The sequence below is a fragment of the Streptomyces sp. NPDC023838 genome, assembly GCF_040639555.1.
Taxonomy (GTDB): Bacteria; Actinomycetota; Actinomycetes; order Streptomycetales; family Streptomycetaceae; genus Streptomyces.
On record NZ_JBFAAD010000035.1, the window covers coordinates 1 to 57,671 of the forward strand.

34 protein-coding genes and 5 pseudogenes (1 of these 39 running past the window's edge) are annotated in these 57,671 nt (G+C 66.4%); 16 read left to right on the top strand and 23 right to left on the bottom strand.

What is annotated here, in order from left to right; translation table 11 throughout:
- The first annotated feature begins 24 nt into the window (after window positions 1-24).
- Together AB0G17_RS30705 and AB0G17_RS30710 are read left to right on the top strand one after the other, a co-directional pair.
- Window positions 25-5,754 carry a polymorphic toxin-type HINT domain-containing protein gene (locus AB0G17_RS30705; protein WP_361389820.1) on the top strand — a complete coding sequence of 1,910 codons (5,730 nt, stop codon included), beginning with the start codon at window positions 25-27 and terminating at the stop codon, window positions 5,752-5,754.
- Window positions 5,755-5,820: 66 nt separating this feature from the next.
- The gene (locus AB0G17_RS30710; RefSeq protein ID WP_361389822.1) at window positions 5,821-6,279 is read left to right on the top strand and encodes a hypothetical protein; all 459 of its coding nucleotides are present in this window, start codon (window positions 5,821-5,823) and stop codon (window positions 6,277-6,279) included.
- Between the two features lie 342 nt (window positions 6,280-6,621).
- Here the strand turns inward: AB0G17_RS30710 and AB0G17_RS30715 are convergent.
- A pseudogene (locus AB0G17_RS30715) lies at window positions 6,622-7,052 on the bottom strand (transposase); the annotation flags it as partial.
- 50 nt (window positions 7,053-7,102) lie between these two features.
- Window positions 7,103-7,531: pseudogene (locus AB0G17_RS30720) on the bottom strand (transposase); the annotation flags it as partial.
- On the opposite strand from AB0G17_RS30720, the gene AB0G17_RS30725 reads away from it, so the two are divergent.
- On the top strand, window positions 7,530-7,868 hold the full coding sequence (locus AB0G17_RS30725) for an integrase core domain-containing protein (protein WP_361389824.1): 339 nt from the start codon (window positions 7,530-7,532) through the stop codon (window positions 7,866-7,868). The pseudogene AB0G17_RS30720 and the gene AB0G17_RS30725 overlap by 2 nt on opposite strands.
- 46 nt (window positions 7,869-7,914) lie before the next feature.
- Here AB0G17_RS30725 and AB0G17_RS30730 read toward each other — a convergent pair whose 3' ends face one another.
- On the bottom strand, window positions 7,915-8,469 hold the full coding sequence (locus AB0G17_RS30730; protein ID WP_361389826.1) for a hypothetical protein: 555 nt from the start codon (window positions 8,467-8,469) through the stop codon (window positions 7,915-7,917).
- A gap of 1,479 nt (window positions 8,470-9,948) precedes the next feature.
- On the opposite strand from AB0G17_RS30730, the gene AB0G17_RS30735 reads away from it, so the two are divergent.
- A complete protein-coding gene (locus AB0G17_RS30735; RefSeq protein WP_361389828.1) occupies window positions 9,949-11,046 on the top strand; it encodes a NucA/NucB deoxyribonuclease domain-containing protein in 1,098 nt (365 codons plus the stop codon).
- A gap of 52 nt (window positions 11,047-11,098) precedes the next feature.
- Here AB0G17_RS30735 and AB0G17_RS30740 read toward each other — a convergent pair whose 3' ends face one another.
- Window positions 11,099-11,578: a Haze protective factor 1 gene (locus tag AB0G17_RS30740; protein WP_361389830.1), complete on the bottom strand. Its 480-nt coding sequence runs from the start codon at window positions 11,576-11,578 to the stop codon at window positions 11,099-11,101.
- A gap of 697 nt (window positions 11,579-12,275) precedes the next feature.
- On the opposite strand from AB0G17_RS30740, the gene AB0G17_RS30745 reads away from it, so the two are divergent.
- Complete coding sequence (locus tag AB0G17_RS30745; protein WP_361389832.1) at window positions 12,276-12,737, top strand: helix-turn-helix domain-containing protein; 462 nt, start codon at window positions 12,276-12,278, stop codon at window positions 12,735-12,737.
- Window positions 12,738-13,028: 291 nt separating this feature from the next.
- On the opposite strand, the gene AB0G17_RS30750 is transcribed toward AB0G17_RS30745, so the two are convergent.
- Window positions 13,029-14,225: a tyrosine-type recombinase/integrase gene (locus AB0G17_RS30750; protein WP_361389834.1), complete on the bottom strand. Its 1,197-nt coding sequence runs from the start codon at window positions 14,223-14,225 to the stop codon at window positions 13,029-13,031.
- An 836-nt stretch (window positions 14,226-15,061) separates the two neighbouring features.
- Here AB0G17_RS30750 and AB0G17_RS30755 point away from each other — a divergent pair.
- Window positions 15,062-15,352, top strand: coding sequence for a restriction endonuclease (locus AB0G17_RS30755; protein ID WP_361389836.1), 291 nt, complete (start codon window positions 15,062-15,064; stop codon window positions 15,350-15,352).
- A 374-nt stretch (window positions 15,353-15,726) separates the two neighbouring features.
- Here AB0G17_RS30755 and AB0G17_RS30760 read toward each other — a convergent pair whose 3' ends face one another.
- The 3 genes from AB0G17_RS30760 to AB0G17_RS30770 all read right to left on the bottom strand — a co-directional run bounded on the left by AB0G17_RS30760 (window position 15,727) and on the right by AB0G17_RS30770 (window position 18,068).
- The gene (locus AB0G17_RS30760) at window positions 15,727-16,536 is read right to left on the bottom strand and encodes a hypothetical protein (protein ID WP_361389838.1); all 810 of its coding nucleotides are present in this window, start codon (window positions 16,534-16,536) and stop codon (window positions 15,727-15,729) included.
- A gap of 115 nt (window positions 16,537-16,651) precedes the next feature.
- A complete protein-coding gene (locus AB0G17_RS30765) occupies window positions 16,652-17,716 on the bottom strand; it encodes a hypothetical protein (protein WP_361389840.1) in 1,065 nt (354 codons plus the stop codon).
- A gap of 229 nt (window positions 17,717-17,945) precedes the next feature.
- The gene (locus AB0G17_RS30770) at window positions 17,946-18,068 is read right to left on the bottom strand and encodes a hypothetical protein (RefSeq protein ID WP_361389842.1); all 123 of its coding nucleotides are present in this window, start codon (window positions 18,066-18,068) and stop codon (window positions 17,946-17,948) included.
- 85 nt (window positions 18,069-18,153) lie between these two features.
- Between AB0G17_RS30770 and AB0G17_RS30775 the strand changes: the two genes are divergently transcribed.
- Both AB0G17_RS30775 and AB0G17_RS30780 read left to right on the top strand, forming a co-directional pair.
- Complete coding sequence (locus AB0G17_RS30775; RefSeq protein WP_361389844.1) at window positions 18,154-19,662, top strand: hypothetical protein; 1,509 nt, start codon at window positions 18,154-18,156, stop codon at window positions 19,660-19,662.
- 4 nt (window positions 19,663-19,666) lie between these two features.
- Window positions 19,667-20,593 (top strand): hypothetical protein, encoded by a 927-nt coding sequence (locus tag AB0G17_RS30780; RefSeq protein WP_361389846.1) that lies wholly within the window; start codon window positions 19,667-19,669, stop codon window positions 20,591-20,593.
- Window positions 20,594-20,623: 30 nt separating this feature from the next.
- Here AB0G17_RS30780 and AB0G17_RS30785 read toward each other — a convergent pair whose 3' ends face one another.
- Window positions 20,624-20,935: an aminotransferase class IV gene (locus tag AB0G17_RS30785; protein WP_361389848.1), complete on the bottom strand. Its 312-nt coding sequence runs from the start codon at window positions 20,933-20,935 to the stop codon at window positions 20,624-20,626.
- Window positions 20,936-21,161: 226 nt separating this feature from the next.
- Window positions 21,162-23,378, bottom strand: coding sequence for a hypothetical protein (locus AB0G17_RS30790; protein WP_361389850.1), 2,217 nt, complete (start codon window positions 23,376-23,378; stop codon window positions 21,162-21,164).
- 442 nt (window positions 23,379-23,820) lie between these two features.
- On the opposite strand from AB0G17_RS30790, the gene AB0G17_RS30795 reads away from it, so the two are divergent.
- From AB0G17_RS30795 to AB0G17_RS30810, 4 genes and pseudogenes are all read left to right on the top strand, one after another.
- Window positions 23,821-24,608, top strand: a protein-coding gene (locus tag AB0G17_RS30795; protein WP_361389914.1) for an IS5 family transposase whose coding sequence is annotated in 2 segments (ribosomal slippage) — window positions 23,821-24,157 and window positions 24,157-24,608 — 789 coding nt in all. Because the reading frame shifts where the segments join, the coding sequence is not laid out codon by codon here.
- Between the two features lie 126 nt (window positions 24,609-24,734).
- A pseudogene (locus tag AB0G17_RS30800) lies at window positions 24,735-25,258 on the top strand (transposase); the annotation flags it as partial.
- Between the two features lie 219 nt (window positions 25,259-25,477).
- Window positions 25,478-26,140, top strand: a complete 663-nt coding sequence (locus tag AB0G17_RS30805; protein WP_361389851.1) for a transposase — start codon at window positions 25,478-25,480, stop codon at window positions 26,138-26,140.
- A 32-nt stretch (window positions 26,141-26,172) separates the two neighbouring features.
- Window positions 26,173-29,247: an NB-ARC domain-containing protein gene (locus AB0G17_RS30810; protein WP_361389853.1), complete on the top strand. Its 3,075-nt coding sequence runs from the start codon at window positions 26,173-26,175 to the stop codon at window positions 29,245-29,247.
- Between the two features lie 336 nt (window positions 29,248-29,583).
- On the opposite strand, the gene AB0G17_RS30815 is transcribed toward AB0G17_RS30810, so the two are convergent.
- The 6 genes and pseudogenes from AB0G17_RS30815 to AB0G17_RS30840 form a co-directional block, all read right to left on the bottom strand.
- Entirely contained in the window at window positions 29,584-29,820 is a 237-nt protein-coding gene (locus AB0G17_RS30815; protein ID WP_361389855.1) for a hypothetical protein, read from the bottom strand.
- Window positions 29,821-29,880: 60 nt separating this feature from the next.
- Entirely contained in the window at window positions 29,881-30,300 is a 420-nt protein-coding gene (locus AB0G17_RS30820) for a hypothetical protein (RefSeq protein WP_361389857.1), read from the bottom strand.
- Window positions 30,301-30,812: 512 nt separating this feature from the next.
- Entirely contained in the window at window positions 30,813-33,176 is a 2,364-nt protein-coding gene (locus AB0G17_RS30825) for a tetratricopeptide repeat protein (RefSeq protein ID WP_361389859.1), read from the bottom strand.
- 430 nt (window positions 33,177-33,606) lie between these two features.
- Window positions 33,607-34,101, bottom strand: a complete 495-nt coding sequence (locus tag AB0G17_RS30830) for a hypothetical protein (RefSeq protein ID WP_361389861.1) — start codon at window positions 34,099-34,101, stop codon at window positions 33,607-33,609.
- Between the two features lie 642 nt (window positions 34,102-34,743).
- Window positions 34,744-35,864, bottom strand: a pseudogene (locus AB0G17_RS30835) (hypothetical protein).
- A 201-nt stretch (window positions 35,865-36,065) separates the two neighbouring features.
- Window positions 36,066-37,247, bottom strand: coding sequence for a hypothetical protein (locus AB0G17_RS30840; protein ID WP_361389863.1), 1,182 nt, complete (start codon window positions 37,245-37,247; stop codon window positions 36,066-36,068).
- Window positions 37,248-37,702: 455 nt separating this feature from the next.
- Between AB0G17_RS30840 and AB0G17_RS30845 the strand changes: the two genes are divergently transcribed.
- Complete coding sequence (locus AB0G17_RS30845; protein ID WP_361389865.1) at window positions 37,703-38,599, top strand: restriction endonuclease; 897 nt, start codon at window positions 37,703-37,705, stop codon at window positions 38,597-38,599.
- A 458-nt stretch (window positions 38,600-39,057) separates the two neighbouring features.
- Here the strand turns inward: AB0G17_RS30845 and AB0G17_RS30850 are convergent.
- Window positions 39,058-39,349 (bottom strand): annotated as a pseudogene (locus AB0G17_RS30850) (transporter); the annotation flags it as partial.
- Window positions 39,350-39,655: 306 nt separating this feature from the next.
- Window positions 39,656-43,219 carry a BREX-2 system adenine-specific DNA-methyltransferase PglX gene (gene pglX, locus AB0G17_RS30855; RefSeq protein WP_361389867.1) on the bottom strand — a complete coding sequence of 1,188 codons (3,564 nt, stop codon included), beginning with the start codon at window positions 43,217-43,219 and terminating at the stop codon, window positions 39,656-39,658.
- Window positions 43,220-43,507: 288 nt separating this feature from the next.
- On the opposite strand from pglX, the gene AB0G17_RS30860 reads away from it, so the two are divergent.
- Together AB0G17_RS30860 and AB0G17_RS30865 are read left to right on the top strand one after the other, a co-directional pair.
- The gene (locus AB0G17_RS30860) at window positions 43,508-44,923 is read left to right on the top strand and encodes an AAA family ATPase (RefSeq protein WP_361389869.1); all 1,416 of its coding nucleotides are present in this window, start codon (window positions 43,508-43,510) and stop codon (window positions 44,921-44,923) included.
- The gene (locus AB0G17_RS30865) at window positions 44,920-45,558 is read left to right on the top strand and encodes a hypothetical protein (protein WP_361389871.1); all 639 of its coding nucleotides are present in this window, start codon (window positions 44,920-44,922) and stop codon (window positions 45,556-45,558) included. The genes AB0G17_RS30860 and AB0G17_RS30865 overlap by 4 nt, the downstream gene beginning before the upstream one ends.
- A gap of 521 nt (window positions 45,559-46,079) precedes the next feature.
- Here AB0G17_RS30865 and AB0G17_RS30870 read toward each other — a convergent pair.
- From AB0G17_RS30870 to AB0G17_RS30885, 4 genes are read right to left on the bottom strand one after another with little or no spacing between them, the layout of a single operon-like run.
- Complete coding sequence (locus AB0G17_RS30870) at window positions 46,080-49,190, bottom strand: DUF3962 domain-containing protein (RefSeq protein ID WP_361389873.1); 3,111 nt, start codon at window positions 49,188-49,190, stop codon at window positions 46,080-46,082.
- Window positions 49,191-49,216: 26 nt separating this feature from the next.
- Window positions 49,217-52,882, bottom strand: a complete 3,666-nt coding sequence (locus AB0G17_RS30875; RefSeq protein WP_361389875.1) for a hypothetical protein — start codon at window positions 52,880-52,882, stop codon at window positions 49,217-49,219.
- Window positions 52,875-54,065 carry a hypothetical protein gene (locus AB0G17_RS30880; protein ID WP_361389877.1) on the bottom strand — a complete coding sequence of 397 codons (1,191 nt, stop codon included), beginning with the start codon at window positions 54,063-54,065 and terminating at the stop codon, window positions 52,875-52,877. Before AB0G17_RS30880 ends, AB0G17_RS30875 begins: the two co-directional genes overlap by 8 nt.
- Window positions 54,065-55,783, bottom strand: a complete 1,719-nt coding sequence (locus tag AB0G17_RS30885) for a PD-(D/E)XK nuclease family protein (protein WP_361389878.1) — start codon at window positions 55,781-55,783, stop codon at window positions 54,065-54,067. The genes AB0G17_RS30880 and AB0G17_RS30885 overlap by 1 nt, the downstream gene beginning before the upstream one ends.
- Before the next feature lie 240 nt (window positions 55,784-56,023).
- Between AB0G17_RS30885 and AB0G17_RS30890 the strand changes: the two genes are divergently transcribed.
- The gene (locus tag AB0G17_RS30890; protein ID WP_361389880.1) at window positions 56,024-57,469 is read left to right on the top strand and encodes a serine/threonine-protein kinase; all 1,446 of its coding nucleotides are present in this window, start codon (window positions 56,024-56,026) and stop codon (window positions 57,467-57,469) included.
- A gap of 57 nt (window positions 57,470-57,526) precedes the next feature.
- Here AB0G17_RS30890 and AB0G17_RS30895 read toward each other — a convergent pair whose 3' ends face one another.
- Window positions 57,527-57,671, bottom strand: the 3' portion of a protein-coding gene (locus AB0G17_RS30895; protein WP_361389882.1) for an N-6 DNA methylase. It continues 1,949 nt past the right edge of the window; only the last 145 of its 2,094 coding nucleotides appear in the window; its start codon lies beyond the right edge, outside the window — the gene reads right to left on this strand; its stop codon occupies window positions 57,527-57,529.

The following is a 57,671-nucleotide window of genomic DNA, read 5'->3' on the forward strand; positions in this document are numbered from 1 at the left end:
CACGTCTTCTCCGACGCGGGCGGGGTGATCGACCCGGTCACCGGCAAGACCACCGACCCGAAGAACGCCGGAAAGCTGCAGTCGGTCATGTGGCTCTCCTCCATCCAGCACACCGGTCTCGACACGAGCGCGGGCGGCAGCGGTCCGCTCACCCTGGACCCCGTCACCTTCACCGGCATCGAGATGGACAACCGGGTCGACGGCCTCGAGCCGGGCGCTCCGCCGCTGTACCACCCGCGGATCTCCAGCATCCGCACCGAGAGCGGCGAGTCCATCGCGGTCACCTACCGCAATCCGGAGTGCTCGCGGGTCAACCACACCATGCCGTCCGCCGCGGACAGCAACACCATGGCCTGCTATCCCGTGCACTGGAACCCCTCGGGAGCCATCACTCCGATCGACGACTGGTTCCACAAGACGCTCGTCGTCCAGGTCACCGACAGCGACCTGACCAAGGCCAACTCCCCGCCCAAGGTCACCAACTACAGCTACGGCGGCGGCGCGGCCTGGCACCGCGACGACTCCGACCTCACAGACGACCAGTACCGCGACTGGAGCGACTTCCGCGGCTACCGCACCGTCACCACCACCACCGGCACGGCACCGGACCCGGTCACCAAGTCCGTCTCCACCTATCTGCAGGGGATGGACGGCGACTACAAGAAGGACGGCACCAAGCGGTCCGTCTCCATCAAGAACTCCGTCGACGACACCGCGGTGACCGACAGCAACTGGCTGGCCGGCGCCACCCTCGAAACCGTCGTCTACAGCAACGCGAGCGGCATCCCCGTCAGCAAGACGATCAACGGCCCGCTCACCGCGACGACGACCGCGAGCAGTTCCCGTACGGCCTGGACGTCCAAGGACCCAGCCCCGGACACCCTGTCGACGCTGCCGGACCTCACCGCGCGCCGCACCACCTCGGTCACCAACCGCACCATGGAGCTGCTCGCCGACGGCAGCTGGCGCACCAAGAAGGCCATCTCGGAGTACGACAGCTACGGGCGTGTGCAGCAGGTCGACGACAAGGGCGACATCTCCGACCCCAAGCAAGAACACTGCACCATCACGAGCTACGCCGACGCCCCGTCCGGCAACCCGATGATGCTCACCTACCCCAGCGAGACGCTGGACGTGACCGGTGGCTGCGACACCAAGCCGGACAGCAAGACCACTCTCAGCCACAAGCGGCTCTTCTACGACGGCGACGGCAGCGTCTCCAACCCCGGCACCTACGGCAAGCTCGGCCAGACCTGGGCCTCGGACGACAAGTCGCACTCGCTGGGATACGTCACCGCCACCCAGGCAGTGACCAAGTACGACGACTCCGGCAACCCCGTCTATCAGACACTCGGAGCCCTGAGGTACGACGACTACGGGCGGACCGTCAAGACGCTTGACTCTGCCTCGCAGGCCACCACCACCGACTACTCCCCAAGCAGCGGGATCCTGCCAACCAAGGTCACCACGACCTACCCGCAGCCCTTCGGCTGGACCTCCAGCGTCGCCGTCGATCCGGGGCGCGGTCTGACCACCCAGTCGGTTGATGCGAACAGCCGCATCACCGACATGACCTATGACGCGCTGGGCCGCCGCACTCAGGTGTGGCTGCCGGGGCGGGACAAGTCGAAGCAGAGCGCGGACCGCAAGTTCAGCTATGCCGTTCACGGCAGCAGCGACAGTCCCGACCCGAACACCGTCACCACGCAGACCCTGCGCGAGGACGAGACATACAGCACGGCGATCTCGATCTACGACGGACTGCTGCGCACCCGCCAGCAGCAGACCTCCACAGCCGACAACTCGGCCGGCCGGCTGATCTCCTCCACCGGTTACGACAGCCACGGCTGGACCGTCTCCAGCATCGCCGCCTACTCCGACCCCACCACGGCGCCCTCCACGACGATGTGGGTGGAGAAGGAGAACACGGTCCCGTCCCAGACCCGTACCGTCTACGACGGACAGGGCCGCGCGGTCGCCAACCAGCAGTGGTCCAGGGCAGTCAAGCTCTGGGAGTCCACCACCACCTACCCGGGTGCCGACCGTACTGAGGCCACCCCGCCGGGCGGCGGGCAGCCGAGCGTCACCTACACCGACGCCCAGGGCCGGACGACCGCCACCCGTCTGAAGGACACCACCCCGGACCGCAAGCTGCCGGCAGGAACCGTCATCGCTTCGGGCAGCCAGGTCGCCTCCAACAGCGTCCGCCTGACCATGCAGCCCGACGGCAACCTCGTCCTGACCGGCATCGCCAGCGGGCAGACCCTGTGGCAGTCCAACACCGGCGGAAACCCCGGAGCCAGTGCCACGGTCCGCACCGACGGCAGCCTCGTGGTCAACAGCACCACCGGCACCGTCCTGTGGAACTCCGGGAGCGGCACCACCGGCACGACCGGCGCGTACACCCTGGTGCGCAGCGACGCCAGCATCCAGATCTACAACGCCGCAGGCAAGAGCGTCTGGAACTCGGGCACTCAGGGCAAGGCCGCAGCGGCGGATGTCACGACCAGTTACACCTACACGGCGGCGGGCAAGACGGAGTCGATCCGCGACGCCCTCGGCAACACCTGGTCCTACAGCTACGACCTGCTGGGACGGAAGACGAGCCAGACCGACCCCGACGCGGGCGCCAGCAGCTACAGCTACGACCAGCAGGGCCGACTCACCCAGAGCACCGACAGCCGCGGGCAGACCCTCTCCTACACCTACGACGGACTCGGCCGCAAAACCGGCCTCTACGACGGAACCAGCACCACCGACCCGGCCAAGCAACTCACCGCCTGGACCTACGACACCCTCGCCAAGGGCTACCCGACCGCCTCGACCCGCTACGTCGGCGGCGCGAACGGCAGCGCCTACGTCAAGAAGGTCAACGGCTACAACACTGCCTACCAGCCCACCGGGACCACCACCGTCATTCCGGCTGCCGAAGGCAAACTCGCCGGCACGTACAGCACCAGCGCCGCGTACACCCCGCGCGTCGGGCTGCTGCAGTCCACCACCTACGACGCGGACGGTGGACTGCCCGCCGAGAGTGTCGGCTACGGCTACAACCTCCAGGGCGGCCTCGTCGAAACCGGCTCCGACCTGGCCCCCTACCTCGACAAGACCCTCTACACACCGCTCGGCCAGGTCATCCAGTCCACCTACGGCCTGTACGGCAAGCAGCTGCGCACCGCTCAGTCCTACGACCAGGCCACCGGTCGCCTGGCCACCAACACGGTCAGCCTGCAGACCAGCAGCACCAACCCCATCGACGCCACCACCTATGGCTACGACCAGGCCGGAAACCTCTCCACCACCGTCGATGTCCAGTCATTCGGCGGCACGACCACCGGCACCGACACCCAGTGCTTCGCCTACGACGGCCTGAACCGGCTCGCCGAGGCATGGACCGACACCAAGGGCACCACTTCCCCGGCCACCGGGCAGATCGCAAACTGCAACACCAGCACGCCTTCCGCCGCGACGCTGGGCGGTCCGGCCCCGTACTGGCAGTCCTTCACCTACAACCTGCTCGGCGACCGCACCCAGCAGGTCAAGCACGACACCACCGGCAACGCGCTCAAGAACACCGTCCAGACCAGCACGTACCCCGGCGGCGGCACCGCGCAGGCCGCCCGTCCCAACACCGTTACCAGCATCACCACCACCGGCTCGAGCGGAACCACCACCCTCACTCCGCACTACGACGCCGCGGGCAACACCACCAGCCGCGACACCAAGACCGGCACCGCCACAGCCACCACCCAGACCCTCACCTACAGCACCGAAGGCCGCACCGACACCGTCACCACACCCAAGGCAGGCGGCGGCACCCAGACCTCCACCTACCTCTACGACGCCGACGGCAACCTACTCGTCCAGAAGGGCGCGGACGCCAACGTCCTCTACCTCTTCGGCGGCGCCGAGCAGCTCACCCTCACCAAGGCCACCGACAAGGTCGCGGGTCTGCGCTACTACACCAGCCCCGACGGCACCCGCCTCACCCGCTCCTCCGCCGGCACCCTGACCTACCAGCCCACCAACCCCCAGAAAACCGCCCAACTCCAAGTCGACGCCTCCAGCCTCGCCATCACCCGCCGCGCCTACGACCCGTACGGGGCGCCGCGCGGTACCACCCCGGCCAACTGGATTGACAACCGCGGCTACTTGGGCAAGCCGGTTGACACTGCCAGCGGCCTCGACCTGCTGGGTGCCCGCAACTACGACCCCGCTCTGGGACGCTTCCTCAGTGTCGACCCGGTGCTTGAGGCCGGCGATCCCAACCAGATGGGCGGCTACACCTACGCCGGCAACGACCCCATCAACTCCAGCGACCCCAGCGGCCTGATCTCCTGGCCCTCATGGGGAGATGTCGGCTCGTTCTTCACCGGCGTCGGTGACTCCTTCGTTGGCGAACCCTGGGCTTGGGGAGTCAACGGCCTGGGATCCTTCGGGAACTCGGTCTCCAGCATCTGGAACGGCGAGAACGAACTCTTCAACGACTGGACCGGCTACCAAGGTCCGCCCAGCTACCTGCAGACGCCGCACAACTCCTGGCACTCGGACGGCCATCCACTCGCCGATCTCTTCGGGGTCGATGCCAAGGGCAAGCCGTACATCTCGGGCGAAATCACCGGCTTCGTCGGAGCGATTGCCGCGGACGGCTACTCGCTCGTCAAATTCGTCAAGAGCTACAAGGCATTCAGAGCGGGCGCGGAAGCCGGCGAGAGTGTTCTGGACACCCTCAAGAGAATGCTCCGCGGCGACGACCCGGCCGCGGGCACACCCCCGGCAAAGCCCGACCCCGGCAAGCCCGCCGACGGCGCCAAGCCGAGCAAGCCGGACACCGGTACCCACGACAGCCCGGAACCCGCACCTAAGGCACTGGAGGAGGGCACCGAAGTTGATGGGTGCAGCTTCACCCCCGACACCTTGGTGCTGATGGACCAGGGCAAGACCAAGTCGATCGGAACCATCAAGGTTGGCGACAAGGTCGAGGCCGCAGACCCGGCCACCGGCAAGGATGCTGGACCACGCGAGGTCACGGCGAAGCTCGTCAACTACGACCGGGACTTGGTCGACATCGACGTCCAAGGAGACGACGGCAAGACCGCAACTCTTCACACCACCTCCAAGCACCCCTTCTGGGACGCCACTGACCGGGGCTGGGTGCCGGCAGGCAAGCTCCAGACCGGTCACACACTGACCACTGACAGGGGGCATCGAGCCGCCCTCGTTGCGATCCACAAGGTCACCGGCGCAGCCGACATGCACAACCTCACCGTCGCCGAACTCCACACGTACTATGTGCTGGCTGGCGCCACAGCGGTCCTCGTGCACAACAAGTGCGGCCCTGGTGGGCAAGATAGGGCGGATCCGGGACATGATTACGAGGGTGGCAAGTACAAGGATCTCAAGGATTCAGCGACCGGAAATAACTACCCCGGAACTGAGATCAATCACGTCCCCCCGGCTTCGATTGCGAAGGCGCATCTTGGATACCGAACAGGCCCAGCCGTTCGAATGGACTACCTGGACCACAGAGACGTCTATTCCACGGGTAGTTCCATGGCGTCGAAGGCGTGGCGGATGCGACAGCAAGAGTTGATCAATGGCGGGCGAGTCGATGAGGCCGTACAAATGGATATCGATGATATTCGAGCTAGATTCGGCGGAAAATACGATGACGCGATCAGTCAAATGCTGAACGAAATGACAAATAACCCAGACTACCAAGCTTTGAGGACGATCCCTAGTCGGGTTGGCTAGGATCGAGGCTGCACCGTGTGGGCCAGGCAAGCCTGGCCCACACGCGTCGGGACGTATCAGGAGTTCATGGTGATTCTGCAGGTAAGCCCTCCAGACAGGGTCGGTCCAGTCGTTTTGGGCATGACGATTGACGAGGCCGAATCGGCCCTGCACTCGATTGAGGGATTCCAAGGGGCAAACGAGTCCCTGGTTCCCGTGCGAGGTCAGGCGAATTATGTGAGCGGCCTGAGCATACACACCCACCTAGATTCACATCGCCTGGTAAACGCAATTGAGGTTTTTAAGCCTCATCACGGCGTCTCTGTTACCTTGGAAGGAATCGATCTCTTCGGTGCGTCAGCTGAGATCGTCGTCGAGCGACTCGGGCGATTCACTGAAATTGCAGAAGAGGAAGAAGGGTGCTCAATCATCGCCCCTTCACTGCTCGTTGCCCTTTGGCGCCCATTTGTCGCAGAAAGTGAGCACGATGAGGAAGGGTACTATTTTCAGTCAGTTTTGCTAGCGCGGCCTGGTTACTACGACTGAATGATGCGGGTAGGTTGTGTGTGCACGTGCCCAGCAAAGTGACCGATATGCTGTTGTTCGGGGTGGCAGGGGCCGAGGTCGTGCTAACGGTCCCCTATTGCTGGGTTCCTCAAAAGCGGTACTCAAAACGGCGCCGGAGGATGCGTGTCGGCGGGGCGGGACGCCCCCAGATCCGGGGTTTGGCGCGGGCGTTGAGCTGGGCGGTGGCCACCGTGGTCACCTCTGTGATGTCGTCGTGGACACAGAAGGAGCGGCCGGCCAGGGCGGCCTTGCGGAACAGGCGGCCATCAGCCTTCTTGCAGGTCGAGCCAGCAGGCGCCGACCGGGATGAACGCGTGGAAGCAGTCCGTTCGCGTCGGACAGGACATGCATCTTGGAACCGGGCTTACCTCGGTCCACGGGGCTCGGACCTGCAAGTTCGCCCCCTTTTTAGCCCTCACATGGGCGGAATCGAGGACCGCACGTGACAGGTCGACCAGGCCCTGCTCATCCAGGAGTTGGAGGACCTTCTGATGCAGTCGGCCCCAGACTCCGGCACGGGACCAGATGGCGAAGCGGCGGTGCACGGTCGACTTCGACGCTCCGAAGCACGGCGGCAACGCCCGCCAGGCACAGCCGCTGACCAGCACGTAGATGATCGCGGCAAACACCGCCTCATCATCGATGTTCGCGACCCCGCCACCCTGCGGACGAACTCGCGGCGCCGGCAGCAACGGCCTTGCCAACTCCCACAAGCCGTCCGGAACGATCCATCCCCACCGTCCACTCCCCATGTCCAGCACAACTGCCAACTGACCATGTACGACACTTCCCAAGGTTGTTGTCAAGCCGCTGTAGTGACGGGCGGTATGGCTTGGTAGCACCGTTTGTCACGCAGAAGCGCCCACAAGACGTTGACTCGTCGGCGGGCGAGGGCCAGCACGGCTTGGGTGTGCCGCTTTCCTTCCGCTCTCTTGCGGTCGTAGAACCGACGGGACTCCGCGCAGTTGCGGATGCTGATGACGGCGGATGTGTAGAAGACCCATTGCAGTCCGCGGTGATATCGCTTTGGCCGGTGGAGGTTGCCGCTGACGCGTCCGGAATCCCGAGGCGCGGGAGCAAGGCCGGCGAAGCCTGCCAGGCGGTCGGAGGTGGCGAAGAACGCCAGGTCTCCGTGGGTGGCCGCCAGAAACTCGGCTCCGAGAAGGGGGTCGATCCCGGGCAGGCTGGTGATCACTGGTGCGAGTTCGTGCTAACGAAACCGGCTCGCGATGACAGCCGCCTGCCAGCAGCGTCGCCCCACCCATCCCGTGATCTTCCATTCGGATCGCGGATGTCAATACACCAGCCAGCAATTCTCCTCCCTGGCAGCCCAGTTCGGGGTCCGGCTTTCGGTCGGCCGCACCGACCAGTGCTGGGACAACGCGCTCGCAGAGTCGTTCTTCTCGACCATCAAACGCGAACTGCTCGGCACCTCCGCCTGGCCCAGCCGGGCCGCCGCCCGCACCGCGATCTTCGACTTCATCGAAGGCTGGTACAACTTGCACCGACTGCATAGCAGCCTCGGCTACCTCAGCCCCGCGGAGTACGAGACCGCACTCGCAGCCTGACCACCACACCAGTGGTGTCCGTCAAAGCGGAACATGCTCACGCGGCCTACGGACCAGTGGGCTCACCGAGGAGTCGGGCGCGGGTCTCGTCGAAAGTCCGCCGGTCGTCCCCGTAGTACCGTAGGCGGGACCACCAGAAGCCGAAGAACTGGCGCTGGACCGGCAAGGTCAGCATGGCCAGCAGCTCCAACTTGGTGCACTCTTGCCGCTCGGACAGCATCAGCATCCGGGCGCAGCCGGCGTAGCCAACGGCCAACTCGATGTGCCGGCGCAGAGCCCATCCGCCCGCGTACGTCTCAACGTGGTCGACCATCCACCGGGTGGCGTCGTCGACCTGCTGCAGCCATCGCTCCCGCTCGCCCCTCAGCCGCTCACGCAGCACGGGCGTCCAGGCCGGATCGTCCGCCGGAAGCGCCCGCAGGCGCGTGCACGCCGAAAGGACCGTCCCCAGGTGGGCGTTGAAGGTGTCCCGGGCGGCGTGAGCCTCCCCGATCCGCTTCTTGCGGGCGTCCAGCCGCGGGGTGACGAACAGGCCAGTCGCGATGGCGGTCACGACAGCGGTGACGGCCGCCACCGAAATGGTCCACAAGGTATTGGGCATGGGCCCCATGCTCCCGTGACGACGACTTCCTGTAAGCCGACTGCCCGGACACGAGCCGGTCTGCCTCGGGGCCTTGGCCAGGCTGGCCCGCCCCAGGGCGTGGGTCGTACGGGGACTCGAAGAGCGGGATGCCGTTGAGCTGATCGCCTGGGCTAGTTGACGGCTTCGACGCCCTGGGCCTTGGGTGCCTCGAGGTGGGCCCGCAATGTGCCGAAGGGCCTCAGACTGCTGTCCCTTCCCGTCTCGAACTTCCGCCGCCATGCGTAGGGTCTGGCTGTGCAGTAGGGGCGGATCAGGTTGCCAGGGAACCGCTTGCTGTCCGGTTCGGGGCGTCCTCGCAAGGACAGGCGCGTGCGAAGAGGTAGGTCCGTTCAAGGTCCTCGGCGACGACCAGTGGCTTCCAGTTGGCGGGGCCCAGTGTGGCGGCACTCTGCTGGGTCTCTATGCCTGGGTCGTGCGGGTATGAGCCTGACGATGATGTGGAAGACCTCCCAGGCAACGTAGCGTTTTTCAGGCAGCGGATCTCGCGCCGGGTCTTTCCTTCGGCCACACACCGCTCGTAGTACGCGTGAGTGCGCGGATCTCAGCGCAGTCGGGTCAGCACGATCCGGTACAGAGCGGCGTTGGCCTAACCGGTCACCAACCCGGTTGAGTCGGCGATCGCATCTGCTGCCGAGGAATACTCAACAGGGCTTGCCTCCGCACGAGACAGCGAACGCCGCTTCACTGCGCAAGCGGTCGGTGTTGCCCCCGATCCTGATCGACACAACGGTCGCGCTCTGCGGCCCGACCCCCGCCATGGCAGGCAACTCGGGGCAATGCCGCCCGATCAGCTCGGACAGGCGCTGCTCCACCTCGCGGCCACGGCCTGGGTGTCGGCCTATCCCCCGGTAGACGGCACCCACGGGCAGCTGCGGTGCCCGGAGGACACATGCCGGGTGCTTTCGACTTGGACCGCGAGGAATCTGCCATTCCGCATTAAGGCCACGAACGCGCTCGCCTTGGTATCACGACCGCACCGTCCGCCAGCCCTGTATCCCAAGGGGAGTCACGCCACCGGCGTTGGATGGCAAGGTCAGCGTCGCCTCTCATCGCCGCACCCGGGTTCCGAAAAGCGAGGCACACTCCCGCAACTCGAACACTTGTCGCAAAATATCGTGCTGTCTTCGGTAGCTTCCTAGCTGTCGCGGCGCACGGCCGCACACGTCTTCGAAGCCAGGAGGTATCGCAGTGCCAGCACGCCATGTCCTATGGGCTGCCCTCGGGTTGTCTACTCTGATCGGCGGGACGCTCGCTCCCGCCGCGCATGCGGCCCAGACCCCGACCACCGAGGGATCCATCGTCTGGACCCGCTCCGACCGCCCCGTCCCCTTATTACCGGTCGGCGCCCTGTACGCACCGGATGCAACGGAAGGCACGCGCCAGTCAGACATGACTGGCACCACCGCCCCCGCCCCTGCGCCGGGGGCAGACACCAGTGTGGAGAACGAAGGGCGATTAGCCAGGCAGAGCGGTCAGACCTACGGGTCCGACGGCACGGGGCCCGCCGCGCAGCCGAAGTTCAGGATGTCGGGCGGCATCATCGACTTCGCGGCCTGCAACCGCAACGCGAGCGGCCACACTCTGACCGGCATCGTCATCGACCATTTCAACTTCTGCCGATGGGGCTACAACACCGTCACCAAACTCGACGGGAAGGGAAGAGTCGAAAGCCAGGTCCGCTTCCTGGAGACCGAGGTGGGGGACGGCTCGAACTCCGAGCGCACCGCCGGCATCAACATCAAGACCACGGAAGTGACCGCCAGCGGCATCTACGACGGGAGCGGCGCCGAGCTGACCCTGTCCCCCAGCACCACCAATCGGTGCACCGTGGGGATGGTCAATCCGGACGGAGGATCCCGCTCCGACCTCGTGCTCGCGTGGGAAGGCAAGGTCGTCCGCTACGAGGTGACCTCACCCGAGAGCACGGGAGACCCCACCCGCATCGACAGGGTGGCGGTCTGCCAGTCGCGCAGCCACTACCGGGTGGACAGCCCCAAGGGAGACACCCCCTGGAGCGAGAACCCCGAGGCGGGATACCGGTTCGACTCAGCTTCCTACCTCGCCCAGTACGGAGTGAAGGGAGCCATATTCGACCGGACAGTTCCGTGGTTCAGCTACGACCGCAGCGACCAGGCCGTCACCGAGGTAGCCGGCCACATCTTCGTCGCGCTCCACGCACCCACCCTGACCTACCCGCGGAAATTCGACAAAGACATCCCGGGCAACATCTGGAACGGTGAATGGAAGCCGCTGCACCGCAACTTCCCCAAGTTCGATGCCGCGTCGGAGGACGTCACGAAGAAGAACAAAGCAGCCAAGGACCGGGCCTGCGCCGGACTCACCCACGACCCCGGGGAGCAGTGCGACGAGTTCCCCTTCGCCTCCACGAAGGAAGGGGCGGGCAAGGGTGACGGGAACTTCTCCGTACGCTACGTCCGCCAGACCGACAACTCCACCGCCGGCGCCCGGCTGAGCACCTGGTACGGGAAGGACCGCATCCTCGACGGCGACGCCTACGGCGTGCTCGTCCAGTAACACCCCACCGCCACCAGGAGGCTCCCCTCACAGCAGGGGAGCCTCCCTCCTATCACGCCCCAGGAACGGGAGTGAAGAGGAAGCGGTACTCCTCCAACCCGGTGACCGGATAGACACTCCCGGCCAGCTCCTCAAACCGTTCAGCGGCGCTCTCGCCTCCCTTGCGCCACACCCGCAGTACGTAGGCAGTGTCTGCCGCAAGATCGAGCCGCAGTTCAGGGCCGTCAAGACTGCACAGGATCACCTGGCCGCTGCCGCTCGTGTACGCCCATTCGCCGAGCGGCACGAACTCCGGCCCTGGCTGGGGAGGAGGCTGGTCACGGACCTCCAGCTCCACCAGCGCCTCGTGCGACGGGGCGTTGCTGAGAATCCTGACCGTGCAGACCCCCACCACCACCGGATCGCCGCCCATGGGGAGCTCCGTCCAAAACGGCCGCTCCGGCTCGCCCGGCCTGCGCATTTCGTCCAGCCCGAAGACCGAACGCTCCACCGGCACGGCACCCGCCACCTCGGTGACAGCATCTTTCGCCATGAACTCACCATAACTGCACGGAACTTCAGGCCGGGCCGACCGTGAGGGCACGATGCGACAGTGCAGCGCTGAAGCGCCGGACCACACGGCGCGCCCGGCTTCGGCGGAGAGCAGTGGCCGATGCAACCGCGCTCCACCCTGCCGTCACCGGCTGCGGTGTTCGTCGCCCTGCGGGCCGCGCTCCGGGTCTACGGGCAGGTACTGGAAACCAAAGGCATTACCCATCGGGGCTTCCGGCACCACTCTGGTGCGTAGTCGAGGGGCGGTCTGCGGGAGAGTTCGTTGTCGGCGGTGTAGCCGCGCGGTCCCTGGCCGTCGGCATGCCAGTAGCGATCAGCATCGGCCTGGACGGCCCGCAGGACGGATTCTTCTCGACGGCGGGGGACGCCGCGTTCGACGCCGCCGTGACCGCCAGCGTCTTCGACATGTACGGTCCTGGCGCCCAGGACACGGAGGCCAGGATCGACCGGGAGTTGAGCGCCCGGTTCGGCCATGCCCGAGCCCAGCGGCTCGACCGCCCTGTACCCCTCCCCAGCGAAGTAGTCGAGCCACTTCTCCTCGTGCCGTTGCACCTGGATCTCCTCGTCGTCGATTGTCGCCGCCCTGGTTTTGCGGGACTGTGGGCAGAGTGTGGCGCACCGCGAGCGCGTCGTTATGTCAGGTGTGATGCCGGGCCGCTGTCCAGCCATCGCAGCAGGTGAGTGAGCCGACCGATCCTGGCCACGCCTGGCAGGTTCAAGTACAGGCCAAACCGGTCGTAGGGCACGCCCCAGCCGACGCCTGCTTGTCGCGCCCCGAGTACGTCGTTTACCAGACCATCGCCGACGAACCAGCAGGCCCGGCCGAAGCCGTCTCGAAAGGAACCGAAGAGTCACACATGCACAGCCAGAACGACGCGATATCGAATACGGACGCCCAGCACAGCCCCGAGCAGATCCGCGCCACCTGGGGCGGAACCGGCAGCGTCGAAGACGCTGCCCGGGCCTTCGGGTTCTCCAGGGCGAAGGGCTACGACCTCGTCCGCCGCGGGCAGTTCCCCTGCCGCCTACTGCGCATCGGCCGCAGCACACGCGTCGTCACCGCATCCTTGCTCCGCGTCCTCGACAGCGGCCAGCCCGAGTACAGTGGAACCCACAACACAGACTCCGTGCCAGCGTGACCCGCTGCATGCAGAAGCCCCCGCCGGACCCGATCCGGCGGGGGCTTCTGCGAGTCACACGAGTCACGAAAAAATCACCAACCACGTCGACACCTCTGGACCACAAGGCCCTGACCTGCACATACGCCCCTGAGCTGGACCCCCTGGACCCCATAAGACGGATTAGCCCACTTGTGCCATGTTGTCGCGAGGGAGGGGCCCAGAACCAGAACTGGAGCGTCTTCTGGCCCGTCAACGCGGTATTGCAGGGTATTCGCAGTCGTCTCACTCACCCGACCACGCTCCCACGTCTCACATTTCTCTCACGACAGGGGTCAGACCACTCCAGACATCCGCCGCCGAGCGGAGGTCTTCCACGTCCGGCTTCACATACCAGCGCTTCGTGGTCCTCACATCGGTGTGCCCCGCCCAGCGGGCGAGGAGATGGTCAGGAACCCCATTGTTCGCCAGGTAGGTGAAGCAACTCGCGCGGGCATCGTACAAACGGACCCGCCGCAGCGCGCTCTCGGCCATGACCTTGTACGCCTGCTCACGCAATTGCTTCACGGTGAGCGGCGTCCCGAGTTCGTCCACCAGCACGTACCCGCTGTCTTCGTACGCCTGCCCAGTCGCCCGCTTTTCAACAGCCTGGGCCGCCTTGAACCTCCGGAGGGCCTCTCTCACCGGAGCCGGCAGCGGGAGGTCCCGTGCCCCGGCGAGCGACTTCGTGTCCTTCTCGACCACGGTCTTGTTCCCCATCAGCGTGCGCGTATTGGCAACGGCCAGGGTGGCCGCGTCCAAGTCCAGATCGGTCCAACGCATGCCGCACACCTCCGCCGGGCGCAGTCCCATCAAGGACAGGAGGAGCGGGGCGTACAGCCTGTGGTCCCTCACCGCCCGTACGAAGGCATGAACCTCCGTGACACTCCAGGGCCGTACCGCGGCCTTAGCCTGCCGCTCTGCCTTGCGCACCTTTCGGGGGATCCTGACCTCCTGGGCCACGTTCACCGCGACCAGGCGGCGAGACACTGCCCGGTTGAGAGCTTCCTTCAGCCGCGTGAGCGACATCTCTACTGAGGTCACCCCTAGACCGGGGCCAGCCTTCGTGGCACGTACGCGGCCCTCACGAAGCGCCCACTGCATCCATGCTTCGACATCGTCCTCGGTGAGCTCTTGGAGCCGGATGTGCCCAAGCCTGCCCCGGACACGGTCCAGGGTCACCCTGTAGGTGGAGATCGTGGTTTCTTCCAGGTCTTCCGTCTTCTTGGCAAGCCACTGATCGAGCCACTCGTTCACGGTCATCTTGCTGCGCGACACGAGCGCCCCATTGTGGCGACGGACCGAAATACGTGCGTACTCAGCCTGCGCCTCCTTGAGCGTCCCGAGGGTACGGGTCAGCTGCTTGCGCTTCCCGGTGACCGGGTCAGTCCCGACGTCGACCACAAACCGGTACCGGACCTGGCCCTTCGCGTTCGGCGGCAGCTTCTTGATCGGTTGAGACAGGATCACTCACTCTCCTTGAGGGCGTGGAAACTCCACATTGGCGGCGCCATTGCTGCCTTTCAGCGAAGGGACACCGCAGTCATCAGGGCAGCAGACAACAGCGCTCGCCTCGTCCAGCGGTTGCGTCGCTGCCTGCTTCGTCCGCTACGGCCTTACTGCCAAGCACAGCCGCGTGCGAACACCCTCAATACTCGGGACGATCCCCGGTTTCGCTAACCGGGGATCGTCTGCTATGTATCGCCCTGCACGACGAGACCTTGCCCGTCGCAGTCATAGCGACCTCCTTCAGGAGGCCGCCTGGCAGCACCGCAGGACAGGGAAGGCAGAGCGCGCGTCGAACCCAATCAACCCGTCGCCGGTGACCCACTCGAGGGCGCAGGTCGCAACGCATATTGAAGTACCAACGACGCGGGTATCGCACCGCGTTGCCATCCCGGAATGCAACACTCAGCCTCACCCACTCATGTATTTCACGGCGAGCGCACTACTACGCGTGCAAGACAGAGGTCCGCCCTTGAACGTCTCCCCGCTGCCAGCACTGATGCTGTCAGCCAGAGCCGCCGGCGATCTGCCCATGACCATCAAGCTTCAGCAACCTGGATCAAGATCGCGAAGGACTCGTCGATCCACCCGACAACCAAACCACCCGCCTCGCCGATACTGGCTCGGCGAGAGATAGCCAACGGCTTCCAGAGCCCCCGGCTCCGTCGAAATCGGTGACCGCATGGACTCCTCGATCGGCCTCACCGACCCGTCACACGTCAACGAGTTCGGCGGGGCGCAAGAGGAGCCTGGCCGTAGTGATTGTGGTGGGCCAGGGGTACGTGGCAGGAATCGACGACATGACCTGTGCATCACAGCACGGGCCAAGGTCCGCTCACCGCCGTGTCATGTTCATCATCCAGTGCAAACGCTACCGCGCACGGGTCACCTCCGGGCATGTGCAGCAGTTCAACGGCACCGCGCGGCCCCACCACGGCGCCGACGTGGCCATCATGATCGGCCTCGCCGGGTTCACCGAGCCCGCTGCCGCGTTCGCGCGCCAGCACCACATCACCGTTCTCGGCCGCGCCGAGATCAAGAAGTGGGCGCATGGCACCCACCTGTACCAAGCCGTCAACATCCTCACCTGACGTGCCTCCACCCGTCCGTCGGACACAGTCCAAGGAGAATCCGGCCCGTGCCGCCTGAGCCACGAGGGCAGACCGCAGCCTGGGCGAAGTCACTGGGCTGCCTGATACTCCTGGTCCTCCGAGACGGCACCTTCTACGAGTCAAGAACCCCCACCGTCACCCTCGCCGCATGACTATCGCAAACACCCGCATACCAGGCACCACGTCCTTGACGAAGGACATAGAGACACCCCCCCCGGTTGCTCGGCGCAGGGTATCTGATCGTTGTCCGCGGGGCGTCAGTTGGTCGGGGGCGGCAAGGCGTGGCCAGCAAGTTCAGGCGAACTCCCAACGCAGCGACCGCTCCGCCTCGGTTCTGCACGATTCGCTTGACCTCACGACGACTCGGCGGGCACGTCCGTGTCGGCTGCAGTCGCTTGGCGGTTCATGACGGACAAGGAGAGTGCTGCTCCTTCCAGCGCGTGCTGTGTGGCGAGCAGCGCGGTGAACTGCGCCGCTCGCAGTGAGGTTGGGTCTGTCGCGTCATAGGCGGCACGAAGAGCCTTCGTGGAGGCTGCTACCAAACCGTCGAACGGCAGCTCGCTGCTGGGGGCCTTCTCCGCCTCGTCGGGCACCAGAACCTGCTTTGTGGCACGCGCGAGGAGCATAGACAGCTCTCCGACCGCGCTTCCGGCCATACCCAGCAGCCCAGCCAGATCGTCCAAGGTGGTTGCCTCGTGGGCGTGCTGACGGATGAGCTCGAACCCTGGAACCCTGGGCTGGTGGGGAATCTCGGCGTTCGCACTGTCAGCTGTCGGGGCTGGCGCGGGCGGCAGCAGGGCCTCCAAGAGGAGCCGATCGCCGTAGAGCGCGGCGTGTACCGCCGCAGCGACCCGGCGCGCCTCGAGCTCGCCCGCCAGCCCCGTCACCGTGAAGTACTCCGGTCCCACCGTCCCGGTGCGCGCAGAATCTCTGGACACCAGAGCCACGATGACCTGCTCGAGAAGATCCAGACTTCGCTGGGAGGCGTCCCAGCCTGGCGCAGTCAGCACGTCGACCTTGGCCGTCCAGGTCCCTTGGCTGCCGGCCAGCACACACACGAATGGGACCCGCGCCCTCTTCGCTGCCCGATACGCGGCGTTGAAAGCGTCCAAGTCACTGCCATCAGGGATGAGTTCGGCCGCCAAGGGCCCCGAGATCGCCATACCCAGGAGTGTCTCTCAACTCGCTCGATGCGCGTGGGAGAAGCGGCGGGTAGAGGCACTGCGCGTCCGGCGTCCCCGGCGCGAGCCCTCCGCTGGGGCACGGCTGGTGCAGCCGCTATCCGAGAGCCTCTCTCAGTTCACCTGGCTCGTAGCGCAATTGGAAGGTGTGCGCATGCTCACCATCCATCCAGTACAACGTCATGGCTGAGAGTACGCTCTGCTTCACCCAGCGGGTGCGTGAACGTTCACCAGCATCCTGGTCCAAGATCCATGCCTCCACTTGTTTGGGGAGGCCGAAGGTCAGCTCGTACGCCTCGGGATCCGCGGCCGGCCGTACCCGCCAGACCGGGTGCGGCGTCGCCTGATGCAGTCGCCGCAGACGCACTGCGTGGGTTGGTTGCTCCAGGGCATAGTTAACGAACGCGTAGAGGTTGTTCGACGCGAGCCCCAGGACGAAGGGTGCAGCCGGGAAAGCGAGCATCAGGCCCAGTGTGGATCGGGCATGCAGGTTCTCGATGAGAACATCAAGCGGTTCCGTCACAGAGGGCTGCGACGTAGCCGGTCCTGTATTCAAGTCGAGTAGCGGCCGACGCAGGTAGTTGCGAATCTCGTTCACCGTTGGCCGATCCGCTGTCGGCAAGGAGTCAATCGCCGCATGAACGGCCTTGACCGTGTCCTTTACGAGCTGCCGCAGGACGGTGAAGTCCGGCAGGGACAGGTCGATCAGGGATATCTGGTGAGCCAGTGCGAACTCCTGCGCATCCGCAGAGAATCCGGAAGTGGAAAAGATCGCGTAGCTGTATCGGTAGCGCGTCCTGGGCCGCCTCGGCCCGCTCCCGGCGCTGACCGTGGTGATCACATTCTCGTTGACGTCGTGAACGACCCCGTGGCCATTGCGCACCGTGGCGAGCTGCACCTTCTTCGTCGTGAACTTCGCCTCGACAAACAGTCTGACCGGCAACGAGAACGGTGGCACATACCGAAACTGGCCCAGTGCGTCGGCCTGGTGCCAGGCACCTCGCCCGCGGACCACGAGGCCGTGGTTGCGCTCTTCCAGGACCTTCCATGGAGCCTTTTCCTGGTCGTCGTCGGCTGTGAGCACCTCGTATCCGCTGGACCGCAGGAGCCACGCAAGCACTTCTTCCAGGATGTAACCCCGCAGCACTGGTTCAGTGATCATGCCGAGACCCTAACGGGCGCCATATTCGACTGCTCTGGCTGGGGAGCCGTCCGATGTCAGCCCCTCCTCAATGCACATCGCTGTTGTCCTTCATGAGGCGGCGTAGCTGCGCTCGAACAGAGTTCGGGCACGCTCGATTCGCTCTCGTTGCGGAGGTGGACTTCCAGCCGGCCGGTGCCGTGATGGCCGGGCCGATCGTGGCTGAGAGCGGTGTCGCCCGGGGCCGCCTTCAGGCGGACGAGGGCCTGGTCGGGCGGACTTTGGAGACGCGGGCGAAGTTCTGCAGCCGCCGGTAGGCCATGTACTGCTTGTTGTCCACGCGCATCACGTCATCGCCGAGAGTAGCCAGCATCTCGTCAACTGCAGACCGCAGTACCGCCCGCACCCGACCCGAACGAGTGATTGCCTGGCTGGGGCGAGGCGTGTGGGCTGGACCCATGCATCGCTGGTCCCCCTTGAACGAACGGCAACTCGCTCTTCTCGGTCGCCTGAACGCGGGCGAGAGCCTCGCCGCCCAGCCGGTGAGTGATAGGCGCTCGGCCTACGCGCTGCGGGATCGCGGGCTGCTGACCGTGCGACGGAGCGGGGGCGCCTTGTCGGCCGAGGTGACCGAGGCCGGCAGGTTCTATCTCCAGCACGGCCACCACCCGGACCACCCGGACCATACGAGCCAGAACTCGCGCACCACGGTTGCGGCCAGTCCGCCGGGGAGCCGCCCCGCTACACCGGTGAGCAAACCAATACGCCCGACCGCGGCCGCCAACCACGGGACCGCCACGGCCTCGAAGAAGGCGCCGAAGGTGCCAATGGCGTACAGCGAGCGGCCGATCCCGGTCGCGCGGCGGGCGAAAGCGCTTGATCTGATCGAGCGGCTCGTCGAACGGCGCGAGGTCATCATCCACGAACCTGACGAGGCGCAGGTGACCGAGTGGCGGCGCGTGATTGATTTCGCGAAGCGGCACAGCCTGGTCCCGCCGGGCAATCGGATCGAGAAATTCCGTATGTTCAACCGCACCCGGGACCTGCAGATCTCCCTCCTGGACGGCGCGCATCCCAACGCTGGCCGGCAGACGCCGGAGGACGGCCCGCGCGTTCCGGTACCCGTGCAGTTGCGTTCACCACACCCAGTTGTGTCCTCGCTGCGCGATGACGAAGGCCGGCTCGTGATGCCGGCCGAGCTTCGCCGTCGCGCCCTTCGGCTGTTCCAGGCGCTCGTCGCTGAAGCCGTACGCAGGGGGCACAAGGTGGCGGACCATCCGGTCGCCGACCGGCATCGCCGCCACGGCTACTCCTACAACGGCCGCGTCACGGCGCCGAGTTATTCGCGTCGCAACGGCGAACTGAACCTGGTCGTCGGCAAGTTCACGTGCACCGTCACCATCCAGCAGGAGAGCCCGCAGTCGTCAGACCCCCTACGTGCCGAGAAGCTCATGCTCGAGTTCAGCCCCAGCCGCTCCGCGCGCCGCCGTCAGTGGGCCGACCGCAAGCGCTGGGTGCTCGAGGACGTCCTGGGTGCGGTACTCGACGAAGTCGAGTTCTGCGCGGCCGAGGACGCCAAGCGCGAGGAGAAGGAGAAGCGCGCCAAGGCGGAGCGGGAGACCCGCTGGCACGAGGCCATGGCCGCAGCACGGCAGCGGGCCGTCCAGGCCGAGCTCGCTCGTGTGCTGGGCGAACAGGCAGGGCAGTGGCGGGAGGTGGCGCTCCTGCGCGAGTACTGCGCGGCCCTGGAAGTGCGCATAGCCGAGGCGTCGGCGTCCGAGGAGGCGCAGGTCGCCTCGCCACGGGAGTGGCTGGGCTGGGCCCAGCGGCACATCGAAGCGATCGATCCGCTGCGCCGGCTCCCAGGGATGCCCACTCCACGTGAGCCGAAGGCCGACGAGCTGAAGTCCTACCTGAACGGGTGGAGCCCGCACGGCCCGGAATCCCATACAGGCTGGGGGAACTAATGAGATGACCCCGCACCCCACGTCTGCCGACGACGACCGAGCCACGCATACTCCGGAGCGTCCGGCTGCGGTACTGCGTTCGCTGCCCGGGCGAGCGAGGCCGCGCAAGGAAGCCCTGCAGGAGTACGAGCAGGAGAGTGCCCGACTAGGAGAAGGCCTACCCGCGGGCCTGGGGGCGCTCCTTGTCCCCGAGGCAGAGCAGTTGTACCGGTGGCGCATCCAGCTGGACTGCGGATGCATCCACGAAGTCTGGACGCGCGGCGAGGAAGACCTGCCCAGCGAGCGACGAAGGCACGGTCCGGAGCAGGAGCAACTGCAGAAAGGGCAGATGCTCTGCGTTCACGACGATGGCCCGCCTGCCCGCTACCAGAACATCGTGGAATGGGGTGAGCGCACAGAACACACCTTCCCAGCAGATCCCGTGGAACCCCGCCACGGGCTAAGTCCGCAGGAGTGGGCGGCGATGCGCCATGACAAACCGCACACGCGAGCGTTCTGGAAGGTGACTCTGGCCTGCGGACACATCACCGACACCATCGCCCCGAGCCTGGAGTGGAAGCCCGCCGACGGACCTCGCCTGACCGACGCCGACCGGGTTGCGGAAATGACCGAGGAGTTCGAGGAATTCTGGGCATCGAACCCGACCGGCCAGTCTCCCCGCGAACGTGAACACACTCGGAGGGTGCTCGCTCAAGGGTGGCCGCGCCCCGAACCCGAGGAGCTCTGCTACACCTGCCGCTGGGTGCGGTGGATCATGGCGTACCAGCGCATCGGCTGGCTGATCCCCCGCGCGAAGCAGCCGCAGAGACAGCAGCCACCGTCACGCGCCACCCTGGAGCGCAGGCTTCGGCAGATGGAGGCCGAGGCAAAGCAGCTGCGCACCCAGCTAGCCCAGTTAGATTCGCATACGGAAGATCGGCCACAGACCTAGAGTCGTGGCGCGTCCCCTCCCGGTGGCCCATCACAAGACATCTGCTGGGATCTCCACATACTCCTTGCGCAGGGTATCGACGATCTCGTGAGTGTCGGAGTAATCGGCGTCGTCGATGGCGGCAATAGCACGGACGCCGATCGCCGCGTTGGTCGCGAACGCGGCCCGCATGCCCGCGACATCAGCCAGCGCGAGCGGCTTCTCGTCGTGCTCGTGGGCCTGTTTGAGCAGTTCCATGGTGACGCCGACAAGGCAATCCGCCGCTGGCCAGACGACCCGGTCGCCGTCGTAGAAGCCGACGTTCCAGGTACCGCCTTCCGAGATAATCGACTGGTCGTTCACAAAGAGTGCGTCGTCCTAGCCGTTCAACTGGGCGGTGCGGCGGTGCGGCGGTGCAGGAGTGTGGCGAACAGACCGACGCTCTTCACCTGTGGCACGTCCCGTCCGTACGAAACGGATTGGACCCGCAGCCGAGGCAGCGGCAGATCGGCGGCAGGCCGGGAGGTGACGAGGATCTGCGGCTCGGCCGGGGCTGCGAGTTGCGCTAGTTGATGCAAACCGCCGCACATCAAAGCAGACCGACGACGGCCAACGCCTTTGACTTGTCTGCGGGCTGGTGTAGCACATGCCCGTGTTCAAGGCTTTTCAGCTGTACACCGCCCTTGGGGACGAGATCGGCGTGGAAGGTCGACCATGCGCGGCAAACCGGGCAGACCTCGCCCGTCAGGAACGGGCGCAGCAGATGCAGCTCGTGTGTGGAGTCCTGCAGGTAGAGACTGCCGGGTTCCAGATCGTGTCTCAACGAAGTGGCAGCCTTGGTCGGCACAACGGGATGGTCCCCCGTCAACTCGCGGTAGCGGACGTCGGTCGATTTGGCGAGGGTGTCCCAGCGGGCCTCGGTGACGTGCCATAGCGGGAAGTCGGCGAGAAACCTGGATCGTTCAACGAGCAGGGTCAGGTCGGCGAAGGCTTCTGTGACCGCGCGGGGGAGATCGAGGGGATCGATACGCCGGAGGTGGGCATCGTCGTTGCGACGGTCGCTCAACCGCTGGCGCGCCTCGACGGCGTCTCGGTCCGCCAGCAGGGAACGGATGCTGTGGATGGGGTGCTGGTGCGGCAGTTCGCGCAGTTTGCGGCTTGTGGCTGCCTCCTGCATCACGGCAGCCCAGTCACCGAGGCCCGGGCCGCTGCGCCCGCTGGTGAGCTTCTCCTTGATCGCCGCGGTGGAGCCCAGCGCGACCTCGGCTTCCCAGGCGAGCGCCAGCGTGAGCAGCGCCATGTAGCAGAGCAGGATTTCGGCGGTGTCCAGAACGGCGTTGTAGGCCGCCCTCTGATCGCCGGCGCTAATGCGGGCTTCGGTTTCACGCCATCGGGAGGCGATGGGGAGAGGGAAGCGCGTGCGCACGGTGTGCCCCAGGTTGTCGAGCAGTGTTGCGGCTTCCACACGCAAACGCAGCCCACGGCCCTGGTCGATGATCCTGTCCCGAGCCTGAACCGCCGTTTTGTACGTGAACGCGGACTCCAGAAGTGTTGCTGCTTCTTTCGCCCAGGACTCAAGGCGGTGGCGGGCGGCATCAAGATCCTGGAGCGCCGTGGTCAGGTCGTTGTCCGGCTGCGGCACGGGCAGTTCCAGGAGCCGCTTCACCGTGATGTGAAGGCTGGATCTGCCGACCAGCCGATCGGCCAGCGGCGTACGCAAGAACTGGACGGTCAGACTGATCTGTTGTGGCGAGATGGCGGCACGAGGGCGCAGGGCGACTGTCGTGTGGGAGGACGCGACGGGGAGGTCCTGCGCGGTTACCTCGGCAACGATCAGACCTGGCGGATCTTGAGGTCCATGAATCTCGCGGAGGATGAGGTCGCCTGGTCGCAGGAGGTATTCGGGCGGAGCCTTGACCCAATAGCTGTCGTTGGCAGGCAGCGCGATGGAGCCATCGCGCCGTACGTCACGGCCTCCCAGGAGCCGGATAGCACCGGGCTGCTCCTCGGAGCTGAGCCAGTGCGAGTGTCCCGCCATGTGGATGCGGGGGACGGTCTCGTACAGCTCTCCCAGCGTGGTGAGGCTGCCGAAGCCCACCAGGTCGGCTTGCTGCGATACGACATCTGGATGGTGACGGTCGAAGTCGAGGCCCTCTGTAGCAGGCGGGAGGTCTCGGATGACGTAGCCGTACCGGGTACTGCCTCCTCCGCGCTTGAGCAGGATCTGGAAGTCCTTCTCGGTGGACGCCTCGTCGTCCCCATGCGGCGCCCGGAAGATCTTCATCGGGGGTCGGTGATCCTGCTTAGCCTGCAGGAAGCAGACAGCCACGACGACAGCCTGATGGACCTGAGGAATCACACCTGTGCTGTAGATGACGGCCATGACGTCCCAGTGCTCGGCCAGTGTCCTGCGCAGCCCTGCCGCACGCGGCGATTCCGAGACCCAAAGTTCGGCAGGCGTCAGGACCGCCATGCTGCTGCTGGCGTCCGCGGGGCGACATGCACCAAGAACATCGTCGTACGCGTAGAGGGACACATCCCGACGCGATGTCCGAGCGCCGGTGCGGCGTTGCCATGGCGGTACGAGGAGAAGTGGGCCCTGCCCCATGAGGCGTGCAGCGCCCGGGCCGAGGTCCTGCCAGGCCGGTTCCTGAACCGAACGCCACTCCGAGGGCGGTGCGAAGGAGGGCTGGCCGTCTTCCGAACTGGTGGTCAGTACCGTCACGGGCCCCGGCGCCAGATGCGCGAACGCCATCATGAGGATGCGCTCGAATGACGGGCTGAGCGATCCGATTCCTTCGGGCATCCTGCCCCTCCACCTCAGCCCTCGGCACAGGTCGGCAGACGCTTCGGCGACCCCGCCTCCCGGTATACGAGCGGTGATCTTACCGTCGTGCAGAGAGGTCAATCGCGGTATTGGGGCACACCGGTAAACCGTCAGGTGCTGGCGGGGGCGGGAAGCCGATCCCTCGCCGTGGCGTCGGGGCGCGGGCTGGATGTCTGCCATCCGTCCTGGAGGACCTGGCGGGCCGGGCGCGAGTTGTGGAGGCGGAGGAGATCAGTCGCTGGGTCCCGTTGGGCTGCGCGTCATGGGCGTTCTGCAACCGCTCCAGCAGAAGACGGCGCGCGTGTCTCGGGCCTGTGCAAATGACGCAGCGCGCAGCTGTGGTCCCGGCCTTTAACAAGCTATTTCGTTTGGTGTGATCTTGCGGGATGCTGGCTGGGTGGCCAAGCAGATTGTTGTTCGGATGGTGCCGGACGGTTTGTGGGAGCTGTTCCAGCGGGTGGTGCCGCCGGCGCCGGTTCGCCCGCAGGGCGGTGGGCGCCGACGCCAGCACGGTGACCGTGAGGTGCTGGCCGCGATCGTGTTCGTGGCCACGTCAGGATGCACCTGGAACCAGTTGCCGCCCGGGTTCGGGCCGTCAGGTGTGACCGCGTTCCGGCGGTTCACCGAGTGGTCCGAGGCCCGTGTGTGGGCCAGGCTCCACCGCCTCGTCCTCGATGAACTCGGCGCTCAGGGCGAGCTGGACTGGTCGCGGTGCGCGATCGATTCCGTCAGTGTCCGGGCGGCAAAAGGGGGCGGCTGACGGGACCGAATCCGACCGACCGTGGCAAGAACGGTTCGAAGATTCACATCATCGTCGACCGGAACGGACTGCCGATCTCGATCGGCATCTCCGCGGCCAACCTGCACGACAGTCAGGCCCTCGAGGCCCTCGTTCGCGGCATCCCACCGATCCGATCTCGTCGCGGACCCCGTCGGCGAAGGCCGGACAAGCTCCACGGCGACAAGGGATACGACTACCCGCACCTGCGACGATGGTTACGTGACCGGGGCATCACGCCCCGCATCGCCCGCCGTGGCGTGGAGAGTTCTGAACGCCTGGGCCGGCACCGGTGGGTGGTGGAGCGGAGCATCGCCTGGTTTGGCGGATGCCGACGACTCCACCGCCGCTACGAACGCAAACCCGAACACTTCCTCGCCTTCACCGCCCTCGCCGCCACCCTCATCTGCTACCGCAGACTCCCCAAATGAAATGCCTTGTAAGTGGACGTTAAGTCCGATCTTCCTCGGTTCGTGATCGCTCGATCGAGGTACTGATCGTCGCGCGGGCCGTCTGGCGGGTCGTCTGACATGCATGTCCATGCCGAGATGCGGGGCGTGAAGAGAGATCCGCACCCGAGTGACTTAGGGGACGAGCAGTGGGCGTTGATCGAGCCGATGATCGCGGCCTGGAGGCAGGGCCGGATCAAGCGGTCGGCGACCGGAGATCCGGGGTCCTGCGACCTGCGGGAGGTCGTGAACGCGATCTTCTACCAGAACCGGACGGGCTGCCAATGGCGCTACCTCCCGCATGATCTGCCGTCCTGGTCAGCGGTGTTCTACTACTTCGGCCTGTGGCGCCAGGGCGGGCTTGACCAGCGCTTCCAGGAACTTCTGCGCTGCTAGGTGCGGTAGAGAGCGAAGCGATTAGAGGACTCGTCCCTCGTGATCATCGACACCCAGTCGGTCCGCGCGGCCGCGGATGCCCCCAAGACCACGACGGAGTTGGACGCCAACAACAAGGTGTCGGCCGCAAGCGAGGGCTGGCCGTCGATGTTCTCAGCCTGATCATCGGCGTCGTGGTGCTGGCCGCCTCCGCCCACGACAACGCCGCCGGCACCGCCCTGCTCGACCAGGTGGCCGGATGACCTCGCGCCGGGTCTTCCCCTCGGCCGCCGGCCACTCATAGTACGTCTGGGTACGCGGATCCCAGCACAGTCGGGATAGCGCAATAGATCCACCGAACGCGGCGTCGTTCACCAGAACGTACCAAGAGCCAGCCGCTGCAGTGCGCTTGCCGGGTGCTGGGTGCTGGGTGCTGGGAGATGCAACACATAAATCGCCGCGAGCGGAGATCAAGGATGTGCTCCGAGGTGCTCCTGGCGATCACGGAGTACCAAGAGCTCCCCTACCGGATTCGCCATCGTGAGGCGCTGCGGCACCCTGGACGCACTCACCTGCTCTGGACCAGACACCTACTCCGGCAACGGCTACACGCTCTCCCCGACCCACAGCGCCAAGAGGGTCGGCAGCCTCACTCTCGACCTCACGCGGCCCCCCAGGGTCAGTGCGACCCGTGCCCCGTCAGGACTTCGTGCACCCGTGGTGTCGCCGCCCGCACCATCAACTTCCTCCCGCGCCAGCTGCACGAGCTCCAGGCTCGCAACCGTGCTGAGAAGGAAGATTCTGCTTGGCGACGGCTCTACGTCTCCCGCTCAGGAATCGAGGGGACCATGAGCGAGTTCGTCCACGGCCACCAGGCACGGCCCTGCCGCTACCACGGCCTGACCAAGACCCAGGTCCAGCACGTCCTAACCGCACTCGCCGTCAACATCGAACGCCTCAGCCTCGAAGGCCCGGACGGCAGAACCCGTCATCCACGGCCACCCACAGCGTTCCAGCACTACCTGGAATCCCACGGCCTACCCCGGCCGCTCTGGTGGCGACAGGGCAAGCAGTTCCCCCGACAAGATCCCCGACAGAGTCGCTCTCTACATCGCAGAAACGGTCCACGTGACCGATAGATTGATCTCTTCGTACGGATGGGGGGCGCCTGATGGCAGAGCGCGGAGGTCAGGCAGCTGCAGATGGTTTTCAGTATCAGTACCTTGTCACGCTGGAGGCCCTCCTCGACGCTACGGAAGGCCGGATCGCGGGGGTGGCTGCCGCACTGATCGAGCCCGCGAGCACCCAGGACGACGATGCTCACGACCCCGATGCCGTCGATTTTGAGCTTGTTGACGACGACGGCACCAGCGTGCACGCCGCACAGGTGAAGTCCGGCAGCCTCGGGACGCAGATGTCAGCTCCTGATGCATTCGGCATCCTCCTTCGATTGATCCGTGCACGTCCCAGGGCGCGGACCTATCGGCTGATCACGAATATCCGGCTCCATCCCAAGGCCGTACAACTGAACCGATCCCTCGGCACCGCCGACGTAAACGAGCTCCGCGTGCGTCTGCAACAGCTGATGGAGCGCAGCCGGTGGCGCGACGAGCCTGCGTCCATGAGCGACGACGAGCTGAACCGTCTGCGCCGCGCACGGATCTCGGTGGACTTTCGAGAGCGGTGTGAGCTGCGCGATCAGCTCCGGGAGCGGATGCGGCGGCTTCGCAATGAGCATCGCAGCGGTCTCGGCCACGAGTCTGCCGGCCGCCTCACGAACTATTTGGCGTTCGAGATCCACCGGCGCGCGTCCGGCGAATTCAACGGATTGTTCCCTCTGGCGAAGTTCCGCGAGGAACTCCTGGCGCCTGGCCTCCAGATTGCCTACGAGCTCGGCGAGTTCGACTGGGGCATCATGGTCGGCGGGATACCAGCCCCTCCCGACATCCCCCGGCCGGACCTGGTCGGACAAATCCGCACCGCGTTGACCGGCGGTGGGGAGCGGGTGGTCACTCAATGTGCGCTGCTCGGTCCCTCCGGCATCGGCAAGACCAGTGTCGCTGCAGCGTATGTTCACGACGTGGCGGACTCCTACGACCACATCTTCTGGATCAACGGGGAAAGCAGCGCGTCCCTGCAAGCCTCGTTTCAGAGAATTCATCACTGGCTGCGCCCCCGCGCCGACGGGGACGCTGATGCGGACCGTGGCGGGCTCCGAGACCGGGTGCGCACCCTGCTCAGTATCTCGGTCAGACCCTGGCTCATGGTGATCGACAATGTGGTGGACCGCCGGCTCATAGAGCCGTGGCTTCCCTCCAGCGGGCGTGGTCACATCCTCATCACCTCGACGAACCAGGTCAGTTGGGCAACGCACCGGGCCAAGGTCGCGGTGCAGATCATGGCGCCCGGCCAGGCGTCGGCACTGATCCGGCTTCGACTGGGGCAGGACCAGGACTGGGATGCCGTCAGCGAAAAAGCTGCCGCGGATCTGGCGCAGCGTTTGCAGTACTGGCCGTTGGCGATCGAGCTCGCCTGTGGCCATCTCGCCGGCTGCGAGTTGGGGCCCGGCGAAGCGGCCCGCTACCTCGATCAGATCCGAGATCTGGCGCTGGACGACACGGATGCCATTCCAGCCGGTTACCCCGAAACGCTGGTCGGAGCCATCCGGTTGGCTCTGGTCCGTCTGTTGGACAAGGGAGAGACGCATCCGGCGTCGGCCGGCGCGGCCCATGCGCTCTTCCCGGCAGCCTACTTCGCCTCCCGGCAGATACCGCTGTGGCTGCTCTACTTCTCCACGTTGATGTCGAGCGAAAATGCCACCCAAATCGGCCTTCGCCATCCCGTGGTCTTCGAACCGGATACCAAAGTGCCCTTCACTGTGCACGAAATGCACCGGGCGCTACGGACCGAGTCGCTGGCCCAGCGCGATGAACCCCTCTGTACGCTTCCGCAGCAGGAGTGGTCCACCGTCCACCCCGAGGGTGTGGACGACACCATCAGCGTCAACGAGATCGTGCAGCACGTCATCCGTACGCTTGCAGAAGACGGCAGCAACACCACGTCCGAGGTTCTCAGCCAAGCCGCTTACCACACCCAGGGGTGGCTGACGGCGTTCATCAACGCGGATGACGACGAGCATCTCCTCGCCGTTCTGCCGCACGTACAAAGCCTCGCCAGCCACGCGAGCCGGCTCGGCATCGCCACCGACAACGTGGCTGTCCTGTGGGGCAACCTGGCCGGCGCATACATCCTGCAGGGCATGCTGGACGACGCCCGCGAGGCACTTGAGAACGAACTGGCGTACCTCCTCAACCGCCCAGAACCGGCGCCCCTGCTGGAACTCAAGACCCGCAGCCAGCTCGCTGACGTCCTGCACAACACCGGAGCGGTGACGGAGATATGGCTGCAACACCTGCGCCGAGCCCGGGACCTCGCCGTCCAACTGGCCGACAGCCGACCCCAGGACATCTCCGCGGTGGTCGACAACTGCCTGACGATCCTCGCCAATCACACCGGTCGAACCGCCGCGGCACCCGCGGTGCAGGCGCTCGCAGACGACCTCCGGTCACTGCAAGAACTCCTGCCCCGCACCCACCGTATGCAGGCGCAAACCGAAATCGGCGACCTCACCCACGCGCTGAGCAACGAGAACATGCCGGACCAGGAAGTAGAACGGCGCTGCCAATCGCTGCTGAAGGACGACAGCCTCACACGCCTCCAACGGCTCCAAGTGACCGCGCTCCTCGCAGAATCGCTTGCGTTCCAGCACCGGTGGAACGACACCTGGCAACACCTGCAGGACGTTCGCCAGCACCTGGTCCAGTCGTCGCTGCACCCGCAGGTGATGACGCGGACACTGCATAACGTCGGCCTGCAGGTGGGACTGGCAGTCGCCACCGGCGTACCTGAATGCCGCACGGCGTTCATGACGGCGTACGGCAGAGTGCTCCCCTCACCTGAGCCGGAGTGCCGTCCACTCCTGTCCACCCTCCTCGACATGGCTTCACGCATCCCCGACGGACACCTCAGTCTGGAAGCGGGGGTGACCTGCGTCCCCTACAAGATGCAAGTACTCCACCTCCTCGATGCCCTCGTCGAACGAGACACCGATCGGATCCGCCAGGTCCGAGAGGGCCTGGCTCATCTCGACTCGGCGGACCTTGACCAGGGCAGCGAAGTCGGATGGCGGACTCTCTCCCATGCCGTCGTCGCCGCAGCCGTCAGCAGGACCCTGCACGGTACGTGAACTGCCGCCCTAATGCCGGTCGTCGATCCCGAACTACCTGCGACATAACCTCCTTCGGCGCGACGCTGTCCCAGCGGGTGTCGGCGCACAACACCGGGGCGCTCGTCAGCAGCGGTCCCGGGGCGTGAGACCGGGGACGGGGCTGATGCAGCTTTGTGTGCCAGGTCAGGTGCGGTCACGCGGCCTGAGTGGCCGGTGTGGTCATGACGGTTTCGAATTCGACGGCGCGCTCGGGCGATGGCGGCCGGAATCTGGCCAAACATCTGGATCGGTGTGCCGGTCACCTGCTCTCTGGTCGCCTACGACCACTGATCGCCGCGTCAACCCTCCCGCCATTCATCCAGCCGACATCCCTCCGTGGGGGCTGTTGACCACGATCGACACAGACCCTTCGACGAGGTAGGGATGCTCGGGGAAGTAGTCGATGTGGAGGTGACCACCGTCCTCCGCCGTGGTCATGCCCTGGAGGTTGGCTGCGAGGATCGCCCTGGCGCTGGAATTGCCGCTGATCACCAGGAGCTGCCGCGAGAGGTCGAGCTCGATGCGAACCCCGGGGACGGAGGCTCTCCTCACGTCGATCCCTGCTAAGACTTCGACGTCCGGCAGTGCCGTGGAGCCGATGAACCCCGTGCCCTAGGCAACCACGCCAGCCACGCTGGACAGTTCCTCCGCTGAAGCGGTGATATTCACTTCGCCGAACACGGGATCGGAAACCAGTCGCACGGGCGACACTCCTTCAGGTCGGAGCGCCGCCATGCCGCTGAAGATGTTCGGCCCTACTCCCACCCCCGCACGTCGACCGGACGCAACCACCCGCGCCTGTACACCGAGCTGCTCGATGCGCTCGGCCAGCACCCGCACCATGAACCTCGTCGCCCGCACCACCGGATCCGTTTCCTCACCGCCTTCGGGCAACTGCAGGCAAGCGAGGATCAGCCCGCGGCGCGACAGACTCCGCAACTCGTCCCGGAAGGCTGGATCGGCCGTGATCAAAAGAGCCTTGAGCTGGTTCCCGGCCTGCCGTTTGGCACTCACCGCGGAATTCTTCGCCATCAGGTACAAGCGGGCGGAGCCGCCGTAGCGACGACTACACGGACGCCGAGAACCACGAGGCGCTGCGCCGCTATCAGGGCTGAGGCACCGAGGCGGAGGCCGACGCCCAAAGCGCATGCCGCTGTACGCGATCTTCGAGAAGGCGGAGCATGAGCTCCCAAGTCGAGGAACGCGATCTGGGCGGCGCACAGGGGCAGCCCCGCGTCCCGCCGCAGTGCCCGTACACGAACCCACCGTGCAGCCGAGGAACGAGGGATCATCCAGTGAGCAGACCGCAGATTTCGCGCCGGAACCTCCTGGGCCGCACGCTGGCAGCGGCGACAGCGCTCCAGGAGGCCGTTCTGCGCCGGACATCGCGAGGCCCGCAGAGATATCCTCGCCGACCTGATCATCAGTGTGCGCAGGCGGATCGGGCCAGAGCCGACCAACGAGCACTCACCTTGAGCAACGAGATAAGCCCCTGCACCGGAGCTAAGAAGGCCAACTGCTCAGGATCAGGGTCGTCACCTGGTTTACACCAAGGCGGTGTTCAGCACTGCGAGTACTACGCCCGCGTCGTGATCTCCTGCGTCCGCAGCCCGTTGGAGTACTGAACGAAGGTAAGGCCGGTCAGCATCGCTGGTAAGGACCGTGACGAGAGCGATAGCAGCTGTGGCGTCTCCTGCGTCGGCGGCCAGTCGCCACTGCGCCGCTGCCTCATCGGGCCGACCGGCTTCCCGCAGCACATCGCCAAGGTGCAGAAGAGCATTGCGATGCCCTTGTGTTGCAGCCTGTCTGAATAACAGCTCTGCCTCGCCGAGACGTTGCTGGCTTTGAAGAGCAAGGCCCCAGTTCAGCAGGGCGGCGCTGATCCCGGCCTCGGCCGCTGCGCGGTAGAGGGGCTCAGCAAGGTCCAGGCGGTCAGTATCCCGGTAGAGGTTCGCCAGGTTGTACTGGGCGCGTGTGTCCCCCGTGCCGATCGCGCGCTCGTACCAGGCCACCGCCTCCTCCAGCCGGCGGGTCGCCTTGAGGAGGTTGGCCAGGCAGAAGACCCCTTCTCTGTCTCCCGCCTCCGCACGATGACGGAACAGAGGTTCCGCCTCCCGCCAGCGGCCTTCCTCCGCTAAGAGAATGCCCCAGTTGAGCAGGCCGTCCGGGTCACCTGCCGCGTTCGCGCGCTCATACGCGGCCATGGCCTCCTCCGCCCTGCCCGCATCTCCGAGGAGTACACCAAGGTTGAATTCGGCGTCGGCGGCGCCCGCCAGTGCAGCGCTGCGCAGGCAGGTCTCGGCGTGGGCAAGCTCGCCCCGTTCCCGCAGGAGCAGTCCGAGGTTGTTCCACGCCACGGCGCTTCCTCGTGCTCCAGCTCCCTGTAGCGCCTGAATCGCTTCTTCGTGGCGGTCGGTCTTCCAGAGCAGGTTTCCCAGATTCAGCAGGACGCTGGCGTCCTCCATGTCTGCCTGCGTCCTGTATACGCGCTCGGCTTCCTCATGCCGGCCCATGTCGGCCAGGATGACGCCGAGGTTGTTCGCGGCACGGCGGATGCCTGCGTTGGCCATCGCCTGCCAGAGGAGCACAGCGATCGACGGAGCGCTGCAGTTGGCGTTGAGCGCCACCGCGAACATGTCGTCGAGGTCGTCAGCTCCATCCATGGCCTGGAACCAGACGAGCGTGTGAACCGGAACGTCTGCCCGCTGGGCCTCAGTTATCAGCTGAGGGTGCACCTGCCATGTGTCTGCCCCCGCTGGGAGCAACATGCTGCTGACTCCGCACCGCACTCTCCCGGCCCAGGCCAACGCATCTCCCTGCGATTCCGGGCGGAGCAGGGCGCCACCGCTGTCAGCGAGGTGCAGCAGATGGGTGTCGAGCAAGAGGCCGGTAGACAGAGGTCCCTTAAGGCCAGCTCTGGCCAGATCGATGGCAGCCCACGTCAAAGCCGCACCGCGTGGACTGCCACCCGCGCGGTCGGCCAGCCGGAGTTCGCGCCAGAGCCGAGGAGCTGCGGCAAGGCTCTCGGCGACCCCGATCGCAGGGCCGGTCTGTTCTGCCCGCACCACACGAGGGTCCTGAGAGGAGCGCGCCCTGTCGCGCTCCGCCGTACTCCAGCGCCGTTCAAGTACGAGCGGCTCCATCTGTTTCAGCACAGCGGAGCCACTCCACTGCTCATAAGCTGTCGCATCAAGGGTCGCGAGAAGCACGGCCTTTGAACGGAGTAGTGGGCCGATCTCGCGCGCGCCAAGACACTCGTCTTCGAGGTAGCGGTGCAAATCATCCAGCAGCAGCACGCAAGGCTGGGCCGCCACAGCGATGTCCACGACCAGCTGGGACACTTCGTTGGCGTGCGGCTGCACAAAGCGGTGACCGGGCAACTCGGCTCGCATGGCTTCATACAGCGCGCGGGTCTTGCCCGCAGCAGAATCACCCACCAGGAGAACCGCTCCACCTGACTCCCCCGCCAGACGCACGCGTGCTCGCAGCGCACTGTCTATGTCTCGCGCCACGTAGGCGGTCAGCGTGCCGCCTACACCGAAAGCCACTCCGGCCTCCATCGGCGTGATGTCTGACACGCAGGGCAAACCATGAACATCCAGCAGCGGGTGCGGGGTGCGGAACAGGCCCTCGATGGAGGGATGTTCGAGGGATCTGGCTTCCAGCCAGCGAAGCCCATGCACGCCCAGCGAGAACGGATAGTCGCCGCAGAGCTTGTTGAACCAGTCCCACTCAAGCGGCGTGAAGTCGTATGGGATGACAAGAGTCCAACCTGCCGGGTCATCCTGCGCCGCCCGATCCAACGAGTCGCGTATTTGACGGCGTTGGCCAGGATTCAAGCGCCGGGTGAAGCTCTTGATCTGAAAGACGTGCTGTCGGCCATCCGGCAGCATTAGCGCTGCGTCCACCCCACGGTCCCCGCCCGCCCCGTCCACATGACGGAGACCGGGATGCACCATCCCAAGAAGCGTCGCCACCCCGTCCTCGAACACCTGCGGGTCCCAGGCGAGTTCCTCCCACCGCGACCATCTCCCCATGTCGGCAGTGTGCTGCACACACGGGCCACCGCGCTGGCAAATGCCCCCCAGCCCTGCCACGTTCCTGACCGGGTTCGCCGAGTTGCGGCCCCTCATGGCGGACGCGGTGCCCCACCTGTTCGACTTTCCGCTTGACGCTCTCCAGGTACAGGAGGTCCGAGGGGGGTTCGCGGTACGAGGCCGATGAGTCCGCGAGACCCCGACGATGTTCTGGTGCGCCAACGGCGTGCGCACGAGGTCGGAGCGTCAAATCCGGGGCGCCATCCGCTTCGGCATGAGGGCGGTCGAGCAACCAGCAAGGCTACGAGGCAATACCCCACTGAGCGACGCCGGGCGTGCCAAACAGGTCGTCGAAGCGACGGGCTCCCCGGGCCGAGATCAGAAGGTATGCGGCGCCCGATCCCGCAATGCTGTGCGGCCCTTCCTGTCCTGCTATGAGGACGTCGTGCGGCGCCCACGCATCGAGGTCGTCGAACACGTAGTAGACCGGGAGGTGTGTCCAGGCAACGAGGTGCAAATGCGCCAGCACCGCGGCGCGTTCAACAGCGTGCCGCCCCGTTTGCCTGCTAGTCATGCTGCCCTTGCAGTCGATCAATACAAGGTCCTTGGCCTTCGCCGCAATGAGATCCGGGAACCAGCGAATGGAACTCTCGGTCTGCTGGAGGGCGCCTTGAAGCGCCCGGCTTAGCTGCCCCTGGCCCCAGAAGTCGACCTTCCACCCTCGCTCGATTAGCTGTTCGGCGACGTACCGTTCATGAGCGTCACCTATTGCTTTCCGCTGCTGAAAGCTCGTCATGGATGCAGTGTGGCCCGCAGAACGAGGCAGGTAACCTGGCGTGGATTGAACCTGGCCAGTCCCCGTGTGTCTCAGTAGGTCTCACTGTGTTCGCGTCAGTCCGTGGACGTCCGGCTACGTCCGGGGATGTTCATCGCAACTTGGCCGAAATTCGACGGCGCAACTGCGCTGGCTGCAGGGTTGTGGCTGTGGGTGTCCGAGAAAGTGGAAGACTTCCCGGGCCGCGTTGCGTTTGAGGCACCGGATGAATTCGCGCCGGTTCTTGTCCTCCTTGATCCGGTGCTCGTAGTACTGCCAGCGGAGGATTCCCCCCGATGGGCTGTGCGTTTCACCCGCGGCGCCGGGCACAGCACCACGGTCATTGTGGGTCGGGTCCGGCGCGGGCGCGCTGGTGGTGTGCCCGCATGTGGACCTGTCCGAAGTGCCCAGAAGCGAGGGACCGACACCGCTGGGTCACGCTCACGGCCTCGGTGTGGCACTGGTTGGAGGCTGGATTCGCTAGCCACACGCCCCAGGATCTCGGTCGAGACGGGACGCGGCGCACCATCCGGAGACCCATGTGCAGTCTGTGCGAGGCGGCCCAGGAGCCTGGCCGTGTCCTCATGGACTCCGACGCCGGGTTCGGCAGCCGAGCTGCGAGCGTCAGGAGGCGTTGCGTGACGTGATCAGCCGGTTGGTCAGCTCCACGGTGCTCAGGTACCACCAGAAGATCCAGTCGAGGAACGCCTCGTCGTACTCGCCCCGCTGGTCGGCTCGGCGGGGGCGCAAGTCAAATCGGTTGGCGATCTCGAAGAGGGCACCTTCGTCCTTACCGAGCTGGTCCTTGATCAGGGTGCGGCGCTCCTCAAGAATGCGGCCAAGGTTGAAAATGGCCGACCGCTTGCTCTCGGGTGAAGCGTCGCGGCTCCGGTAGAGCGCGATGGCGTGGCGGACGCCGGCAGTGATGTCGGGTGGGCTGTCGTTGAGAGCGTGGTGCATCAGCTGGCTGCGGGGTCGTCAGTGACAGCGACCAGGCGGCCGAGGTCCTCGCCTTCCGCGGCCAGCTCGTACTCGGTGCCGGCAGCGCGAAGCAATTCGTTGACCTTCGCGCGGTACAGGATGCGGGCCGGCCCGTTGTGGAACTCCGAGTGGTGCCAGCCATAGTTGCAGAAGTCATGGTAACGCCGCATCCGCGGACGGCTGACAAGGTCGTGGAAGACCTCGATGAGGCCGTAGAAGGTGTCCTCGTCCCAGGTCTCCGGGGCCAGGGGCCACAGGCCGGGAATCCCCAGACGTCGTTCGATCAGCACAGAAGCGTCGGGCAGCACGTCCGGGGCATCGACGCACTCCTCGCCGAAGTGCTCGACCAGGTAGCCGTTGTCCGCGAAGTCGCCGACCACCCTGGCGAAGTCACGGCGGGCGTCTTGCACGGTGCTTCCGTCGAGGGGCGAGCCCCGGCCCTGCCTCTGCGGCCAGTACGGCCTGGGCACAGCCGCGGGTCGGATCTCAGAAGCCCGGCTGATGAGTTCGGAGAACCATTCGTGCTTCGTCACCACCACGGACCGGCCTCGCCCGGAGGCCGTGCTGGCCCAGGGATCGACGTCGTGGTGGTTCGCCCTCTCCCTGAAGTCCGCAACGGCCGCCGCCCCGGACAGGGCCTCGGTCATGAGCCACTCGGCGCGGTCTTCCCAGGAGGATCCTGCCGACTTGAGGATGCGCTCGCCCTCGGACACGAACAGGAACGCGGGCCACGTCAGCTCGTAGTTGCTCAGCTCCAGACTCACGGCGTCATCATCACCCATTCGCACGCCAGCTGCGCCGGGATCCGAACGAGCTGACCACACAATGCGGCCCCGAAGCATGCGGCTGAAAGCATCGGGGAGCAGGTGACCAGTCAAGCCGTCGGGACTGAGTGTGTGGCCGTGGTCCCGGGATCAGGCCATCGGTTGCTGGCAGCGAGCGGCCTCACTTGCGGCGGCGCGTGCTCAGGGTGCACCGCCAACGGCGCCCGGCCGGTGGCTGTCGCACCGCCATCCGCACGCGTAGAACCGTGCAGGCGCCCCGCACTTCGTCACCCCTGCCCCGCACTCCCCCCGGTACAGCGACGCTGGTCCAGCGGTGGCCGTGTCGGTCACCATGGACCGAGGTGCACGCGCCACAGGAATGTCCGCCAGCGGGACAACACTTGCCTCGTCCACTGCCGGCATGCGCACCCGGCAGGTCGGATCGCCCTCGCCCATCACGCTCTTCGCCTGCCAGGGGTGCGTTACAGCAGGCGGAGGTTCCCCCCTGCTCGCATCGCGGTAGGCGGCGTAGTCGGCCGCCGGGGTCCAGAACTCGTAGGCCGTCCGCTTCACCTTCACCGCCGCCCGCACGTACAGCCCGGACGCCGCGTCCCGGATGAACGGGTCAAAGGGCACCTCCGTCGGCCGCGTCGTCGGATGCCACTTCCCGCACTTCCCGGTCCCCTTCCGCGGGCACGGCCCCGGGAACCGCTCATCACAGCGCACCAGATCGATCCGGCGGACACCACCGCGAAACGGGAGCGGGCTGTCACGCCGCATAATCAGCTCGAAGGGCAGCTTGTCCGTGCGCAGCCACGGCACCACCAGTGCCTCCGCCAGTGCCCGGCTGTCCGTCTGCCACGCATCCACCAGCCCCACCCGTCGGGCAGCCGCGTCCCGCGCTGCGATCTCCCGGGGGTTGACCGGTGACAGCTGCGACTCGAAGCCCAGCAGGACACCGTTCGCCCCCCGTATCAGAACGTCGCTGCGAACCTTCCGGTCCTTGCTCGCCCGCTCCGCCGTCGCCTGGTGGCCGCCTTCCTCCGCCGCGCGGACCGCCCGCTCCTTGTACGCCTTGTGCTCATCCGACTCCCCACCACCACGGTGCCGGTCCTGTGCGTCGCTGCGGGTATGTGAGGCGACCACCCGGCCCATCCGCCGGTACAGGTACATCGGCTCCGTGTAGCCCAGCCTTTCGCAGATCTCCGCACACGTGAGCCCGCGCACGGCTACGGGCAATCGGCGGTCCGCCAACAAGCGTTCCAGGAGCACGGCCCCGCCCGTCACTCCAAGATCCGGCTCGGTGAGGTCCAGCTCGCGATCGAAGCCCACGAGTTTCACGTATCTGTTCGGCACTTCGGCCTCCCCGCGCTGTAGGACCACACCGAGCCGCTTGACATTCGGGGCATTCCCCCAAGCGTGATCCAGTAGTCCACGGGCCTGGGTCGGAGGCCGCCGTTGAAGATTGCGCTGTCGGCGCCTGAAAACGGCACGGCTGCCAAGGCTCGCTGCCACCAGCCTCCGCCCACGCAGGCTCGGCATCATCCACGCTCAGGACGAACCGGTACGCCCGGCGTTCACAGGCAAGGCGCTGACGGGGATCACCGCCGACGTCCTCCGCACAGGACAGGATGCATGGCCGTACCCACTGACGGCCGCCCTCGCCTCTCCGGAGCGAGGACCCGACCATGCGCGAGCTGAGCGTCTTCTATCACGTGAAACCGGGGCCGAGTTGCTCCGCGCGCTGCACAATCAGGTTTGAAGGATGTGCTGTTCAGATCCATCGCAGGCCGAAGAGGCCCGCGACACGGCTTCGACATGGAAGGTGCGAATGTCGAATGGCCCACGATGACGCCTACCACTGGCCTCCCGAGCTGTTGGAGCTGCTGATCGAGCTGGTGCCACGGCTGAGCCGAAGCAAGGACGGAGTCCTCGAATTCTTGCGCGGAGCGGGCGTCAGTGAGGAACTGCTCGCCGTACACCGGCAACAGCTCGCTGCGGACAGGACAACAATCAGCAAGTACAAGATTGTTCGTGCCGTGCTCAGCCAGATCAACGAGCAGGGCGACGCCGGCCTGCAAGTCCGACGAGAGCTACTCAAGCGGGCAATCGAGTTCGAAGACTTCTCCACGCTGTGGCCGGACGATCGACTACCGGCTCAGGGACTACAGGCGAACGTACGAAGTCTGGTGAACGTCAAGGACTCGTTCACCCGGATGAACCAGGCACGTGACGACGAACGGGCAGCACGGCTTGCGGCACGCACCGCCGAGACGGAGCGCTTGGCTCGGCGGCATGCGGAATTCGCAGCGCTTCGAGGCCGACTCGCTGACCTCTTCAACGAACTGGACCCAAGGAAGCGGGGCACCGCCCTCGAAGGCGTACTGAACGATGTCTTCAAGACCGAAGGGATCCTAATCAGGGAATCCTTTATCCTGCGCAACGAGGATGGCCAGGTGGCCGAGCAGATCGACGGCGCGCTGGAAATGGACGGATCCCAGTATCTCGTGGAGATCAAGTGGCGGGGTAAGCCTGTCGAGATCAACGCGATGAGCCGCCATCTCGTTCGGGTCTACGGACGTTCGGAAGTCCGCGCGCTGTTCATATCGGCCTCCGGGTTCACCGGGCCGGCGATCAAGGAAAGCGAGCGGGCCCTGAACCAGCGAGTGATCATTCTCGGTGAACTACGAGAACTCGTCCTCCTGCTCGAACAGGAAGGTGATGCCGCCCACTAGCTGCGTGAGAAGGTCCGCATCGCTCAGCTCGACCGGCGCCCCCTCGCTGTACTGGGCACCGACTTCTGAATGCCCCTCGCCCAAACCAAGACTTCACGTGCGGGTGCGTCCGGTCGCCGCACCAGCCACCGCCGGTGCGAGGCGCGGACCTCAGCCGTTGGAGCGCCTGGGCGTCCGGGGCTGGCCTACCGATGACCGGACCGGGAGCAGGCCCGATGCGGCAGACGACACGCCTGAACACCGGAAGGGGCACGAGCCCCCTGTCAGGAAGTCGAGCAGGCGGTCATAGGTAACGCCCGACCATAGGAAGCGGCGCAAAGCGACCTCGCCAGATCCGGGCCAAGCCGCGGAGCGCGCTCGCTCCCCGGCCCCGGCCGACGCACGAGAGACCCCCGCGAAAACAAGCCGGCGGGGGTCCACATCAGTCACAGCGATCACACGAATGTCACGAACAGCAGCGTGAAGTCGCCAGCAATACAGATCAGACGCGGGCCGCTCCAAAGGATCTCAAACACAGCCGTTTCCCCTAGTCGACCGCGGACCAAGGGCTCGAACTCGTCACGGCAGTCCGTCAGCCACGACAGGAAAGCAGGATCTGGTTCACGACGCCGACATCGCGACACCGCGCTTGTACTCAACGATGACCGGCGAGCAGTTCTCGTCCAGCCCGAGCGAGTCGATCCAGCCCCCATGGGCCGGCCCCGCGCCGTAGTCGCTTACCAGGAACCGGACTCCCAACATCACGTCCATATACGACTCGACCGCCGTAGATCAGTCTCGGCGACCGGCGCCGCCGCAGCGCACATTTCCAGGTCTGCTGAAACGTACGCGGCATGCTTGTCCAATCCACTAGCCAGCGTTGATATAGCCACGGGTCGGTGCAAGCAGGCATGCTCATGTGTCCCGTTCCGCAGTAGCATGACGGGCCTCTGCGCACGGCTTAAGCGCTTCACCACGCACGCCCCGATGGGGCAAACGCCATGACGTCGCCGATCCCGAACTCCACTTCCCATCACCACGCCGCCTACATGTCAGGGCAGTGCCAGAATGAGCGGCTCATTCACCCTTTGAAACAGCTTTCGGCGGCCTCCAAGAGGTCAAGTCGCGAGTGCTGAGCCCATACGCCGCGCATAGATCGTCGAGCTCGCGTTGGTATTGCTCACCCTGATCGGCATCCGAACCGGACGCTGTCGATGTCGCCCATTGGCGAACCCATGGGATCAGTTCCCGCATGCTGGCAAGCAGGGGAGCAACCTCGTGGAGACTCGGGCGACCCTGCTGCTGAAGCGTGCCGACCAGATCGAGAAGCACAAGAACACGGTCCGAATCGCTCCAGCCGGACCAGCCGAGCAGTAGGCTGCCCTGCTCGCCAACGGCACTGGGATAGGAGATGAAGCGTTCGCGGGGGATATCCAGGCTACCGCGGAGCAGCCAGTAGTGGGCATGGCGGAAGTCAGAGGCCCTGAACTTTGGTGGGACGGGGATGCCCAGTGACTCCCCCGTCCTGTCCTCGCTGCGTTGGAGTTGCCACACCTGCTCCCACTCGGCACGTTTGCGCAGCCCTGATTCCTTGTACCTCAGAGCCGATGCATAGGGCACGTGCTCCTCGGCCAGGATCGCCGCCAGTACCTCACGAAGTCTTGCATCCCGTTTCCCAAGATGGTCAGTCGCATAAAGCGTAGCCACGGAACGTACTGCAGCATCGGCGTCGAGACGCTGCGCCAGTTCGTCGATCGTCCGTGGACGCGGGTGCTTGGCCCCGTTCTTTCGCTCGAACCACAGTTGCTCGTCCTCACAACGGTCGAGCAGCCAGCCGCGGAGGGCTTGTTCCTCCTGCTTCTCCCATGACTCCGGCACCCATCGTCGCTTGTACTCCGGGCGCTCGACGGCGGCGATCTGCCGGTGAGCCTCGATGGCGTCGATTCTGGCCTGGACGACTTCCCTGTAGCCAGTGGGCCAGTACTGAGGGATCTCGGTGATGGGTGTTACACCATGCCGCACAAACCACGAGTCCGAAGCCTCGTCGGCGACGATTCTGCGTGCCAGCACGATTTCGAAGGCCCGCTCCCCCAGCCGCAGCGGAGGCGGTGCAACATCAGTGGGGAGGGTCAGGCGCCGCTGCTCATCGGCGGACAGCACCCCGTAGGAGCCGTAGACCTCCCAGTCCAGTTCCTCCTGAAGGGCGATCATCTGGCGCTGGGCCGTCTCACGGGCCGATCTGGCCTCGTCCAAGGCGCTTCGGGTAGGCGGTTGTTCCTCTGCGCAGACGGTGCTCGGCGCGTGGACATCCAGCACCTGGGCCAAGGCATACAGTCCTCGCGCGCGATCGGATGGAGCGCCGGTAGGCAACGGCAGTCGAGGAAGGGACGCCGTGGCGAAGCGGTAGGCCCGGGCCCATTGCTCACCGGGTGGGGCGACACCCGGTCCGTCGCCCCCGATAGCGGACCCGGTCTGCTTGAGCCAGAAGCAGACTGTCGACGAATTGAGCACTCCCAGCAGCGCGATGTACTCGTCCTGCGCCGCGGGAGGCGCCAGTCGGAGTACGGGCGCGGTCCTGCTAAACACCCGTCCGCCGTGCTCCAAGGCGAAGTGATTGTGCGTAGCCACAGAGGCGGATGTGATCGTCGGCCCCTGGCGGGCATCGTGAGACCGGTATCTCCATGCCCACCAGGGTCCGGCACCGGCCCTCGATGACTCACGTGCCCAAGGAGCTGCCCGAAGGACCTGGCGCATCGTCCAGAGGTGCCGCCCCCACGCAGTGCTGACATCCAGGGGCAGGGGCGTGCCGTCTTCCTCATAGGGGGCCAGAACGTCCGTCGACACTTCAGCGCGCCAGTCCCGTACCGTCTCGGCAGTGACCATGCCTTGGGCCAACCCGGCCGAGTCCAGGTGTCGAAAGAACCAAGGTCGCCCAAGGGAGAAGACGTCCGGCCGTCCCAGGTCCGCGACAATGCGAACCCGGCCGGCGAGGACATCGGCCAGTCGTCGGGGGGCGCCTGAGAGGAGGTCCATGAGGTCTGCGCTCCCGCCACCACTCATCGCCCACGGGAAGCGGAAGAAACGCTGCAAGGGTGCGTCCTCGACAGTCACCCATTCCGAGCTGCTGCCGGGTCGGTGCATCTGGTCGAGGATCGACGTCCACACGATCCCCTCGGCTGGATCCGCAGGCAACATCGGCTCACCATGCACGCCTAGGACCGACCGCACACGGGTGTCGCCCAGGGGCGGGGCGTTCCGGCCGACCAGGATCAGGGTCGGGGTCCCATGGCCAGGCACGTAGACGCCGGAGGTGTCGATGACATGCGTCAGCGCCACATTCGGCAAGAACTCGTCGATCAGCTTCTCCCCGAACGCGCTCCTCGTGAACGAACTGGTCGTGTACTGACCGACATAGCCGCCGGGAGTGTCACTGGTCTCCCTCAGAGCCAACTGGAACATACGCTGCGTGAAGAGCACCGAGAGCGGGAACATGCCGGAGGCCACGTCATAGGCGTCTCGGTATGACGCATTTCTCGCCTTGTCGCGCACCGAGGTGAAGGGGGGCTCTGAAATAACGGCGTGGTAGGAATTTCGATGCAAGAGGTCACATGTCACCGAGAATTCGTCGACGTCCTCAATCGTGCCGGTACTGTCCCCCTTGTGCTCCTCGAAGAGCAGCAGCGCCGCCCCCCTCGACGCGCCAGGCCCGTCCAGCAGGGCGTCACCCACCGCCACGTTGATCACATGCCCCGGCAGCTCGCTCAGCGCCCTGCCGCCGCTTGCCCGCAGGGCAGCCATGAGCAGTCTGAACCGTGTGACACTCACGGCGAACGGGTTGATGTCACAGCCATGGACGGAGTCCATGGTCCGGCGGATCAGCTCGTGATCCGGAACTCCGGGCGCCCCCGCTCGCCAGGCATTCAGAAGCCGCTCGAAGAGCCCCAGCAGAAACGCTCCCGATCCACAGGCCGGGTCGATCCCGCGGAACCCCTGGGGCCCGAACTCCGTGATGGCTGGATCCACCGTGAGGTCCAGGATGAATTCCACGATGAAGGCGGGTGTCTGAACTAGTGCGAAAACCTGTCGCGAGGTCTCGCTAATTTCCTGGTACAGGTCCCCGAGGAAACGGGTATCGAGTTCCGGATCAGTGAAGTCAAATCGAAGGGATCCATCGGCACCGCGGCCTCTCCAGAAAACAATCAAGCCGGCAGCGCCCTGCGGCGACGGCCGCAGCTCCCACAAGGCATTGCGCGCCTTGTCGAAAATGCGGGCCATCGCTGCGTGGGACTTCGACAGGTGCGTGAACGCCTCTGCCAGCCAATCCTGGTCGTTGGCCCAAGGATGGTCCGCAAGATAGACGCTCTGCCGTTCCTCCGCCTCCGACAATCGCTGGCCCGGCCCTGCGATGAAGGGCCGGTCGATGAGTGCGTTGTCTTCGCAGAAGCGCACGAACACCGTGCCCAGTACCCACGCCACCGCAGCCTGGGTGACGTGTTCGTCGCGCCAGGCACCATACGTAGCGGCGGTGCTGCCGGATGCCCGCGCATGTTCGTACATGGCCCGCAGGCCGGCGCGGTACCGGTCGATGTTTTCGCTGCGCTCGCGGAGGTCCGCCTCCAGCGCCCGCACCTGCTTCCGCATGCCAGCGACAAGCGCGGCCCTGTCCACTGAGGACGTCCCCGTATTAGCTCCGCCACTCGGAGGCACAGCGACCTCTCCTCCGTACATCGTTGACGTCCACGACCCACTGTCTCGTCGAATACATCCTGCCAGCTCTCCGGGCAAGGCCGCGGTTCCGTAGCCGGTCACCGCCAGATGCACACGGCCGGTTACCGCCTGACGCTCTATCATTCCTGTGCGTACCGGCCCTGACAGAGCCGGGGACCGCGATTCCGGGGTCGCGCTGAGATCGAACCAACGAGGGGACACATGCTGACACGGCTCGAAGTCAGTGGCTTCAAGAACCTTCTGGATCTCAGGGTCGAGCTCGGCCCCTTCACCTGCATCGCGGGAGAGAACGGTACGGGAAAGTCGAACGTCTTTGACGCGGTCCAGTTCTTGAGCCTGCTCGCCGACCTCTCCATGATCGAGGCGGCCCAGACTGTCCGCGGCACCCACGGCACACTGCACGGCGACGCACGAGATCTGTTCTGGAACGGTTACGCGGACGGCGAGCACCTGATGACATTCGCTGCGGAGATGATCGTCCCGGGGGAGGTAGAAGACGACTTCGGCCGACTGGCCGAACCGACGTCCACATTCCTCCGCTACGAGCTCCATCTCGGCTACCAGCCGCCGCAGCGCGGTGAGCGGGGCGGCAGGCTGACCCTGCGGTACGAGGATCTCAGCCGGATCAGCCCCAGTGAGGCTCCGTCACATCTGCGCTTCCCACACCGCGCCACGGACTTTCGCAAGGCGGTGGTCCGCACTCGCCGCTCGAACGCTCCCTACATCTCCACGTCTCTCGAGACAGGCGACGCCGTCATCAGCATTCACGCCGACGGCAGCCGCAGAGGCCAGCCCCGCCCTGCACCAGCGAGCCGGGCACCCCAGACCATGCTCTCCACGGTCAACCGGAACGACGACCCGACCATCCTGGCTGCCAGGCGGGAAATGCAGTCTTGGCGTCGGCTGGCCCTCGAACCCTCCGCGCTGCGCACCTCCGACCGCTATTCAGATCCCAGCGAGATGCAGCCCGATGGCCTACACCTACCGCGGAGCCTGGACCGGGTCGCCCGGGAGAAGTCTCCGGACGACCCCGCACGGGTCTACTCGCGGGTCGCAGGGCGCCTGTCGGATCTGTCGGGACTGCACGTCAGGACGCTGCACGTCGATGCTGACGACACACGTGAACTCCTGACGATCAAACTCCACGAGATCGACGGCATGGTGTTGCCAGCCCGCAGCCTGTCAGAAGGGACCCTGCGCTTCCTCGCCTTGTGCGTCCTACTGGAAGACCCTCAGACGCATGGCCTGCTCTGCATGGAAGAGCCAGAGAACGGCATCCACCCCGGCAATCTCTCCGCGATGGTCGACCTGGTGCGCGATCTGGCGGTGGACCCGTCACTACCAGTGGACGAGGACAACCCCTTCCGGCAAGTTCTGATCAACACGCACTCGCCAGGCGTTGTACGGCTCGTCGGCGCGGCGGACCTGCTGATCGCCGATACCACCACCGTTCCGGGGGTGAGTGGCAAGGTCGCGCGCGGCTTGCGGCTGCGCCCCCTGGCCGATACCTGGCGCGCCGCCGGCGCCGAAAAGGGCTACGGCACCAAAGCCGACATCCTGGCGTACCTCACGTCTTCGCCGGAGGACCGACTGACCCTTGAGGAGAGCGGCTCATGACCGTGCGTGCCCTCTATCTTTGTGAGGGATCCAGTGACACGGGCCTGCGGTTTCACATCGAGACAATCGCAGCGGATATGGGCAGGGAGATCTTGGTCACGGTTCCCGAGCTGGACCGCCTGCCGAACAAGCCCGGTCATTCGGTCGAGGACAAGCTACGAGCCGCACAGCAGCTCAGCGACAGTGGGCACGTGTACGACCTCGTGGTCATCCATCGCGACTCCGACCGCGAGCCCCCGGACCGTCGCCGCACAGAAATCGCGGAAGCGGTGGCCGCAGTGAGCCCCGGCGTGGCGCATGTACCCGTGATCCCTGTGCGGATGCTGGAGGCGTGGCTGCTGCTCGACCAGTCAGCGATCCGTGAAGTCGCAGGCAACCCGAACGGCAAGGTGGCGCTCAACCTTCCGAAACCGGCACGAGCAGAGTCAGTGGCAGATCCCAAGGCCATGCTCAAACAAGCGATCGCCACGGCCAGCGAGGAAAGAGGTCGCGGTCTGCAGAAGCTCCAGGCTCGCTTCTCCGCAAACCGGGCACGGCTCCTTCAGATGTTGGATCGTGAAGGACCCATTAAACAGCTCGCATCCTGGCAATCGTTCGCGGACGATCTGCGTGACGCGCTGGGCAACAGTCACTGACCGCCTGGCGTCGAGGATCCGGGAGCCGACCACGCCCGGAACCCAAAACCGAACGACAGAGCGGGCACCCCGCACTGTGGGTGCGCTGGCACGGACCCTCTGTCCCTCTGGGGGTCGCGCGCATAACGATCCCCTCCACCCGAACCCGGCACCCGCCCGTTACCAGCTTCATGCCGCCGACAGCCCCGTGTACATCACCTACACCGGCCCCGTCCCGGAGGCGGCGCTCCAGGACGCGGCGCGACGAGATGAGCAGCGGCGCCGCGCGGAGGCCGCCGCCTCGGCGAGACCGGTGTCTCGCCCGATCCGCTGCCCACGAAGTCGTCGGTATCACGGCGGTTGCCGACGCCCGGTCCCCGGCTTCCGGCCCTCAAGCGGAGATCGAGCCCGCCGATACCGACGGTGCCTCCTCGAAGGGGACGGGCCGTGCATCACCGGCGCAGGGAAGCATGAACCGCGTTCATGGAATGCGCCTGCGGAACAACGGCAGAGCCGGTGGGGTGCCAGCGCTCCCTCACTGCTCAGGGGAACAAGGCGAGCTGTTCGTCCTCCGGGGCTTGCGCGAGGCCGGGGTCCTCTGCGTATTCCGGATCCAGGTCTGCGGGCTCGGTGTCCGTGCCATCCTCAATCACGCCCAGCGCCGCCGCTACGCGCTGCCCATTGACGTTACCCGCCACCTCGGCAGTCGCCAGCTCCTCCAGGGAAGATTCTTCAGCCTCGTCCTCTCCCTCGGCAACCGTCGGCAATACGTAGTGCTGGGCGAGGCTTGCCAGGTGCAGGGGCAGGGGGAGCGAGAGTGCGTCCAGGTAGTCGGGGGCTTGGCGAAGCTGATGCACCGCTAGTGCGAGTGCTTCAGGTGAGTCGCCGGCATCCGTGTGGCAGCCCAGGACTGCGATCTCCACTAGCCCGGGGTTCCAGGCCGGGATGTGTGTATCGATGGTGGGCTTCCCCTTGTTGGGGCCCTGGCGCAGCGGCCGGGGCGCGATCTTGTCGGCTTCGACAGCGGAGTCCCGGAAGGTGCTCGCTTTGGGTGTGGTGCTGTAGAAGACCCGGCCTGAGGAGTACGTTGCGTCTTCGTCCTCCACCCACAGCCCCTGGGGCAGGCCGTTGACCTCGCCGGGAGAGGCGTTGCCCCACCATTGGGGGGTCTCCCGCCCTGCTGCCGTACGTACGCGAACCAACCGGAGATCGGGGTCGAGTCCCACCGGCTGCGCGTGCCCGGTCTTGATCAGGTCGCGTTCGGTGCGGCCGTCCTGGAGCCAGGGCCAGTGCAGACGGCTGTTCTGCGAATGGGTCAGCAGGGCGGTGGGCCGACCGCGGAGAGAGCGGACCATTTTCTGGAGGTACCGGGCAGTCGCCCTGCGCTGTTCGTCCATGTTGTGCTGCCAGACGCGGTACTTCGAGCGCTGCTGCGGTACGAAGGCGGCGGCTTCACTGTCTCCAGCCGTCGCGGTCTCGGTCTCTGTGGGTTCGTTCACCTCCGGGATTTCGGCCGTCTTGACCAAGCCGAGCAGGAAGTGGGCGTAGGGAATCCAGCGTCCCGTCCGCTCGTCCCAGCCCGTGACGGCAGCCAGACCGCTGCCCGGTGCCAGCGGGGTGACCATGACGGCCACCGGGGTGTGGCGGGGCAGTCGGGTGGGGCCGTCCTTGCGCCGCTTGACCATGTACGTGGCGACATAGCGCAGGCCCTCGGGGATCGCTTCGCCGAGCGTGTGCTCGGGCAGGACACGGACGCCGTACTGCCGTAGGGCGTCCTCCCATCCGGAATGGACCCGGTGGGAGAGGTTTTTCTCGCTGTTGTAGCCCTTGGCCTTCTTGGGGACGAGCACGAATTGCGTAAGGACGCCTGCGTCCGCGCAGCCCAGCCGGAGCGCGTATTTGGGGTCGTCCAGACGGTGGGCGAAGTCTTGACGACGGTCGATCTCCACGAGCGCGAAGCTGGGGTGGCGCGGGTCAGCTCCATCGTCGGCCAGAAATGCTGCGGCAGCCTTCCGACGGGTGTTGATACCGGCCTCCAGGGCTTTGCCCTTCGGCCGCGCTTTGGGGTCGATGCCCAGAGTGTCGGTGATTCCCTCCGTAGTGCGCAGGCAACGCAGCCGGAGGGTGAGTTCCGGAGCCTTCCATTCAAGAGTGACCGGGCTTCCGGGCGCGGCCCACTCCCATGCTTCCTCGGCGGTGGCAGGCTCTGGACGGCTTGCGTCGCCGTCCAATCCGAGGACGTCGGCGAGGGCCTCAATGGCTGTATCCCGGAACGAAGGGGTCTGCCACAGCAGTCGCGCTTCGACCAGGCACGCGACTCCCGTCCCCTCAATCGCCTCGGCGGGGTCCTGTCCCTGGTTGATTCGGGCTGCCACAGCGAGTGCGGTCCGGCGGGCGCGGGCTTCGCGTTGCGCCTCCGCTTCCTTCTCCGCCGCCTTGGGCTTGGGCCGGGCGTTGGCGGGGGCGCTGCTGCCGGCGCTTGCCCGGCTGAGGGAGGGAACCCGGCGTAGCTGCTCCGGCAACGCCTGTTCGGCCCATTCGACGATCTGTGAACGCTGGTGTGACATGAGGCCGGCACCGATGCCGTGAGCGCCCATGTGTGTGCTGTGGACGACGGCGGCGCGGGTGCCGTCCCCGTCGCCGATCCACTCCGCGGGTGCGGCAAGCAGGGTGGCGGGGTCGGGAAAGGGCCGGTTGAGCGCCAGCCTGCCGAGGATCTGTGCGGGGCCGTTGTTCTTCCAGGCATAGCCCTCCGCGCCGCGGTCCCAGGTCAGCCTGGCCACGGCGTACCGCTCGCTGGTGGGTGCTCCGGGGAGCCAGGGGATGCCAGGCAGCAGATAGACGGAGGTGTCGCGGCCATACGGCAGCCGCAGTCGCTGCTTCCTCGCGTCGAGGCGAGTTGCCCAGCGGCGCACTCCCGTGTGCAGGTGGAGACGGGGTCGAGGGTCGAAGGGGGCGGTGTGCAGCGAAATGTTGATCACGATGGAGAACCACCACTCGCGCCCCTTGACCACGTGCGAGAGAGGTTGCGAGAGGAGTTCGGCTCCCTGCTGGCGCGGGCCGCGCGGAACAGCCCGGAAGTGCAGGCTGCCGGCGCTGTGTTCGTAGGGTCCCAGGGCGAGGATGCGCCGAGCCAGGGCATCGGTAGCGAGTTGGTATTGCCGGTCGCGTGGAGCCGCGGTGCCGCCGTCGGTCGAGGGGCAGCCGAGGAGGTCGACGGTGACGTCCTGCCACTGCGGTGGGCAGGAGCGCAGCGCCGTGTGGGTGGCCTGGACTGCCCGGTGATGCGCGGGTTCGGGGCGGAGGTCTTGAAGCCAGGCGGCGCTCAGCCGGTTCAGGGTGTCGCCGGGCAGCGGGTGGGGGGCGTCGGAGGGGGTGTAGAGCCAGAAGTCCTCGGCCATCTGCTGCGGGTCGCGGGGACGGCCGCGGACGACCAGGTCGGGGGCGAGGCTCTGCAGAACTCCGTTGAATCTGGCGACGGGCGCGGCGCGGTAGGGCTCGGCCTCGGGGGGACGGCCTAGGTTGCAGAGGTCCAGAACGCTTTCGTGCCACTGCTCCGCAAAGGGCAGTGCCCGGTAACGGGCGGTCCAGGACCCGGCGTTGGGCTTCAGGAGGTAGGCGGCCCGGCTGGTGTCGCGGTACTTGGCGGCCATGGTCTTTGCTGTCTCCTTGCTGTGGCTCAGCGGTCAGTTCGGGAGATCAGTCCGCACAGGGCGTCGTAGAGCGGGTGGTAGAGCGTGCGGACCAGGGCGGGGTCGGCGGGGTCGGCGGGGTCGGCAAACGATTCGGGTGTGGTTTCGTCGTCGAAGTAGGGCGCGAGGACGTCGCGGAGCTTGATGAGCAGGCCGTGGTCGTTGCGTCGGCATCCGCTGCGGGTCGCTGCGGCGGGCGGGGCCCCGGCCTCGGCCAGTGCGGGGGCGAAGGCTGCGTCGACGAATACCACCCGCGCGGGCACTCCGCCGCGCACCAGTCGGCCGATGACCTGCCAGATGGTGACGAGTTGATCCCAGGCGAAGGAGGTCTTCTCCGCGTCGTTGAGCTGGGAGTAGATGTAGCGTCGGGACAGCAGGCGGCGCCACTCCTTGCGAGCCGCGAGGCGGAAGGCGAGCCCGGCGGTGTCCATGCCCGCTGCGTCGGCCACGAGTTTGCTGAAGGTTCCCGCCTCGGCATCCGGCTGGTTGCGGACGAACCTGGTGGCCCAGTCGTTGATGGCGAAGACGGCGAGCGAGAGGTCGTCGGGGCGCGGGTGGGGACGGGCGAGGAAGAGGACGGTCCCGAAGGCGGCTTTGTGGCTCTGGTTGAGGATGTTGTGGCCGCGCTCGATTGCCATGAGGGGGGCGACCAGGACTTCGGCGTCTTCGTCCTTGGCGAAGGCGGCGAGGTCGCCGCGGCGTACGGCGGAGGCGCCGGTGAAGTCTCCCGTGGCGGTGTCTCCGGGGCCGGCGTGGTCGAGCTCTGCCTTGTCGGAGGCGAGGACGCGGACCTTTCCGCGCCAGCGCGGCATGTGTTCCAGGAGGTCGGCTGCGATCCTGGCGTCCTGGTAGCTGCCGACCAGGAGGAGGGCGCGTCGGCGTTCTCCGTCCTCGATCTGCCGTAGTTCTTGGTCGAGGGGCGAGGTGCTGCCCGGGGCCGACTTGCCGAGCTGGGTGACCATCTGGGCCAGGACCCGTTCACGGGTGTCGAGTCGGGCTCCGGAGAGGGTGAGCGGGGTGCCTTCGCCGTCGTAGAGGAACAGCGTGGTGAACAGGGTTTGCCGGATGGAGTCGACGGCGGCTTGGTGGGGTTTGAGGATCGCTGTGACTGGGGCCATGACGTGTGCGCGGGTCGATGTCCCGGCCCAGCTGGTGCCGGACATGAGCAGGACGTGCGGTCCGGGACGGCCTGCTGTGGGGTCGGCTCCCAGTGCGGGAAGGTGGAGCAAGAGCTCGCGGCCGACGCCGGCGCAGCGGAAGAAGCGCAGGGTACCGCTGCGGTGTTCGTCGCCGTCCGGGCCTCGCTCCGGGTCTTCGGGCAGGTACTGGAATCCCAGGACGTTGCCCATCGGGGCTTCCGGCACCACCGGCGCGTAGTCGAGGGGCGGTCTGCGGGAGAGTTCGTTGTCGGCGGTGTCCAGGTGGAGAGCCGCCTCGGCCTGCGGCCACAGGAAGGTGACGCGTTCGAGGCGCTGATGCAGGGCGGCCAATACCAGGGTGAACTCAAGGCGTCGGGCTTCTCGTTCCAGCCAGGGCTCGCTCCCCCAGGTGTCCACAGGGTCCCGGGCGGGTTTCCCCGGACCGGGTGGCTCCTGGCGCAGGGAACCATCCAACAGTGGGGACCCGGTGAGCAGGGTGTCGAGCACGGAGCGGACACGTTGGCTGGTCGCTGTCTGGTCGAGGTGGTGCAGGAGGGCTCCGGCACTGCGGATCAGGGCGTCGGTGAGGTCGTTGTGCGGGCCGCGATCGCCGAGCGGGTCGTCGCGGAAGGCATCGAACGCCTTGGTGACTTCGCTGCGCCGGATGTCCCAGGGCTCGGTGTCCGGGGTCCGTGGCAGGGGTGTGTCACCGTCGGCCGTGTCCTTGGAGTCGTACACCTCGGCGTCGGAGGAGGTCTCGTCGGGGAGGAGACCGGTGGTGCGCGAACGGGGGTACCACTCGTTGACGAGTTTCTCCTGGAGCGTCCAGGCGCTGAAGTATTCGATGTCCGCCCAGCGGCGAAGATCATGGTCGGTGATCAGCCGGCGGTAGAGACGGTTGGCGGCGATGTGGACCAGGTCCAGAGAGGCTGACCAGCGTTCGACATCGCGGGCCGAGAGGGGCAGCCGGCCTTGCCGAGCCAGTTCATCGATCTTGTGGATACCGAGGCGGTCGAGCCAGGAATCAGGGCCGCGCACGATCAGCGTGGCGGACGGGGCGAAGGCGGTGTCGAGCTGCATCTGTACGCGGTCTGCCTCGTCGACGATGATGATGTCGCTGCGCAGGCAGGCCAGTTCAAGGTGCCTGAGGCGTTCGGCGTTGAGGTGGTTGGGGACGGCGCTCTGCAGCAGGCTGGCCGGGTTGGCCACCCAGATCAGGGCATCGACCAGCTCCCGGTCGGGGGCATGGCGGGGGCAGACGCTCCACACCGGACAGCCGTGGTCGGACCGCGCCATCTCGCTGTCCGCTGCGGGCGTCTCGGACAGGTCGTGCCGGTACACGGGCATCGGGATCTCCCCGACAGTGGTGGGCCCGGGCTTCTTGACCGGGTGCAGTTCCGTGCAGGGGGCGTCGACGTAGCGCAGGGGTTCGGCTGCTTCCAGTCCGCGCTGCGCGTCGAGGACACACACCGAGCTCAGATCGTCGAAGGCTGGATCATCATGCTGGAGAAGGGAGGCGTGGCCGCGCGCGGCAAGGCGGCGGTGCAACCGGGATGCGTGCTGCTCTCGGGTGGTACCGCCGATGACGGGAGCGGCCTGCAGGTCCAGGTCGCGGAACTGGCTGACCACGGTGAGCTGTTCGGCGACGTCACCGACGACCAGAGTGGTGCGCAGCCCTTTACGTGCGCCCCAGACGGCGATGAGGTGCATCAGGGTGCTCTTGCCCGCGCCCACCATGCCGACCAGATGGAGCAGGCGGTCCATGCGGAGAACCGAGGTCTTCTCAAAGCGCAGTCCGTCGGCGGACAGGGCGTCGAGTTGCAGGTCCGCCAGCCGTCGCACCCAATGGCCACAGGTGAGGCCGCGGGCCGTCTCGGTCTCCTCCATCCAGCGGGCGGTCTCGGCGAGTTCGGCCAGCGGAATGTTCAGGGGACGGCCTGCGGTGTGCGGGACCTGGCTCAGGTCATGGCCGGTCGCCGACGGGAAACACAGCTGTTCGGGGATGGTCACGGAGGCGGGCCGGTGCCGCTCGGTGAACCGGGCCTGGCCCGCCGGGGCAGGCGGCAGGTGCCGTTGGTCGAAGTGCGGAAGCCGGGACAGCGCGTGCTCGAACCTGTCGAAGCGGTCTGCGGCGATGGTGGGTTCGACGCGCCGCGCTGGTCCTCCTCCTTCGGGCAGCCGGTAGCCGCGGAGCCGTTCGGGTAGCTGGACGTACGTCTCCAGGCACTGGTGCCACATGCGGCGGCGGCGCAGCTTCCACAGCAGGTGGCGCGCCACATCCAGCCGGGCGCTCTGTGCCGGTGTGGTGGCGATGCCCGCGGCTGCGGCAAAGGGGTAACCGCCTAGGAGGGTGTAGACGCCATGGGCGTCGCCGGACGGGTCGAGACTCTCCATCAGGTAGAGGCCGAGTTCCACCTGGCAGAGCAGCGAGGGGTTTACGTCCTGGTGTTCTTGGGGCCAGACGGGCTCCAGGGCTTTGGCCAGTTTCTGGTACCACTCGCTGCTGTTACGCACTCGGGGATCCGTTCGTCGGGGCGGGGTCCGTCAGGTGGGGGCCGTCGGCCCCGCGGAGGCGGGCGGTCGCGAGGGCGACGAGCCGGTCGTCGGTGCGCAGGGGCAGACCCTCGGCGGAGGCGGGTCGGTTGCGGTGGTACGTGCCGAGGTAGTCGCGGTGGGCTTCGGTCTGTTCGCGGGGGACCACCCAGCACGCTTCGTCGTAGGGCGGCTCTGGGCGAACGGGTTTCGCGGACCGGCCAAGCAGTCCGGGATGCTTCCAGTCCTTGACGTCGATGGCCCAGATGTGCCCGTCGGGGAAGGTCACCCGCAAGTCGTAGGCGTCGAAGCCGGGCCAGAGCTGGACCTCTAGCCCTAGCGTGCGCAGTCGGGCTTCCAGTTCGACCTCGGCGCGTCCCGGTCCGGTGACGAACTGCCGTAGTGGCCTTACAAGTTGCAGCAGTCCGGTCACGTCGGCTCCGGTCAGGGTCCGTCCGTGCGGTGGTGCGCCCCGGCGTCGGCACCGGTCTCTCTCGCACCACCACGCGCCGTCGGCGAGCGGCGTGAGCAAGGTCAGGCAGCGGCCGCAGGTGACGTAGCCGCCCTGGAATTCGTAGGAGGCCGGGACCGGGGCGTAGCACTGGTCCAGCAGTTCTTGTACGGGGGCGAGGGAGAGGTCGGTCTCGGTCTCGAACCGTTCCACTCCGGTGAGTACTGGTCGTTCGACCAGGAGCCTGCGGAAGGCGACGTAGGACTCGGGTGATGATGCTTTGCGGCACAGGCGCATGGCCGTGTGAATGACCTCCCGGTCGAAGTGTGCGGCGCCGGCATCCTTGCCGCGGATCCACCACTCGTGGCAGAGCTGGGTGGGAACCCGTGCCTCGGGGTCCACCAGGTAGTCGTCCGGTCCTAAAGAGTCCGGCGGCAGGTCCAGGGGCCAGTCCTCCAGGGGGCGGCTGTGGCACCAAAAGAGCAGTTCCGGCAGGCTTTTCGGGATCTCCTCGACGCCCCTGAGGAGGCAGGCAAGGACGGTCCGGTCGAGGGCTCGCTGGGCTTCCGCCGGGTAGGGCAGTTTGAAGGAGGAGAGCGGGCCAAGGTCGGCGAGCTGGATGACGGCGCCGGCCAGCGTACGGACGAGGCGTACGTCGGGGAAGTCGAGCCAGTCACCGTGCTGGGCGGCGTGGGCGTCGAAGGCGGTGGCCATCAGGAATCCTGCCTTGTCGGAGCGAGGTGTTCGATGCCCGCGCGGCACCATTCGAGGGCTTCGCAGCCGTCGCAATGCCGGCCTGGAGCGGTCGGGTAGTCCTGGTCCCAGGCCCACGGCTGGGCGAGTTGCGTGATCACTTCTCGCGCTTCGTCGACGGTCCCCGGGTGTGAGGGGTCCAGTTCCTCGAAGGTCACGTCGTCTGTGTGCAGCAGCTCGAGCTCCACCCGGGAGCGCGCCGTGTCTCCGCCCAAGACGCCGGTGGCCAGCATCAGGACGCCGAGCGCCAGCTGGGGGTAGCGCTTCAGCAGCGGCTCGCCCTCATAGAGGTATCTGCTCGCGGTCTTGGTCTCCCGCCAGATCCAGCCCCCGCGGCGGGTGTGGAGCAGGTCGGGGGTGGCTATCAGCACGAGGTCGAGTCCGGGGTCGTAGCAGACCGCCTGGTGCTGCACCCGCACCTCTTCTTCGGCGGCGAGGCCGTCCAAGGGGCAGTAGAAGGCGTGCTGTTCAAGCATGGCGGCACCGTCGAGTGCTTCTTGACCGCTCAGGTGCAGACCGCCGGCTCCCCAGGAGTCCGGGTCCGCCGGGCCGGGAAGGGTCTCGCAGCTTCGGTAGGGCGTGCTGGCGTGCCGCTGGTTCAGAATGTCGTCGACCACACGGCCGCGCCGGACTTCTGGGCTCTCGGGCGTCGAGGAGCGCAGCTTGAGCTGCCGGGTCGCGTGGTATTTCGCCGGGCAGTCCCGATAGGCGCGCAGATCAGTGACCGAGACGCTGCGGCGGGGGCGTCGGCGCTTCGGCGGCGTAATGCTCAGCAGTTCCGGGCTGTGCGGGAGGGCCTGGCAGCCGCTCAGCGCCTTGCAGTCGATGCAGCCGGTGCCGGGGCGGGTCCCGGTCCCGTCGATGGCCTGGAGTAACGAGGGCCACCCCGCCGCCGTGAAGTGCTGACGCGCTTCCTGTCTGTTCCAGTCGAGCAGTTCGTTGTGCTTGCCGTCTCCGCAGCCGAATTCGATGACCCGGACGTGCTCGGGCAGGACGGCGCGGTGCTGGGGAAGTTCACCGAAGGGGACCGGGGTGTGCCGCTTGCGCCAACCTCCGACCGCGGGACGCCCTCGCGCCGCTACGTACGCGGCTACGGCCTTTTCTGCTTCGGGTCGGTCGTCCTTGGCAGTGCCGAAGGTGAACAGCCACAGTTCCCTTGTGGAGCCGTCGAGGGCCGCGTAGCGGCGCCCCCAAGCGGTCATCTCATAGGTGTCCGCGCCCCGGGAGTCGACCAGGCCCGGATCCGTGCCGACCACCCATACGTCCCGGACCGGGACCGTGCGCGGCAGGTCGGCGGCCTGGCGGGCGTGCTGGTCTGCCGCTCTGGCCGCCAGATAGCGACGGACCGCCTCGGCTGACCAGGACATCAGCAGGGGGTGCGCTTCACGGCGCCGGTAGAGCCCGAAGGTCCCATTCGTACGCCGGAGTTCCCCGATCACCCACTCCGGATCCTTGCACTCGTGTTCAATCAGGTCGAGTGCATCCATCAAGACCTTGAGCGTGAAGTCTTGTAGTTTTTCAGCGAGTTGAGGGGGTTCGGGATCTGCGATCAGCATCGGCCGGGCGTCGTTGGCCCGCTTCGCGGGGCAGTCCCGGGGGTCCAGGCGCGCCGCGGCGAGGTTCGTACGCACCAGCCTGATGTCACCACTGGTCCCGGCGGGGCGCGGCCCACTGCTCACGGTCTCCTCCAAGCAGTTCGAACAAGACGGCCCGATACGGCACCGCCGAGCGGGCGCACCGGGTTCCGGCATATCCAGCATGACACAAAACATCTGTGAACTCAGTCCATGCACAACTCGACCTTCGGTCGCTTTACACTGGGCGCATCCGCCACGCAACGTCCGGCGGAACCGGGAACTCGCCACCGTCGCGCCTCTCCTGTGTGCCAGGGGCGGGACGCTTCACAGGCAAGGGGCGGCATGAAGAAGGATGAGGTGCTGGGCGGCCGGTACAAACTGCTCAAGCACCTGGGCAGCGGCGGCATGGCCGTGGTCTGGCTGGCGAGGGACCTGGGGGACGACAGGCTCGTGGCCGTCAAGCGCCTGCGCACGCAGAACGAGCTCCTGGACGCGCTCGACGATGACGAGGCACACGACGAACTCCGGCGCATGCGCGGCCGGTTCCGGCGCGAGGGGACCCTTCTGGGAAGGCTGCATAACAGGAGCATTCCCGAGCTGTACGACCAGGGCACTCATCACGCCGAGCCCTACCTCGTCATGCGCTACGTCAACGGCAAGCCCCTGCACCGGTTCTTGGAGCAATACACCCCCACCATCGAGGTCAGCGCGGCCATCGGGGTTCAGATCGCCGAGGCCCTGACCTGCGCCCATGACCTGCCGGTGGTGCACCGCGACCTCAAGCCGTACAACTTGATCATCGATGAGAACGGCGTGGTCGTCCTCATCGACTTCGGCATCGCCAAGCCGCTCTGGCCCGGCGTCACCGACTACACCCAGCACGGATCCACCGTCGGCAGCAGAGGGTACGAGGCCCCGGAGCAGATCCTGGAGCGCCAGATCACGCCGAAGACCGACCTGTATGCGCTGGGCTGCGTCCTCTACCACCTGCTGACCGGCCATCCGCCGTTCTCTGGGGATGGGCTGAAGGACCAACATGTGCATGCCGCGCCGATCCCGCCGACCTGCCATGTGGGGCACATCCCGGCAGAACTCGAGCGGCTGGTACTGAAGTTGCTGGCGAAGGAACCGGAGGACCGGCCGGTGGACACCCGCATGGTCGCGGAGGTGCTGCGGAAGTACGCGCCGCGTCCAGGTGACGCCGCCCCGTCCCCCCGGCTAGAGCCGGACCCGACGCGTCCGTTGCGCTTGCCCGACGAATACGACCTGCCGGCTGCGCCCGCGACACCGGTGGCTGCGTCCAGTTCCGGCAGGAGACGACGCGGTTCCGGGTTCCTCAGCCGCCGGATGTTTCAGGAAATCACCACCGAGGCTGCAGCGGAAGTCGAATCCGGCGAGCCGACGAGTGCGGTAGACAAGCTGCTGGAGCTGTTGCCCGCTGCCCGCCGGGATTGGGGCGCCTTCGACCCCGGCGTCCGGACGGCTCTGCGCGTGGCCGCGAACGGCATGCGTGTGGCCGGGCGCTGCAAGGAGGCGATCGCGCTCTATGAGGCCCTGGCCCTGCGGGCTGAGGGCAAGGCGAGCCCGGATGATCTGGCCGACTACCTGGAGGGCACTCTGGGTGCGGCGGAGTGCCGCATCCCCTTCGGTGACTTGCTTCCGGCCGCGGCGGCGCGGGCCATGGTGCTCGAGCAGATGGCCCACGTCACGGGCCCGCGTGCCCAAGTGCTGGCTGAGCGGTGCCGAGAGGTGGGCATCGAGCTCGAGGAGCTGGGATTCGGTATCTAGGCGATCTTACGTAAGTTGCCATCTGCGCACTCTCCCCGGCAATGCGAGGCGGCTTGCTCACGGGCGCAAGGAGTGCAGCTTTCCCGCAGCGAGCCCGTCTCCGAGGTTCCGCACGAGAGCCTCGCCCATCGATGCGACCGAGCGGAGCGACTCCTCAAGTGCGAGGAGTTCCCTGAAGGCCGCCGCGTACGGCCGCTGTTCA

Bases quoted from the DNA above. Each gene is read 5' to 3' on its own strand.
- AB0G17_RS30780 (WP_361389846.1), top strand. From the start codon at position 19,667: ATGACCCCGCACCCCACGTCTGCCGACGACGACCGAGCCACGCATACT.
- pglX (WP_361389867.1), bottom strand. From the start codon at position 43,219: ATGCGGAAGCAGGTGCGGGCGCTGGAGGCGGACCTCCGCGAGCGCAGC.
- AB0G17_RS30845 (WP_361389865.1), top strand. From the start codon at position 37,703: ATGGCCCACGATGACGCCTACCACTGGCCTCCCGAGCTGTTGGAGCTG.
- AB0G17_RS30710 (WP_361389822.1), top strand. From the start codon at position 5,821: ATGGTGATTCTGCAGGTAAGCCCTCCAGACAGGGTCGGTCCAGTCGTT.
- AB0G17_RS30755 (WP_361389836.1), top strand. From the start codon at position 15,062: ATGACCTGTGCATCACAGCACGGGCCAAGGTCCGCTCACCGCCGTGTC.
- AB0G17_RS30880 (WP_361389877.1), bottom strand. From the start codon at position 54,065: ATGGCCACCGCCTTCGACGCCCACGCCGCCCAGCACGGTGACTGGCTC.
- AB0G17_RS30810 (WP_361389853.1), top strand. From the start codon at position 26,173: ATGGCAGAGCGCGGAGGTCAGGCAGCTGCAGATGGTTTTCAGTATCAG.
- AB0G17_RS30740 (WP_361389830.1), bottom strand. From the start codon at position 11,578: ATGGCGAAAGATGCTGTCACCGAGGTGGCGGGTGCCGTGCCGGTGGAG.
- AB0G17_RS30820 (WP_361389857.1), bottom strand. From the start codon at position 30,300: ATGGCGAAGAATTCCGCGGTGAGTGCCAAACGGCAGGCCGGGAACCAG.
- AB0G17_RS30865 (WP_361389871.1), top strand. From the start codon at position 44,920: ATGACCGTGCGTGCCCTCTATCTTTGTGAGGGATCCAGTGACACGGGC.
- AB0G17_RS30830 (WP_361389861.1), bottom strand. From the start codon at position 34,101: ATGACGAGCTTTCAGCAGCGGAAAGCAATAGGTGACGCTCATGAACGG.
- AB0G17_RS30730 (WP_361389826.1), bottom strand. From the start codon at position 8,469: ATGCCCAATACCTTGTGGACCATTTCGGTGGCGGCCGTCACCGCTGTC.
- AB0G17_RS30805 (WP_361389851.1), top strand. From the start codon at position 25,478: ATGTGCTCCGAGGTGCTCCTGGCGATCACGGAGTACCAAGAGCTCCCC.
- AB0G17_RS30760 (WP_361389838.1), bottom strand. From the start codon at position 16,536: ATGGCGATCTCGGGGCCCTTGGCGGCCGAACTCATCCCTGATGGCAGT.
- AB0G17_RS30890 (WP_361389880.1), top strand. From the start codon at position 56,024: ATGAAGAAGGATGAGGTGCTGGGCGGCCGGTACAAACTGCTCAAGCAC.
- AB0G17_RS30765 (WP_361389840.1), bottom strand. From the start codon at position 17,716: ATGATCACTGAACCAGTGCTGCGGGGTTACATCCTGGAAGAAGTGCTT.
- AB0G17_RS30790 (WP_361389850.1), bottom strand. From the start codon at position 23,378: ATGCCCGAAGGAATCGGATCGCTCAGCCCGTCATTCGAGCGCATCCTC.
- AB0G17_RS30770 (WP_361389842.1), bottom strand. From the start codon at position 18,068: ATGCTGGCTACTCTCGGCGATGACGTGATGCGCGTGGACAACAAGCAG.
- AB0G17_RS30870 (WP_361389873.1), bottom strand. From the start codon at position 49,190: ATGGCCGCCAAGTACCGCGACACCAGCCGGGCCGCCTACCTCCTGAAG.
- AB0G17_RS30775 (WP_361389844.1), top strand. From the start codon at position 18,154: ATGCATCGCTGGTCCCCCTTGAACGAACGGCAACTCGCTCTTCTCGGT.
- AB0G17_RS30725 (WP_361389824.1), top strand. From the start codon at position 7,530: ATGACAGCCGCCTGCCAGCAGCGTCGCCCCACCCATCCCGTGATCTTC.
- AB0G17_RS30860 (WP_361389869.1), top strand. From the start codon at position 43,508: ATGCTGACACGGCTCGAAGTCAGTGGCTTCAAGAACCTTCTGGATCTC.